The 55,698-nt window shown below is 72.3% G+C and carries 53 protein-coding genes, 3 tRNA genes and 2 pseudogenes (2 of these 58 only partly in view); 39 read left to right on the top strand and 19 right to left on the bottom strand.

Annotation, left to right across the window (positions count from 1 at the left end; genetic code table 11):
* Together ACFVX6_RS08925 and ACFVX6_RS08920 are read left to right on the top strand one after the other, a co-directional pair.
* Nucleotides 1-645 carry the 3' portion of a DUF1707 domain-containing protein gene (locus ACFVX6_RS08925; RefSeq protein WP_389689415.1) on the top strand. 117 nt of this gene lie to the left of the window's left edge, so only the last 645 of its 762 coding nucleotides appear in the window; its start codon lies beyond the left edge, outside the window; the stop codon is at nt 643-645.
* 90 nt (nt 646-735) lie between these two features.
* Nucleotides 736-2,142, top strand: a complete 1,407-nt coding sequence (locus ACFVX6_RS08920) for a DUF445 domain-containing protein (protein WP_389689413.1) — start codon at nt 736-738, stop codon at nt 2,140-2,142.
* A gap of 63 nt (nt 2,143-2,205) precedes the next feature.
* Here the strand turns inward: ACFVX6_RS08920 and ACFVX6_RS08915 are convergent, their stop codons facing one another.
* The 4 genes from ACFVX6_RS08915 to ACFVX6_RS08900 all read right to left on the bottom strand — a co-directional run bounded on the left by ACFVX6_RS08915 (nt 2,206) and on the right by ACFVX6_RS08900 (nt 3,639).
* On the bottom strand, nt 2,206-2,505 hold the full coding sequence (locus tag ACFVX6_RS08915; protein WP_389689411.1) for a hypothetical protein: 300 nt from the start codon (nt 2,503-2,505) through the stop codon (nt 2,206-2,208).
* Between the two features lie 32 nt (nt 2,506-2,537).
* Nucleotides 2,538-2,972: a class I SAM-dependent methyltransferase gene (locus ACFVX6_RS08910; RefSeq protein WP_389689409.1), complete on the bottom strand. Its 435-nt coding sequence runs from the start codon at nt 2,970-2,972 to the stop codon at nt 2,538-2,540.
* Between the two features lie 124 nt (nt 2,973-3,096).
* On the bottom strand, nt 3,097-3,396 hold the full coding sequence (locus ACFVX6_RS08905; RefSeq protein WP_375949072.1) for a hypothetical protein: 300 nt from the start codon (nt 3,394-3,396) through the stop codon (nt 3,097-3,099).
* A gap of 66 nt (nt 3,397-3,462) precedes the next feature.
* Nucleotides 3,463-3,639: a hypothetical protein gene (locus ACFVX6_RS08900; protein WP_389689407.1), complete on the bottom strand. Its 177-nt coding sequence runs from the start codon at nt 3,637-3,639 to the stop codon at nt 3,463-3,465.
* 213 nt (nt 3,640-3,852) lie between these two features.
* Here ACFVX6_RS08900 and ACFVX6_RS08895 point away from each other — a divergent pair, with 213 nt between their 5' ends.
* The 3 genes from ACFVX6_RS08895 to ACFVX6_RS08885 all read left to right on the top strand — a co-directional run bounded on the left by ACFVX6_RS08895 (nt 3,853) and on the right by ACFVX6_RS08885 (nt 6,508).
* Nucleotides 3,853-4,395, top strand: coding sequence for a GNAT family N-acetyltransferase (locus ACFVX6_RS08895; RefSeq protein ID WP_389689405.1), 543 nt, complete (start codon nt 3,853-3,855; stop codon nt 4,393-4,395).
* 399 nt (nt 4,396-4,794) lie between these two features.
* A complete protein-coding gene (locus tag ACFVX6_RS08890; RefSeq protein WP_389689403.1) occupies nt 4,795-6,027 on the top strand; it encodes a hypothetical protein in 1,233 nt (410 codons plus the stop codon).
* 49 nt (nt 6,028-6,076) lie between these two features.
* Complete coding sequence (locus ACFVX6_RS08885; RefSeq protein ID WP_389689401.1) at nt 6,077-6,508, top strand: very short patch repair endonuclease; 432 nt, start codon at nt 6,077-6,079, stop codon at nt 6,506-6,508.
* Here the strand turns inward: ACFVX6_RS08885 and ACFVX6_RS08880 are convergent.
* Nucleotides 6,481-7,482: an SEC-C metal-binding domain-containing protein gene (locus ACFVX6_RS08880; protein WP_389689399.1), complete on the bottom strand. Its 1,002-nt coding sequence runs from the start codon at nt 7,480-7,482 to the stop codon at nt 6,481-6,483. The genes ACFVX6_RS08885 and ACFVX6_RS08880 overlap by 28 nt on opposite strands.
* A 56-nt stretch (nt 7,483-7,538) precedes the next feature.
* Between ACFVX6_RS08880 and ACFVX6_RS08875 the strand changes: the two genes are divergently transcribed.
* The 6 genes from ACFVX6_RS08875 (at nt 7,539) to ACFVX6_RS08850 (ending at nt 12,495) form a co-directional block, all read left to right on the top strand.
* Nucleotides 7,539-8,330, top strand: coding sequence for a class E sortase (locus ACFVX6_RS08875; RefSeq protein ID WP_389689397.1), 792 nt, complete (start codon nt 7,539-7,541; stop codon nt 8,328-8,330).
* Nucleotides 8,331-8,361: 31 nt separating this feature from the next.
* Entirely contained in the window at nt 8,362-8,559 is a 198-nt protein-coding gene (locus ACFVX6_RS08870) for a DUF3311 domain-containing protein (protein WP_389689395.1), read from the top strand.
* Nucleotides 8,556-10,121: a sodium:solute symporter gene (locus ACFVX6_RS08865; RefSeq protein WP_389689393.1), complete on the top strand. Its 1,566-nt coding sequence runs from the start codon at nt 8,556-8,558 to the stop codon at nt 10,119-10,121. Before ACFVX6_RS08870 ends, ACFVX6_RS08865 begins: the two co-directional genes overlap by 4 nt.
* Before the next feature lie 93 nt (nt 10,122-10,214).
* Nucleotides 10,215-10,556, top strand: a complete 342-nt coding sequence (locus ACFVX6_RS08860; protein WP_389689391.1) for a DUF6412 domain-containing protein — start codon at nt 10,215-10,217, stop codon at nt 10,554-10,556.
* Nucleotides 10,557-10,675: 119 nt separating this feature from the next.
* Nucleotides 10,676-11,515, top strand: a complete 840-nt coding sequence (locus ACFVX6_RS08855) for a hypothetical protein (protein ID WP_389689390.1) — start codon at nt 10,676-10,678, stop codon at nt 11,513-11,515.
* 122 nt (nt 11,516-11,637) lie between these two features.
* Entirely contained in the window at nt 11,638-12,495 is an 858-nt protein-coding gene (locus tag ACFVX6_RS08850) for a fumarylacetoacetate hydrolase family protein (RefSeq protein ID WP_389689388.1), read from the top strand.
* 130 nt (nt 12,496-12,625) lie between these two features.
* Here ACFVX6_RS08850 and ACFVX6_RS08845 read toward each other — a convergent pair whose 3' ends face one another.
* Together ACFVX6_RS08845 and ACFVX6_RS08840 are read right to left on the bottom strand one after the other, a co-directional pair.
* Nucleotides 12,626-13,837 carry an ALF repeat-containing protein gene (locus ACFVX6_RS08845; RefSeq protein WP_389689386.1) on the bottom strand — a complete coding sequence of 404 codons (1,212 nt, stop codon included), beginning with the start codon at nt 13,835-13,837 and terminating at the stop codon, nt 12,626-12,628.
* A 106-nt stretch (nt 13,838-13,943) separates the two neighbouring features.
* Nucleotides 13,944-15,047 (bottom strand): Gfo/Idh/MocA family oxidoreductase, encoded by a 1,104-nt coding sequence (locus tag ACFVX6_RS08840; RefSeq protein WP_389689384.1) that lies wholly within the window; start codon nt 15,045-15,047, stop codon nt 13,944-13,946.
* Between ACFVX6_RS08840 and ACFVX6_RS08835 the strand changes: the two genes are divergently transcribed.
* Nucleotides 15,046-16,242: an ROK family protein gene (locus tag ACFVX6_RS08835; RefSeq protein ID WP_389689449.1), complete on the top strand. Its 1,197-nt coding sequence runs from the start codon at nt 15,046-15,048 to the stop codon at nt 16,240-16,242. The genes ACFVX6_RS08840 and ACFVX6_RS08835 overlap by 2 nt on opposite strands.
* A 373-nt stretch (nt 16,243-16,615) precedes the next feature.
* Nucleotides 16,616-17,038, top strand: a complete 423-nt coding sequence (locus ACFVX6_RS08830; RefSeq protein ID WP_389689447.1) for a hypothetical protein — start codon at nt 16,616-16,618, stop codon at nt 17,036-17,038.
* Between the two features lie 194 nt (nt 17,039-17,232).
* Here the strand turns inward: ACFVX6_RS08830 and ACFVX6_RS08825 are convergent.
* Nucleotides 17,233-17,541: pseudogene (locus tag ACFVX6_RS08825) on the bottom strand (IS110 family transposase); the annotation flags it as partial.
* A gap of 764 nt (nt 17,542-18,305) precedes the next feature.
* On the opposite strand from ACFVX6_RS08825, the gene ACFVX6_RS08820 reads away from it, so the two are divergent.
* The 12 genes from ACFVX6_RS08820 (at nt 18,306) to ACFVX6_RS08765 (ending at nt 30,101) form a co-directional block, all read left to right on the top strand.
* Nucleotides 18,306-19,085 carry a hypothetical protein gene (locus ACFVX6_RS08820; protein ID WP_389689382.1) on the top strand — a complete coding sequence of 260 codons (780 nt, stop codon included), beginning with the start codon at nt 18,306-18,308 and terminating at the stop codon, nt 19,083-19,085.
* Nucleotides 19,086-19,109: 24 nt separating this feature from the next.
* Nucleotides 19,110-19,883: a GntR family transcriptional regulator gene (locus tag ACFVX6_RS08815; protein WP_389689380.1), complete on the top strand. Its 774-nt coding sequence runs from the start codon at nt 19,110-19,112 to the stop codon at nt 19,881-19,883.
* Between the two features lie 147 nt (nt 19,884-20,030).
* Entirely contained in the window at nt 20,031-21,152 is a 1,122-nt protein-coding gene (locus ACFVX6_RS08810) for a TIGR03364 family FAD-dependent oxidoreductase (protein WP_389689378.1), read from the top strand.
* A 5-nt stretch (nt 21,153-21,157) separates the two neighbouring features.
* Nucleotides 21,158-21,877 (top strand): phosphonatase-like hydrolase, encoded by a 720-nt coding sequence (locus ACFVX6_RS08805; protein WP_389689376.1) that lies wholly within the window; start codon nt 21,158-21,160, stop codon nt 21,875-21,877.
* Nucleotides 21,874-22,923: an ABC transporter ATP-binding protein gene (locus ACFVX6_RS08800; protein ID WP_389689374.1), complete on the top strand. Its 1,050-nt coding sequence runs from the start codon at nt 21,874-21,876 to the stop codon at nt 22,921-22,923. The genes ACFVX6_RS08805 and ACFVX6_RS08800 overlap by 4 nt, the downstream gene beginning before the upstream one ends.
* The gene (locus ACFVX6_RS08795) at nt 22,916-23,956 is read left to right on the top strand and encodes a 2-aminoethylphosphonate ABC transporter permease subunit (protein ID WP_389689373.1); all 1,041 of its coding nucleotides are present in this window, start codon (nt 22,916-22,918) and stop codon (nt 23,954-23,956) included. The genes ACFVX6_RS08800 and ACFVX6_RS08795 overlap by 8 nt, the downstream gene beginning before the upstream one ends.
* Nucleotides 23,943-24,740 (top strand): ABC transporter permease, encoded by a 798-nt coding sequence (locus ACFVX6_RS08790; RefSeq protein ID WP_389689372.1) that lies wholly within the window; start codon nt 23,943-23,945, stop codon nt 24,738-24,740. Before ACFVX6_RS08795 ends, ACFVX6_RS08790 begins: the two co-directional genes overlap by 14 nt.
* Nucleotides 24,741-24,813: 73 nt before the next feature.
* Nucleotides 24,814-25,893, top strand: a complete 1,080-nt coding sequence (locus ACFVX6_RS08785) for a 2-aminoethylphosphonate ABC transporter substrate-binding protein (RefSeq protein ID WP_389689371.1) — start codon at nt 24,814-24,816, stop codon at nt 25,891-25,893.
* A 166-nt stretch (nt 25,894-26,059) separates the two neighbouring features.
* The gene (locus tag ACFVX6_RS08780) at nt 26,060-27,637 is read left to right on the top strand and encodes an alkaline phosphatase family protein (RefSeq protein WP_389689370.1); all 1,578 of its coding nucleotides are present in this window, start codon (nt 26,060-26,062) and stop codon (nt 27,635-27,637) included.
* Nucleotides 27,638-27,873: 236 nt separating this feature from the next.
* Entirely contained in the window at nt 27,874-28,653 is a 780-nt protein-coding gene (locus tag ACFVX6_RS08775) for an HAD-IIA family hydrolase (RefSeq protein WP_385372497.1), read from the top strand.
* 92 nt (nt 28,654-28,745) lie between these two features.
* Nucleotides 28,746-29,426, top strand: coding sequence for a hypothetical protein (locus ACFVX6_RS08770; protein WP_389689368.1), 681 nt, complete (start codon nt 28,746-28,748; stop codon nt 29,424-29,426).
* Nucleotides 29,427-29,438: 12 nt separating this feature from the next.
* Nucleotides 29,439-30,101: a class F sortase gene (locus ACFVX6_RS08765; RefSeq protein ID WP_389689366.1), complete on the top strand. Its 663-nt coding sequence runs from the start codon at nt 29,439-29,441 to the stop codon at nt 30,099-30,101.
* Nucleotides 30,102-30,188: 87 nt separating this feature from the next.
* Here the strand turns inward: ACFVX6_RS08765 and ACFVX6_RS08760 are convergent.
* A tRNA-Lys gene (locus ACFVX6_RS08760) sits at nt 30,189-30,262 on the bottom strand.
* Between the two features lie 248 nt (nt 30,263-30,510).
* On the opposite strand from ACFVX6_RS08760, the gene ACFVX6_RS08755 reads away from it, so the two are divergent.
* The 5 genes from ACFVX6_RS08755 (at nt 30,511) to ACFVX6_RS08735 (ending at nt 38,040) form a co-directional block, all read left to right on the top strand.
* The gene (locus tag ACFVX6_RS08755; RefSeq protein WP_389689445.1) at nt 30,511-31,857 is read left to right on the top strand and encodes a peptidoglycan-binding protein; all 1,347 of its coding nucleotides are present in this window, start codon (nt 30,511-30,513) and stop codon (nt 31,855-31,857) included.
* Nucleotides 31,858-32,666: 809 nt separating this feature from the next.
* The gene (locus tag ACFVX6_RS08750; protein WP_389689364.1) at nt 32,667-35,201 is read left to right on the top strand and encodes an SPFH domain-containing protein; all 2,535 of its coding nucleotides are present in this window, start codon (nt 32,667-32,669) and stop codon (nt 35,199-35,201) included.
* A 297-nt stretch (nt 35,202-35,498) separates the two neighbouring features.
* A complete protein-coding gene (locus ACFVX6_RS08745) occupies nt 35,499-36,125 on the top strand; it encodes a lytic polysaccharide monooxygenase (protein WP_389689362.1) in 627 nt (208 codons plus the stop codon).
* 58 nt (nt 36,126-36,183) lie between these two features.
* Nucleotides 36,184-37,857 (top strand): AMP-binding protein, encoded by a 1,674-nt coding sequence (locus ACFVX6_RS08740; protein ID WP_389689360.1) that lies wholly within the window; start codon nt 36,184-36,186, stop codon nt 37,855-37,857.
* Nucleotides 37,858-37,966: 109 nt separating this feature from the next.
* Nucleotides 37,967-38,040, top strand: a tRNA-Lys gene (locus ACFVX6_RS08735).
* Nucleotides 38,041-38,122: 82 nt separating this feature from the next.
* Here the strand turns inward: ACFVX6_RS08735 and ACFVX6_RS08730 are convergent.
* Nucleotides 38,123-38,881, bottom strand: coding sequence for an IclR family transcriptional regulator (locus ACFVX6_RS08730; protein ID WP_389689358.1), 759 nt, complete (start codon nt 38,879-38,881; stop codon nt 38,123-38,125).
* Nucleotides 38,882-39,120: 239 nt separating this feature from the next.
* Between ACFVX6_RS08730 and ACFVX6_RS08725 the strand changes: the two genes are divergently transcribed.
* Nucleotides 39,121-40,269 carry an LLM class flavin-dependent oxidoreductase gene (locus ACFVX6_RS08725; RefSeq protein WP_389689356.1) on the top strand — a complete coding sequence of 383 codons (1,149 nt, stop codon included), beginning with the start codon at nt 39,121-39,123 and terminating at the stop codon, nt 40,267-40,269.
* Between the two features lie 106 nt (nt 40,270-40,375).
* Here the strand turns inward: ACFVX6_RS08725 and ACFVX6_RS08720 are convergent, their stop codons facing one another.
* The gene (locus ACFVX6_RS08720) at nt 40,376-40,885 is read right to left on the bottom strand and encodes a DUF2199 domain-containing protein (protein WP_389689354.1); all 510 of its coding nucleotides are present in this window, start codon (nt 40,883-40,885) and stop codon (nt 40,376-40,378) included.
* A gap of 380 nt (nt 40,886-41,265) precedes the next feature.
* Here ACFVX6_RS08720 and ACFVX6_RS08715 point away from each other — a divergent pair, with 380 nt between their 5' ends.
* On the top strand, nt 41,266-42,972 hold the full coding sequence (locus ACFVX6_RS08715) for a glycosyl hydrolase family 18 protein (protein WP_389689352.1): 1,707 nt from the start codon (nt 41,266-41,268) through the stop codon (nt 42,970-42,972).
* 78 nt (nt 42,973-43,050) lie between these two features.
* Here ACFVX6_RS08715 and ACFVX6_RS08710 read toward each other — a convergent pair whose 3' ends face one another.
* Nucleotides 43,051-44,226 (bottom strand): serine hydrolase domain-containing protein, encoded by a 1,176-nt coding sequence (locus ACFVX6_RS08710; protein ID WP_389689350.1) that lies wholly within the window; start codon nt 44,224-44,226, stop codon nt 43,051-43,053.
* Between the two features lie 133 nt (nt 44,227-44,359).
* Nucleotides 44,360-44,938 carry a TetR/AcrR family transcriptional regulator gene (locus tag ACFVX6_RS08705; protein WP_389689348.1) on the bottom strand — a complete coding sequence of 193 codons (579 nt, stop codon included), beginning with the start codon at nt 44,936-44,938 and terminating at the stop codon, nt 44,360-44,362.
* 96 nt (nt 44,939-45,034) lie between these two features.
* Here ACFVX6_RS08705 and ACFVX6_RS08700 point away from each other — a divergent pair, with 96 nt between their 5' ends.
* From ACFVX6_RS08700 to ACFVX6_RS08685, 4 genes are all read left to right on the top strand, one after another.
* A complete protein-coding gene (locus ACFVX6_RS08700; protein WP_389689346.1) occupies nt 45,035-45,985 on the top strand; it encodes an NmrA/HSCARG family protein in 951 nt (316 codons plus the stop codon).
* Nucleotides 45,982-46,863 (top strand): TIGR03620 family F420-dependent LLM class oxidoreductase, encoded by an 882-nt coding sequence (locus ACFVX6_RS08695; protein ID WP_389689344.1) that lies wholly within the window; start codon nt 45,982-45,984, stop codon nt 46,861-46,863. Before ACFVX6_RS08700 ends, ACFVX6_RS08695 begins: the two co-directional genes overlap by 4 nt.
* 107 nt (nt 46,864-46,970) lie before the next feature.
* Nucleotides 46,971-47,819 (top strand): helix-turn-helix transcriptional regulator, encoded by an 849-nt coding sequence (locus tag ACFVX6_RS08690; protein WP_389689342.1) that lies wholly within the window; start codon nt 46,971-46,973, stop codon nt 47,817-47,819.
* On the top strand, nt 47,779-47,967 hold the full coding sequence (locus ACFVX6_RS08685; protein WP_389689340.1) for a DUF397 domain-containing protein: 189 nt from the start codon (nt 47,779-47,781) through the stop codon (nt 47,965-47,967). Before ACFVX6_RS08690 ends, ACFVX6_RS08685 begins: the two co-directional genes overlap by 41 nt.
* A 1-nt stretch (nt 47,968) precedes the next feature.
* Here the strand turns inward: ACFVX6_RS08685 and ACFVX6_RS08680 are convergent, their stop codons facing one another.
* Nucleotides 47,969-49,885: a putative bifunctional diguanylate cyclase/phosphodiesterase gene (locus ACFVX6_RS08680; protein WP_389689338.1), complete on the bottom strand. Its 1,917-nt coding sequence runs from the start codon at nt 49,883-49,885 to the stop codon at nt 47,969-47,971.
* Between the two features lie 345 nt (nt 49,886-50,230).
* On the opposite strand from ACFVX6_RS08680, the gene ACFVX6_RS08675 reads away from it, so the two are divergent.
* Nucleotides 50,231-51,472, top strand: a complete 1,242-nt coding sequence (locus ACFVX6_RS08675; protein WP_389689336.1) for a M6 family metalloprotease domain-containing protein — start codon at nt 50,231-50,233, stop codon at nt 51,470-51,472.
* A gap of 44 nt (nt 51,473-51,516) precedes the next feature.
* On the opposite strand, the gene ACFVX6_RS08670 is transcribed toward ACFVX6_RS08675, so the two are convergent.
* From ACFVX6_RS08670 to ACFVX6_RS08655, 4 genes and pseudogenes are all read right to left on the bottom strand, one after another.
* A complete protein-coding gene (locus tag ACFVX6_RS08670; protein WP_389689334.1) occupies nt 51,517-51,837 on the bottom strand; it encodes a hypothetical protein in 321 nt (106 codons plus the stop codon).
* Nucleotides 51,838-52,004: 167 nt separating this feature from the next.
* A tRNA-Lys gene (locus ACFVX6_RS08665) sits at nt 52,005-52,078 on the bottom strand.
* Nucleotides 52,069-52,651: pseudogene (locus ACFVX6_RS08660) on the bottom strand (bifunctional DNA primase/polymerase). Before ACFVX6_RS08660 ends, ACFVX6_RS08665 begins: the two are co-directional and overlap by 10 nt.
* A gap of 122 nt (nt 52,652-52,773) precedes the next feature.
* Nucleotides 52,774-53,121 carry a hypothetical protein gene (locus tag ACFVX6_RS08655; RefSeq protein ID WP_250741240.1) on the bottom strand — a complete coding sequence of 116 codons (348 nt, stop codon included), beginning with the start codon at nt 53,119-53,121 and terminating at the stop codon, nt 52,774-52,776.
* A gap of 226 nt (nt 53,122-53,347) precedes the next feature.
* On the opposite strand from ACFVX6_RS08655, the gene ACFVX6_RS08650 reads away from it, so the two are divergent.
* Nucleotides 53,348-54,532 carry a M20 family metallopeptidase gene (locus tag ACFVX6_RS08650; RefSeq protein ID WP_389689443.1) on the top strand — a complete coding sequence of 395 codons (1,185 nt, stop codon included), beginning with the start codon at nt 53,348-53,350 and terminating at the stop codon, nt 54,530-54,532.
* Here ACFVX6_RS08650 and ACFVX6_RS08645 read toward each other — a convergent pair.
* Nucleotides 54,522-55,091, bottom strand: coding sequence for an NADPH-dependent FMN reductase (locus tag ACFVX6_RS08645; RefSeq protein WP_389689332.1), 570 nt, complete (start codon nt 55,089-55,091; stop codon nt 54,522-54,524). The genes ACFVX6_RS08650 and ACFVX6_RS08645 overlap by 11 nt on opposite strands.
* Nucleotides 55,092-55,220: 129 nt before the next feature.
* On the opposite strand from ACFVX6_RS08645, the gene ACFVX6_RS08640 reads away from it, so the two are divergent.
* Nucleotides 55,221-55,698, top strand: partial view of a MarR family winged helix-turn-helix transcriptional regulator gene (locus tag ACFVX6_RS08640; RefSeq protein WP_389689331.1) — the 5' portion only. It continues 11 nt past the right edge of the window; 478 of the gene's 489 nt are visible here — the first part of the coding sequence; its start codon is at nt 55,221-55,223; the stop codon falls past the right edge of the window.

Raw genomic sequence — 55,698 nt, 5'->3', positions numbered from 1 at the left:
GAGCGGGTGGTGGACCGGCTGCGGGACGCCGTCGCCGAGGGGCGGCTCGACATGGACGAGTTCGAGGAGCGGCTGGACGCGGCCTACCGGTCCCGTACGTACGCCGAGCTCGAACCGCTGACGCGGGATCTGCCCGCGCCCGGCGCGACGGCTCCGATCGCGGCCGCCCCGATGACTCCGGTCGGGCTGACGAAGGCGGTACCGGCGGGATCCGGAGCCGCCTGGCCGGCCCGGATCGTGGGCGGCGGAGGGACGGCGGGCGGACCGGCCATGGCCGTGGCCGTCATGTCGGGCTTCCAGCGCAAGGGCAACTGGACCGTGCCCGCCCGGTTCCACGCGGTGGCGTTCTGGGGCGGCGGTGAGATCGACCTGCGCGAGGCGAACTTCGCGGAGCGGGAGGTCGTGATCAACTGCGTCGCCATCATGGGCGGCATCCAGATCATCGTGCCGCCGGGCATCGAGGTCGACGTACGCGGCATCGGCGTGATGGGCGGCTTCGACCAGCGCGACAGCCCCGGCCCGGTGGAGCCGGGGGCTCCGCGGGTGGTCGTGACGGGCCTCGCCTTCTGGGGCGGGGTCGAGGTGAAGGTGAAGCCGCCGAAGCAGCGGGCGGTCTCGAAGCAGAAGCCGCGCAAGGAGCTGTAAGGGGCCGGCCTGCAGGGGGCCCGCGGTCCACAGACGGGGGATCAGTACGGCGCGCCGGGAACTCCCCGGGCGCCCCGGGAGTCGGATGCTATGAAGTCGGACGCTTTGCGTACGAAACCGTCGCCCGGGGGAAGGCAGGAGCACGTGGAGCAGGGCAGCACGACGGCTACGGCGGAGGCTGCGTCCTCGTCGGCTTCGTCGACGACGTCATCGACCGGGGCCACGGCACGCGGCGGCTTCGTGTTCAGCGAGGCGGACGAGGAGCGCCGGCGCGGCGTCCGCCGGATGAAGCGGACCGCCACCGGCCTGCTGGTGCTGGTCGCGCTGATCTACGTAGCGGCGAAGTGGGCGGAGCACGCGGGCGCGGGCGGCTGGGCCGGGTACGTCGCGGCCGGTGCCGAGGCGGGCATGGTGGGCGCGCTCGCGGACTGGTTCGCCGTCACCGCCCTGTTCCGGCGGCCGCTCGGTCTGCCGATCCCGCACACCGCGATCATTCCGACGAAGAAGGACCAGCTCGGCGTCTCCCTCGGGGAGTTCGTCGGGGAGAACTTCCTCTCCGCCGACGTGGTGCGTACGAGGCTGCACGCCCTCGGCATCGGCGGCCGGCTCGGCGCCTGGCTGGCCGAGCCCGCGCACGCCGACCGGGTCACCGCGGAGCTGGCCACGGCCCTGCGCGGGGCGCTGACGGTCCTGCGGGACTCCGATGTGCAGGCCGTCGTGGGCGAGGCGATCACGCGGCGGGCCGAGACGGCGGAGATCGCGCCGGGGATCGGCAAGACGCTGGAGAAGGTCGTCGCGGACGGCGGCCACCGCCGGGTCGTGGACCTCGTGTGCGCGCGGGCGTACGACTGGCTGGTCACCCACGCCGAGTCGGTGGAGGCGGCGGTACAGGGCGGGGCGCCGGGCTGGACCCCGAGGTTCGTGGACCGCAAGATCGGCGACCGCGTCTACAAGGAACTGCTCCGCTTCGTCCAGGAGATGCGGGACATGCCGGAGCACCCGGCGCGCGGGGCGGTGGACCGTTTCCTCGCGGACTTCGCGGCGGACCTCCAGTCGGACACGGAGACGCGGGCGCGGGTGGAGCGCCTGAAGTCGGAGATCTTGCAGCGGGAGGAAATCCAGGACGTGATCGCCTCCACCTGGACGGCGGTCCGCTCGATGATCATCTCGGCGGCGGAGGACGAGCGGAGCGCGCTGCGCCTGCGGGTCCGTTCCTCGCTGATGTCCCTGGGCGCCCGGCTGGCCACGGACGGCCGCCTCCAGGACAAGGTGGAGGGCTGGATCGAGGGCGCGGTGGTGTACGTGGTCACCACGTACCGGACGGAGATCACCTCGCTGATCACGGACACGGTGGCGGGCTGGGACGCGGAGCACACCTCGCGCAAGATCGAGGCCCACATCGGCCGCGACCTCCAGTTCATCCGCATCAACGGCACGGTGGTCGGCGCGCTGGCGGGCCTGCTGATCTATACGGTGTCGCGGGCGTTCGGCGCGTAGCGGAGCGGGGGCCGGCCGGGCACGGTCGGCTGCGCCCCACGGACGCCCCGCCCCCGGGCGTGGTCAGCGGCGCCGGGCGAGATGGACGACCACGTCGGCGACGATCTCGACGCGGGCCGGCAGGACCCGCGCGATCCGGCGGAACACTTGCTCCCGCTCGTCGGCCGGCAGTACGAGATAGGCCGAAACGGTGGAGAGGTAGCCGATGTAGTCCTCGGCGCTCATCGTCAAGCGGCGGTCGACCACTGCCTGCCGCACATCGGTGAACCAGGCGGAGGCGGACCGCTGGAGCTCCGTCCCCGGCCACTGCAGGGCGCCCTCGGGCGGTGTCCCGTCCGGGGACGGGATCTCGTCGCTCTCCAAGAACGGCGCCCGTGCCGCACGAACGGCTTCCGTCACGGCCGGGTCGACCGGCTGCACCTGCCCGCCCGCCGGGCGAAAACGCCCGCGGGCTCCAACAGGGAGGCCACCCGTGCCCACCGGCCCTCCGGGTCGGTCCAGTGCAGCGCCGCCACCGCGTAGACCAACCCGTACCGGCGGCGGCCCGCGCGCAGGTCCTCGAGGGAGGCCCGTACCGTCCTGACGCTCGCCGGCACGTGCCTGCGCAACTCGGCGAGCATGGCCCCGTCCGGGTCGGTCGCGGTGACCGCGATCCCCTGTGCGGCGAACAGGCGGGTCGCTTTGCCGGTCCCCGCCCCGATTTCGAGGGCGCTCCGAACCGGACCCCCGGCGTACTCCCGCACGAGGTCGAACAGTTCCACGGGATACCCCGGCCGGAACCGCTCGTACGCTTCCGCCCTCTCTCCGAAGCTCAGTGCGCGATCAGGCATGCCGGAGATCCTGGCACGGACGGGTGCCACACGGGCCGGGGACGGCGGGGGACGGCCGGGGGACGGCCGGGGATGGCCGGGGATGGCCCGGGGACCACGCCGGGGGCCCGGCGCCGGTGGGGGTTCAGCCCCGGTCTGCGACGGCCCAGGACGCGGCGGCGACCACGCCCGCGGCGCCGATGACGGCCGGCCAGGCGCCGACCTTCTTCGCCAGCGGGTGCGCACCGGCGAACCCGGCGAGGTACAGCGCACCGAGCCCGGCCGCGGCGGGGGCGCCGCCGCGCTTGTGCCACTCCCGCCCGGCGACGATGCCCGCGGCGCCGAGCACGACACCGCCGAGCGGCCGCTTCTTGGTCCACCGCGCGACGGCGTAACCGCCGACCAGACCGGCGGCCGCCACTGCAGAGCTCGGTACCCGTGCCATGCTGTCCAACTCCCTCACCTCATCGGTTCATCGGTTCATACGCGCACACCTACTCGCCCCCCGAGGCTAACTCGCCCCCTTGACCACCCGTCGGGCCCCCACCGCTCCCAACACCAGTACGGCCCCGCCGATCACCGGATCCGGTACCGCGTCCCGTACACCGCGCGGCAGCACCGCCACCACGCCCAACACGAGCAGAAACGCGAGCCCGGCCCCGCGGGCGGCCCGAAGCAGTCTGTCCACGTGCTGCTCAACGCGGCCGCCCGGCCGCCCGACACGGACCGCACCGAGGGGATTTGTCGCACACTCGCCGGATCCGCGCGATGTCTGCTGAGGGAACCTGATGGGCATAAATTCAATCTCCCACCCAAAGGGGCAAACCACCTCGCCCCCTCCCGCCCACCGCACCTCTCCCACCCCTCATCCCTCCCCACCCACATCAGGAGCCAGGACATCGTGATTTGCTACGGACAGGCCGTCCTCGACCTCGCGGACGAACTGGTCGACGCCTACGCCGACGTCTTCTCCGCCCCACCGTGGAACGAAGACGAAGAAACCATTCGCCAGTTCGCCACCCGCCTCCCGGCGGACGCCCGGCGCCGTGGCTTCCGTACCGCCTTCATCCAGTCCGCCACGGGCATCGACGGCTTCGCGACGGGCTGGATCACCCCGGTGGCCTTCCCGAAGAACCGTGCGTACGCCCAGGTCGCGGCGCAGCTCGGGTCGGCCCGGGTCAAGGAACTCCTCACCGGGGCGCTGGAGATAGACGAACTCGCGGTACGCCCCTACGCGCGCGGCCGCGGCACCGCCCGGGACCTCCTCACCGAGATCACCACCGACGCCCCGGACCGCCGCGCCTGGCTGCTGACCAGCCGCCTGGCCAAGAACACGGTGGCCACGTACCGCCGCCTGGGCTGGCACGAGGTCGCGCCGCTGCCCGGCACGGAGACGGGCGTCATCGTCTTCCTGTCCCCGGACCACCCGAACCGGGCGGCGTAGCCGGGCGGCCACCTCCCGGACCTTGCCCGGACGACCGGCCCGCCGGAACGGAACTCGCATCCGGACGGCGACCCCCGAGGGCCGTACGGGCCCTGCCTTCGCGGAGCGGCCGAGCAGGCCCGAAGAAGGAATGCGTCATCCCTACGGCTGCCCGCCCGACCCCTGGGCCGAGCCCGGGGAGACCCGGGCCCCGGCCGCATGCCTCGGTCGGGACCGAGCCCGTCGTCCACGACGCGAGCGGCGGCCGGCGCCCCATCCATGCGCCATGCGCCATGCGCCACCGTGCGCCGCGAAACGCCACCGACCGGCGCGGGACACGCCGTGAGGGGCGCCCGAAGGCAGTCTCGAAACATGGCCCGGCGGGGCGTCCGATCCACGCGGGCGGGGCATACCGCGCCCATGAACCCCACCACAGGCACCACCCACCCGATGCCCCAGGCCCATGCGGCGTCCGCCACACGCCCGGCACATGCGACGCCCGCCAGACGCCCGGACCGTGCGGCGTCCGCCACGCGCCCGGCCTACGCGGCGTCCGCCACGCGGCCGGCGCCGTCCAGGCCCGCCACCCGGTCCGGCCAGACCTTCCGGGCCACCCCTAATCCGCCCCCCAGCCCTACCCCAACCCCCAGCCCTACCCCAACCCCCAACCCCAACCCCACCGCCCGGCGTCAGCTCAACCTCGCCACGCGCCACCAACTCACCACCACCGCCGGCATCCCACCCGGCACGATCACCTCCCGCACCCGCCCCGGCGGCCCCTGGCAGCGCCTGCTGCCCCGGGTCTACCTCCTCCAGACCGGCCCCCCGGACCAGCGCCAACGCGCCCTCGCCGCCGTCCTCTACGCCGCCGAGCCCGGCTCCGACCCGCTCTCCGGCGACACAGCCGCCCTCACCGGCGGCGCGGCCCTCGCCCTGCTCGGGATCCGCGAAGCCCCGTACGCGCCGGCCGACGTCCTGATCCGCGCCCCGCGCAAGCTCGCCGGCTCACGGGAGGTTCGGCCCTTCCCGACGGCCCGCTGGCCCCGCACCATCACCGTCTCGGGCATCCCGAGCACCCGCCCGGTGCGCGCGGCCGCCGACTTCGCGGCCCGGACCGATGAGCCGACGGACCGGATCCGCTCGGTCCTCGCCCAGGTCGTCCAGTCCGGCTGGTGCCACCCGCAGGACCTGCACGCCGAACTCCGCGCCGCCCGCCTCCTGACCCGCCCCGCGATCCGCGCGGCGGCCGCGGAACTCCTCGCCGGAGTCCGCTCGGTAGCCGAGGCCCGGGCCCGCGACACCCTCTCGGCCACGGACCTCCCGACGCCCCTGTGGAACGCCCGCCTGCACACCCCGGACGGCACGTTCCTGGCGAGCCCGGACGCCTACTGGCCCGACGAGGGCGTGGCCCTGGAGATCGACTCGGCGGAGTACCACTACACCCGCGACTCCTGGCACGCCACCCTCCACCGCCGCCTCCGCCTTGAGTCCCACGGCATCCTGGTGGTCAGCGCCACCCCCTCGATGATCAGAGACACCCCGACGGAAGTAATCGCAGCCCTCCGCGCCCTCCTCACCCTGACCACCACCCGCCCCGCTCCACCCACGGCCCTGGCCCGCGGCCATGTCCAACTGGAGCTTCCCGTGCCCTGACAATGACGAGGTGGAAGCCTTTGAGAGCACTCCAGGCGACCGTGCTCGTATGAGCCGGCAGAAGAGCAAGAACACCGGGATCGAAATGACCCTGCGGCGAGCCTTGCACGCGGCGGGCTTGCGATACCGAGTCCATCGCCGACCGGCGAAGGGAGTACGACGCGAAGCCGACATCGTCTTCGGTCCCGCACGGGTCGCCGTCTTCGTCGACGGCTGCTTCTGGCACGGATGTCCCGAGCACGTGACGTGGCCCCGACGGAATGCCGACTTCTGGCGATCCAAGATCGAGGGCAACCGGGCGCGCGACCGCGACACCGACGCGCGCCTCGCCGAGTCCGGCTGGCTATCGCTCCGAGTGTGGGAACACGAGAGCCCGGACGAAGCCGCCGTCCGCATCGCCGAGGCGGTCGCGGAACGGCGGGCCGTCCCACGCCCCGTACCGCGGAGAGTTGATCAGCCTGCCCCGTGGCAGTCGCCGTAAGGCCTGCCCGAAGTGCACCAGCAGGCGTTCGTGCTCGTCGGGGGCCACGGGGTGGCTTTGCCTCGGGCGGCCAGGGTGGTGGCGTATTCCGCCAGGAGGGACGGGGAGGACGGGGAGGTCTTCTCCGAGGCTGCGAAGGCTTCGTACGAGGGGACGCTGGCCGTGACGATGCCGAGGTTCGTGGTGCCCGAGGCGGCCAGGGTGCGGAGGGAGGCTTCCACCTGGGCCAGGTGGGCGTCGTGGGAGGGGTACTCCGCGGACAGGGTGGGGTACGACGTCAGGAGTTCCGCCAGTTCGCGGGCCGGCCAGTGGAGGATGGCCACCGGGAAGGGGCGGGAGAGCGCGGCGCGGCGGTCGCCGAGTTCGGCGCGCAGGCGGGCGATCTCGGCGCGGAGTTCGGCGGGGTCGTCGGAGCCGAGGGCCCAGATGCGCTTGGGGTCGTGGAGTTCGTCCAGCGGGATCGGGCCGATGTGGCGGGTGTCCGCGACCATGTCCCAGTCGTCGTGGGGGAGTCCGAGGAGGCGGCGTACGCGGTGGCGGCCCGTGAGGAGCGCGGTCGTGGCCGGGGTGAGGGGGGTGTTGTCCGGGGCCAGGAGGGTGGCCGCCTCGGTGAAGCACTCGTGGGAGGCCTCGAGTTCGTCGTGGGCCTCCAGGGCCTCCGCGATGACCTCCCAGGGGGCGGGGTCCGAGGGGGCCGCCGCGCGGATGCCCTGGATGAGGGCGCGGGCCTCGGGCTCGTGGCCGTACTCCCAGAGGTTGGCCGCCTGGAGGGCCTTGATGAGGGACGGGTCGTCCGTCGTGTCCGAGGCCAGGAGTTGGTCGTAGAGGGCGCTCGCCCGCTCGCGTTCGTCGGCCAGTTCGAGGTGGGCCGCGGCCTGGAGGAGCAACGGCTCCTGGTCCTCGGGGTAGCGGGTCGCCGTGCGGATGAGGCGCTCGGCTTCGGCGATGTGCTCGGCAGGCGTGTCGGGGCGCATGGTTTGCAGCGTACTGCCGCTGGTCAGTTGAGGGGGGAGGACTTAGGGTGCCGCCCGTGCGAGATCGCGTGCGGGTCGTGGTGCAGGGGAAGGGCCGGCTGTCGCGCCGGGCCGGTATCGCGGGGGCGTTGTGGGCGGCCGGAGAACTGGCCGTCACCGTGGGCGTGGTGGTGATGTTGCTGGTGGTGCACCAGGTGTGGTGGACCAATCGGCAGGCGCTGAGTGCCGCGCACGAGGTGGTGAGAGAGCTGGAGGAGGGCGGGTGGGCCCCCGTGCCAGAGGATGGTGCGGAGGAGGATCCGGCCGCCGCCGCTTCTGCCGTCGGGCCGTCCGACGAGCCGGACGATGCCGGGTCCTCGGGCGACGTACCCGGCAACCTCGGGCCGCGCACCGCCAAGCCGCCGCCGCGGGAGTCCGCGTACGGCATCCTGCGCATTCCTCGCCTCGGCGTCGCCGTGCCCGTCGCGCAGGGCGTGGACAAGCGGTCCGTGCTCGACAAGGGGTACGCCGGGCACTACACCGGGACCGCGCAGCCCGGGGCCGAGGGGAACTTCGCGCTCGCCGGACACCGCAACACGCACGGGGAGCCCTTCCGTTACATCAACCGGCTCAGGGCCGGGGACGAGCTGATCGTGGACGTGCGGGGCAAGCGGTACGTGTACCTGGTCGGGCAGACGCTGGCGGAGACGACCGAGCGCGACACCGGGGTGATCGCGCCCGTGCCGCGCAGCACCGTCACGCCGGGGGCCGGGTACAGCGAGCCCGGCGCGTACATCACGCTGACCACCTGCACGCCCGAGTACAGCTCCAAGTACCGGCTCGTGGTGTGGGGGACCCTCAAGCGCTAGTGGGTGGGCTGACGGGCCGTAGGGTGGGGCGGTGCGTCGAAAGAGGATGAAACGTCCGCAGTTGGTGTGGCTGGCCGTGCCGTTCGTCTTGTTCGTCGGAGCGCTGCCGCTCGCGAACCGGGTGGAGCCGGCGCTGGGCGGCGTACCGTTCCTGCTCCTCTGGTTCATCGGGGCGACCCTGCTGACCCCGCTCGCGGTCTGGCTGACCTGGCGCGGTGATCACCGATGAGCCACGCGGCCGTCGCGACCACCGTCTTCGGCGTGTTCATGGTGGCCACCGTCGCGCTCGGACTGCTCGCCGTGCGCGGGCGCGGCGGGGGCGGCGGCGGGCTCGCCGAGTGGTCGGTGGGCGGGCGCTCGCTCGGCACCGTGTTCATCTGGGTCCTGATGGCGGGCGAGGGGTACACGAGCTTCAGTTACCTCGGCGCGGCCGGCTGGGGCTACAACTACGGCGCCCCCGTGATGTACGTGGTCGCGTACATGTCCTGCGGCTACGCGGTCGGTTACGTCGTCGGGCCCGTGCTGTGGGACTACGCGCGCCGCCACGGCCTCGTCGGCATCACCGACATGGTGAGCCACCGGTACGGGCGCCCCTGGCTCGGCGCCGCGGTCGCGGTGCTCGCGACCGTCTTCCTGCTCCCCTACATCCAGCTCCAGATCACCGGAATGGGTGTGGTGGTCTCGACGGTCACCTACGGGGCGGTGTCCCTGGAATGGGCCTACTTCATCGCCTTCGCCGTCACCACCGGCTTCGTCGTCGTCAGCGGGCTGCGCGGCAGCGCGTGGGTGTCCGTGCTCAAGGACGTGCTGGTCATCGGCACCCTGGGGTTCCTCGCCGTCTACGTGCCGATGCACTACTTCGGCGGCTACGGGGAGCTCTTCGACCGGCTCACGGCGGAGCGCCCGCAGTGGCTGACGCTGCCCGGCGCCGGGAGCGGCGAGGGCGGCAGGGGCGAGCTGGGAGTGGGGTGGTTCGCCTCGACCACCGTGCTGAACGCGCTGACCGTCGTCATCTTCCCGACCACGGTGGCGGGGTACCTGGGCGCGCGGAGCGCCGACGCGCTGCGCCGCAACGCCATCCTGCTGCCCGCGTACAACGTGCTGCTCTTCGTGCCGATGCTGCTGGGCATGGCGGCGCTGTTCGTCGTACCGGGGCTGACGGGCGCCGAGTCCAACCTCGCGCTGTTCAAGCTGGTCGTGGACTCCCTGCCCGCGTGGGCGGTGGGGGTGATCGGGGTGGCGGCGGCGCTGTCTTCGATCGTGCCGATGGCGGTGTTCATGCTGGTCATCGGCACGATGTGGGGGCGCAGCGTGCTCTCGCTCGCGCCGCGCTGGAGCTCGGGCGAGCGGCAGAAGCTCGCCTCGCAGGTGGTCGTGGTGGCGGCCGGGACGATCGCGCTGGTGATGACGTACACGGCGCCGAACACGCTGGTCAGGCTCTCGCTCGTGTCCTACGAGGGCATGGCGCAGCTGGTGCCGATGCTGCTGCTGGGTCTGGTGTGGCGCAGGCTCACGACGGCGGCCGCGGTGTGCGGGCTGGCCGCGGGGGTCGCGGTGGTCTGCGGGCTGGTCTTCACGGGCCGCGACCCGGTGTGGGGCGTGAACGCGGGCATGGTCGCCCTCGCGGTGAACCTGGCGGTCGCGCTGGCGGTGACCTGGCTCGGGCCGCGGGAGGGGGCGCGGAGCGGGGCGGGTGACCCCCGGCCGGACGAGGAGGTGCTGGCGCGTGATCCGCTGCCCGGGGCCGGGGATCAAAACGAGGCCCCGTCCGTTGTCAGTGCGCGAGGTTAGTATCGATCGCGAGTACGAGTACGAGTACGGGGTGCGAGTCGCGGATCTCTTACGGGAGTTCGTGCGCGGGAGCAGCGGGAGGGGGCGGTTCGTATGGCAGAGCACAGCGGGCTTCGCCCCGTGCGGTTCCGGATTGCAGTGCCGTCCGCGCGACTGGTGGCGCTGCTGGCCTCGCTCCTGGTGCTCGGCGGCTTCCTCGGGCTGTTCGCCGGGGAGGGCGGGCTCGGCGCGGTCGTGGTGGTCCTCGCGGCGACCTTCGCCGTGGGTGCCTCGGCCCTGGCCGCCCGGCTGGTCCGGCCGGTGCCGCCGCACCGAATACGTACCGCGATCCGTGATCGCGAGCAGCGCACGGCGTTCCTGCCGCAGCGCGATCCCGACGCTTCGGGCCGGTCGCGGCCCAGGGCACCCGGCCGTCCCCTTCCGACGGCCGCGTAGGGGCGCGCAGCTCCTTCCTCCTGATCACTTCTGATCGCCACACCTTGCCGCCCCTCGCGGGTCGTCACGCCGAAAACGCATCTCTTTCGACGTTCGACGAGTCCCTTCGGAGGGCCCACGTGTCCGTTTTCATCGATCTTGTTGCTGTGCTGGGCCGGCTCCTGGAGCCGGTGCTGGCCGAGTCCGCGACCGCGGCCGCGATCGTGCTGTTCACCGTGCTCGTGCGGCTCGCGCTGCACCCGTTGAGCCGGGCCGCCTTCCGCGGGGCGACCCCGGTGGCGGGCATCTTGCCGGTGCTGCTCCAGTTGCCGGTGTTCTTCCTGATGTACCGGGCGTTCTCCTCGAAGGAGATCGGCGGGGCCGCCAACGAGCTGCTCGGCCACCGACTGTTCGCCGCGCCGCTCGGGGACCGGTGGACTGAGGCGCTCGGTGAGGGCGGCCTCTTCGGCGAGCGGGGGCTCGTGTTCCTCGGGCTGTTCGCGGTCGTCGCGATGGTGGCCGCGTGGAGTGCGGCGCGCGGACGCAAGGCGGCGGCGCTGATGGCTGCCGCCGGCGGGGCTGGGAGCGGGGTCGCCAAGGCGGGCGGGGCCAAGGCGGGCGGGATTGTGGCCGGTGGCGGCAAGGCCGGTGTCGCCAAGGCCGGTGGTGCGAAGGCCGGTGGCGCGAAGGTCGGTGGGCCCAAGGCTGCCGGGGCCAAGTCCTCGGGGGCCGGCGGAGCCGGGGCGGTCGCCGGCTTGACCGCCGAGCAGCAGGAGCTCATGCGCAAGGTGGGCGGCGTACTGCCCCTGCTGTCCTTCGGGACGCTGATCACGGCCGCCCTGGTGCCGCTGGCGGCCGGGTTGTACCTGGTCACGACCACCGCCTGGTCGGTCGCCGAGCGCGCCTGGCTCCAGTACCGGAAGGACCGGGCGGAGCGTGCGGAGGCAGCGGTCAGCGGAGTAGAGCGTTCCGCCATGTGAACAGGGTCTTGCGGATGAGGCCGACATCTTGGAGGATCGACCAATCCTCCGATGGCCGCAACCCATCGTCCGGCCCGGGGCATGCCCATGGGCCGACCACCCTCGACCACGGGAGAATGCCCATGAAGCTGCTGCGTGTAGGACCCGTCGGGTCGGAGCGCCCCGCGCTGCTCGACCAGGACGGGACCCTGCGGGACCTGTCCGGCCTGATCACGGATGTGGACGGCGCACTGCTCGCCGACGACTCCGTGCTGTCCCGAGTACGGGACGCGGCCGGATCCGGTGAGCTCCCGGTGCTGGACGCCGAGGGTCTGCGGATCGGGTCCGCCGTCGGCCGCATAGGCAAGGTCGTGGGCATCGGCCTGAACTACCACGGGCACGCCGCCGAGGTGGGCGCCGAGGCACCGGCCGAGCCGATCGTGTTCCTCAAGGCTCCGGACACCGTGGTCGGCCCCGACGACACCGTGCTGATCCCGCGCACCAGCGTCAAGACCGACTGGGAAGCCGAGCTCGGCGTCGTCATCGGTGCCACCGCCCGCTACCTGGCCTCCCCCGAGGCGGGCCTCGCGCACGTCGGCGGCTACGTGCTGGTCAACGATGTGACCGAGCGCGCGTTCCAGAACGAGCGCGGCGGCACCTGGGACAAGGGCAAGAACTGCGAGACCTTCACCCCGCTCGGCCCCTGGCTGGTCACCGCGGACGAGATCCCGGACCCGCAGGTGCTGGACGTCAAGCTGTGGGTCAACGGTGAGCTCAAGCAGGACGGCAACACGTCCGACCAGATCTTCCCGGTCGGCGAGGTCGTCCGGTACGTCAGCCAGTTCATGACCCTGTACCCGGGCGACGTCATCGTCACCGGCACCCCGGCCGGTGTGGCCGCGGGCCAGCCGGAGCCGAAGCCGTTCCTGCGGGCGGGCGACGTGGTGGAGCTGGAGATCGACGGGCTCGGCCGCCAGCGCCAGGAGTTCAAGAGCGCGTAGTCGGTCCCCGCGGATCGACGCGAAGGGGCGGCGCCGTCGTCGACGGCGCCGCCCCCTTTTCCGTTCTCCGGTGCGCCGTTTTCCGGTGTCCCTTTGCCCGTCAGTGCCCGTCAGTGCCCGTCCGCGCCCGTCAGCGCCCGGACGGCATCCGGCGGCGCCGGTTGACGAGCACGAGGCCCGCGCCCGCGGCGAGCGCGGTGGCGGCCCCGCCGGCGATCCAGCCGTTCTCGGCGCCCGCGCCCGTGGTGGCGAGGTTGCCGGAGGTGCCGCCCGCCGGGGTCGCCCGGTTGCCCGTGCCGGTCTCCGTACCGCCGGTGGTGGTGTGGTCGCCGACCGGCGTGGTGGTGCCCGCGTCCTCGCCCTCGTCCTTGCCGCCCGCGTCGCCTTCTTCGCCGCCCTCGTCCGGCTTGTTGGCCGCTTCCTCCGCGGCCTTGTCCTTCGCACGTGCCACGTGCTGGCCGTTCTTGAGGAACTCGACGCGGTCCGCGGGCGTGCCGCGCAGCGCCGCATCGGCGGCCTTCCGCACCTCGGGGCCGCCCTCGCTCATGATCTGCGTGATGAGGAGGTCGTTGTCCTGGTCGCGGAGTTCGTGCTGCGTGGTGGTGACGAACTCGCGCAGCTGCGCGGGCGAGGGGTTGCTGCTGAGGAACTTCTGGATGCCCTGCTTCAGGGCGGGGCCCGCGTCCTGAAGCATCCGCAGGATCGCGAACCTGTCGTCTTCCGCACGGATCGCGTGCTGCTCCGTCTCGACGAACGCGCGGATCTCCTCGCGCGTTCCGTGGCTGAGCAGATGGTTGACCCGCTCCGTGATGCCCTTGCCCGCGCCCTGCAGCATCCTCAGTATCTCGACGGTGTCATCCTCAAGCCGGGCCACGTGCTGCCCGTTCTTGAGGAACTCCGTGAGCGTGGCCTGCGTGCCCGCCTCAAGTGCCTTCTTGGCCTCGCGCCGCACACCGACCCCGCCCGTGCTGAAGATCTGAGTGACCTTCACCCGGTCGTCCACGTACTGCTGCTGCGCCCAGATGGCGTCGAAGAAGCGCCGCATGTCCGCGGCCGTCCCCTTGAGGGCCTTCTCGGCGGCCTCGCGTACGCCGGGGCCGGTCTCCGGGTCCGCCAGGATCGCCTCGATCTGCTTCCGGTCCTTCGCCGCCTGCCCGTCGCCCTCCGGGGTGCCGGCCTCCTCCTGCGACGGACCCTTCCCCGGCGCACCCTGGTCCGGCGCGGAAGGCGCCGGGGGAGCGGCGGATGACGGCGCGTCGGAGGCGAAGGCCGGGGAGGAGAGCAGGACGGCCGGGGCTATCGCGCCGACGGCGAGGGCCGAGGCGAGACGGGGCAACTTCACGAGAGACACCATTCTTCACACGTGCGACGATCTTTTACTTATGCAAACCATAGATCGACTGTCCCGTGCAAGAGGGCCATTTCCCGGCCGGATCGGATGTATCGGGTCACACGTCTACGGTTCGCCCGTCCGCCGACGACCTGCGGGCCGCCTCCAGTACGTCCAGGCAGTGCGCCGCCTCCAAGGCCGTGACGGGGGCCGGGCCGCCGTCGCGCAAGGCCGCCGCCACGGCCGCGTAGTACGCCGGGTAGTCGCCAGGTGCCGTCCGCACCGGCGCGCCCCCGCCGGTCAGCGGCGATTCCCCGGAGCCCAGCCGGCCCCACAGGTGCTCGGGCTCCTCGCCCCAGGTCCGCTCGGGGTCGCCCGGGCGCAGGCCCTCGCGCAGGGCCCCCTCCTGCGGGTCCAGGCCGTACTTGACGTAGCCCGCGCGGGAGCCCAGTACGCGGAAGCGCGGGCCCAGTTGGGCCGTGGTCGCGCTGACGTAGAGGTGGGAGCGGACCCCGCTCGCGTGGGTGAGGGCGATGAAGGTGTCGTCGTCCGCCTCGGCGCCCGGGCGGCGCACGTCGGCCTCCGCGTAGACCCGTACGGCAGGGCCGAACAGCACGAGTGCCTGGTCCACCACGTGGCTGCCGAGGTCGTACAGCAGCCCGCCGATCTCCTCGGGGGCGCCGGACTCGCGCCAGCCGCCCTTGAGTTGCGGGCGCCACCGCTCGAAGCGGGACTCGAAGCGCTGCACCTCGCCCAGCTCGCCATCGGCGAGGAGGCGGCGCAAGGTGAGGAAGTCGTTGTCCCAGCGGCGGTTCTGGAAGACCGACAGGAAGGTCCCGGTCCGCTCGGCGAGCGCGGCCAGCTCGCGGGCCTCGGCGGCGGTGGCGGCGAGCGGCTTGTCCACGACCACCGGGATGCCGGCCGTGAGGGCGGCCGTGGCCAGCGGGACGTGCGTCTTGTTCGGGGAGGCGATGACGATCAGGTCGGGGGCGGGGCTCTGGGCGAGCAGCTCGTCGGCGGTCGCGGCGATCCGGACGTCCGGGTAGGCCTCGCGGGCCTGGGCGGCGCGGCCCGGGTCGGAGGTGACGACGGTGTCGAGGACCAGGCCCTCGGTCGCGGCGACGAGCGGGGCGTGGAAGACCGAACCGGCCAGGCCGTAGCCGACGACTCCGACGCGGAGGGGGGAGGGGGAGGAGGTGGGGGAGGGGGCGGTGGCGTTCATGGTTCTACTTTGGCAACAGTGTTGCTTAAGTGCAAGGAGGGTGGACAATGGGCAGGTGGACAGTAGGGGTGGCAGGGGTGGTACGGGTGGCGGCGTGAATCTTCCGGTGCTGCGCGGGCACAACGACGCGCTCGTACTGGATCTCCTGCGCGGAGCCGGCCCCGGCGGCCTCGGCCGCGGTGACCTCGCCGCGCGTACGGGGCTCACCCCGCAGGCGGTCAGCAAGATCGCGGCGCGCCTCCGGGACGAGGGGCTGGTGGCCGACGCCGGACGCGAGGCGTCCACGGGCGGCAAACCGCGCACGCTACTGCGGCTGGTGCCGGAGGCGCGGTACGCGGTCGGGCTGCACCTGGACCGCGACGAGCTCACGGCGGTACGGGTCGACCTGGCGGGCCGCGTCGTCGCGGACGGGCGCGTCCCGCTGGACTTCGGTGCCGGTCCGGACGCGGTGGTCGAGGAGGCCGTACGGGCGGTCGCGCGGGTGTCCGGCGACCGGCCGCTCCTCGGTGTCGGCGTGGCCGCGCCGGGGCCGCTGGACTGGCGGACCGGGGTGTTGGGGCGGGTGACGGGGTTCCCGGAATGGGAGGGGTTTCCGTTGCGGGAGGTACTGGAGGGGCGGTTGGGGGTTCCCGTGCGGGTGGATAAGGACACCAATGCGGGGGTTGCGGCGGGGGCGGGCTCCGGAGGGGCGGGCTCCGGTGGGGTCGGCCTCGGTGGGGTCGGCCTCGGTGGGGCCGCTTTCGGGGAGGCCGTGGCGTACGTGCACGTAGGCACCGGACTGGGGGCGGGGCTCCGGCTGGCCGGCAGTGGAGAGGTCTACCGGGGGCGGCGCTCGGCGGCGGGGGAGTTCGGGCACCAGGTGCTGCAACTGGACGGGCCGCCCTGCCGGTGCGGGGGGCGCGGGTGCGCGGAGGTGCTGTGCCTGGACGCGGTGGCCGGTGGCCGGCTGGAGGAAGCGGCGCGGATCGTGGGGGAGGCGGCGGCGAACCTGGTCGCGCTGCTGGATGTGGACCGGGTGTTGCTCGGGGGACGGGTGGTGGAGGCTGCGCCGGGGGTGTTCCTGGCGGGCGTGCGGAAGGTTTTGGGGGCGCGGGCGTTTGTGGGGGGTGCGGTGGGGGTTGGGCTTGCGGAGGGGGGTGTGGCGGAGGGGGCGGCGGAGTTGGTGCTTGGCCCGTTGTTCGGGCGTGGGGACTGAGGGGCCTGGCTCCCTGGCCCTGGCCCTGGCCGTGCCCGTGGCCCCGGGTCTATGCTCCCTGGCCTTTGATCCCTGATCCCTGATCCCTGATCCCTGATCCCTGGCCCCTGATCCCTGATCCCTGGCCCCTGATTCCTGGCCCCTGGCCCCGGACTGGGGTGTGGCTCGTGCGTGCCAGTGGGCTGGCCGCCCCGCCTGGGGGAGGGGGTGCGCGAGGTCCGGCCCTGCGGGGCGGAGTCCCCTACCCGCCCTTCCACCGTTCCCCGGGCGCTGCCCGGACCCGCGCCTCAAACGCCGGCGGGGCTGGGGGGATGCCCCTATCTGTTTGGTCAAGGTAGAGGGTGTTCATTCGGGCGTCTGGAACGATGTGCCTGTGCATGCTGATGATCAGGTTGGCGAGGGTGTCTCTGCGGACCTCGCGGTGCTTCTCCGGAGCGCCGACGACGGCCGTCCGGTGAGGATCGTTTCTTCCGTCTGTGGCGGATGTGGCGGGCGCGTGTTCCTCGTGCTCTTCGACGATGTCGAGGGCGGGGCCGAGCGGATGTGCGTTGACTGCGGCGGCCGCGCGTTCATCGCGGATAGCGAGGAGTTCTGGGAGGACGCGGATCCCGGCGAGGCCGGCTGTCCATGCGGAGGCCGGGAGTTCGAGACGGCAGTCGCGTTCTCGCTCGCCGACGACGGGTTGGTCCGCTGGGTGACGGTAGGGCTGCGGTGCCGGAGGGATGGTGCCGTGGGGGTCTATGCCGACTGGAAGATCGATTACGGGCCCACGGATCACCTCCTGACCATGGCCTAGGTTTGCGGAGCGACCGCCCGAACAGGCTGTGGTTCGTAGAAGGTGCCGTCGCGGAGCATCGCGAAGAGGACGTCGGCTCGGCGTCTGGCGAGGCAGAGCAGGGCCTGGGTGTGGTGCTTGCCCTGGGCGATCTTCTTGTCGTAGTAAGCCCGGGAGGCCGGGTCGCCCAAGGCGGCGAACGCGGAGAGGAAGAACGTCTTAGCCTCGCCCGGGTAGAGGTCGGCGATCCGCCGCATCGTCAGCCCCGGCAGGTAGGCGACCGGGCAGCCCATGTCCCGGGCCACGGCCAACGGCAAGGCGCCGATCGAGACCGGCTGGTCGACCACGACCAGCACCGTTCCATGCTTGGCCTTCAGCTTCGCGAACAGCTCGCGGAGCTTAGGTTCGGTGTTGGGCAGGCGTTTGTCGAAGGCCTTCTTCCCGGCTGGGGTGACGGCGGTGGCGTGGTGTTCGCCTTTGCCGACGTCCAGGCCGAGGAAGACGTCGATGTCGCTGGTGTCGATCACGTGCAGGCCCCTCCATCACGCTTTCGTCCAGCCTTTCCACGGCGCCGAGCTGCCACACCCACGTTACGGAGAGCTCAACCAGCCCTGGGTGAAGCCGGTGCTCAAGCCCCTCATCAGCGGTCCGTCGATGCCTCCGGGCCGGTGACACCACCCCCCGGATCATCAACCGCAACAAGGGGGGGGGAAGTCATGCCGGACCCGAAGGCCGGAGGCCCCATTGCGGAGCCATAAAAACGGTAACGGGGGGGTGCCCCGGGCGCTGCCCGGACCCGGTCCTCAAGTGCTGGACGGGCTGGCGAGGGGTGCCGGGGTGCGCCCGGACTCCTTGGGGCTCGGCCCCAGGCCTCGGTCCTCAAGTGCTGGTCGGGCTGGAGGGGGGTGCCGGGGTGCGCCCGGACCCCTTGGGGCTCGGCCCCAGGCCTCGGTCCTCAAGCGCCGGTCGGGCTGGAGGGGGGTGCCGGGGTGCGCCCGGACCCCTTGGGGCTCGGCCCCAGACCCCGGACGGCCGAAAGGCCCAGGCTGCCGCGAACGCCGGACGGCTGAAAGCCCCCGCCTGCCGCGAGCGTCGGACGGCTGGGAGGGGGTTCCTGGCTGGTGTCCGCCGAATGGGGGGAAAACGGGAGAAGTTGGGCGTGGTGCTGGACATGGGGTCGGGCGTGCGTGGGAGGGTGCGGGCAAGGCCGGGGTGATTGTCGGCTTGTCTGGCAATCGTTTGGTTGTTGGTTGTTGGTTGTTCTGGCGTCGGCGAGTAGGGGTTCTTCATGCGACTGCGCAAAGCCCTTGCCCTTGCAGCCGTCTTCGTGGCCGCCACCGCACCCGCCGTCACCACCGCGTCCGCGGACATCGGCAACGGCGGCGGAGCCCGGCCCGCGCCCGCGCTGCCTTCGCGGGTGGAGGCCACCTGTGGGGACGGGAAGACCGCGCAGTTCCCCATCGGCGCCCGCATCCGCGGTGGACCGGCCGTGTACCGGACCGGCGGCGAGGCGCAGAGCTGGTACCTCGACCTCACCAACACCACGACGACGGAGTGCACCGCCATCCACCCCGTCGTGGTCTTCACCGACCAGGCCCACGCCCTGCGACCGGCCCATTTCCGGATGGAGTTCGACGCCCCCGGCGCAGCCGCCCCCGGCCACGCCCTCCCCGTCAGCCTGGAGCGCACCGACCGGGACGAGATCGTCGCCGTCTTCGACGGCGGTGACGCCTTCTCCGGCTTCACCGTCGGCCCCGGCGGGTCCGTGACCGTCACCGTCCGGCTCGCCTTCGCCTCCGGAACCCCCCGCGGCGAAGCCGTCGCCGACGCCGCGCTGGTCCAGCGCAAGGGCGACGACGGCGACTGGATCGGCGAGGCGGGCGGCTACCGGTTCGAGATCCAGGGCCCGGACGCGGAGACCGGCGAGGCCGGAGCACTGGCCGACACCGGCCGCACCCCGGCGGCCTGGGCGTACGGCGCCGGCGCCGCGGCCGCCGTGGCCGGCGGCGGCGGACTCCTGCTCGGGGCCCGCCGGCTGCGCAAGGGGCCCGGCCCGCAGTCCACGTAGAGGCGGTCCACGTAGAGTCCGAGGGTGGAAGAACCGACCGCCTACGCGCACCACCACCAGCCCGGCTTGCCCGTCCGCTCCGGCATCCCCGAGCACGGCCGCATCCCCAAGTACTACGCCGTCAAGGCCCGCATCGCCGGGCTGCTCGACGAGCTCGGCGAGGGGGGAGTCCTGCCCACCGAGCGCGATCTCGCCGAGCAGTACGAGGTCTCCCGCGAGACCGTCCGCCAGGCCCTGCGCGAGCTGCTGCTGGAGGGCCGGCTGCGCCGCTCGGGCCGCGGTACCGTCGCCGCCGGGCCGAAGCTCGAACAGCCGCTGTCGCTGGCGAGTTACACCGAGGGCGTACGCCGCCAGGGGCGCACCCCGGGCCGCCACCTGATCGGCCTCGAGCGGTTCCCCTGCCCGGCCTCCGTGGCCCCGGGCATCGGCGCGGAGCCCGGGGAGCCGGTCTGGCACCTGGAGCGGGTGCTGCTCGCCGACGAGGAGCGGGTCGGGCTGGAGAGCACGTACGTCCGGGTCGCCCGCGCACCCCGCCTCGACATCGATTTCCAGCCGGACTCCTCCTTCTACGGATACCTCCACGACAGCCTCGGCATCTCCTTCGGCGACGCCGACGAGAAGCTGGAAACGGTCCTCGCCACCCCCCGTGAAGCCCTGCTGATCGGCACTCCGCCCGCGCTGCCGATGCTGCTCATCCACCGTTTCTCCCGGGATCAGGACGGCAGGCCGCTGGAGCGGGTGCGTTCTCTCTACCGTGGTGACCGGTTCAGCTTCACGACCCACCTGCAGCCCGGATAGTCCCGCCCGAAGCCCCTGTAGGAGAAGAAAGAGGACGAATGCGCATCACGGAACGGTAACGGGTCTAGTCCAAGCGTCGGAGGCTGTTCACCGGAGCGTCGCCCGGGGGATCCTCCCGGGTCACGGTCCGCCGTCACCTTGGAGCACGTGAGAGTCATAGTCGTCGGAGGCGGCGTGGTAGGCACCATGCACGCCTGGCAAGCAGTGGAACGCGGCCACGAGGTCGTCCAGATCGAGCGAGAAGCGGAGGCCCGCGGCGCGTCCTTGCGCAATTTCGGCCAGATCTGGGTCAGTGGCCGGGCCGGGGGCGAGGAGCTCGACACCGCCCTGCGGGCCCGCGAGCTCTGGGAGGCGATCGGTGAGCGGGTGCCCGGCCTGGGCTTCCGCGCCGTCGGCTCCCTGACCCCGGTACGCAACTCCCGCGAGTACGCCGTCGCCGAGGCCGCCGTGGCCCGCGCCGACGCCGCCGCCCGCGGCTACAAGCTGGTCACCGCAGAGGAGGCCAGGGCGATCAACCCCGCCCTGCGCGGCGCGTTCGAGGCCGCCCTGTGGTGCGAGCGGGACGCGGCCGTGGAACCGCGCACCGCACAGCTCCACCTGCGCGAAGCCCTCAAGGCGTCCGGCCGCTACACCTTCCTCCCCGGGCGGGAAGTGCGCGAGGTCGTCGGGAACGGAGCCGTCCGCGACGACCACGGCGACGTCCACCAGGGCGACGCCGTGATCCTGGCCACCGGAGCCTGGCTCTCCGGCCTGGTCCGCGAGCTGGTCCCCGACCTGCCCGTGCGCCGCGTCCGGCTGCAGATGATGCAGACCGCCCCGTTCGACGAGCCCCTGACGACCTCGGTCGCCGACGCGGACAGCTTCCGCTACTACCCCGCCTACAAGAGCGAAGCCCTCGACGAGCTCAACGCCGAGCAGGCTCAGGCGCCGATCGCCGCCGCGCACAAGATGCAGCTCCTGATGGTGCAGCGGCTGGACGGCGGACTGACCATCGGCGACACGCACGAGTACGAGCACCCCTTCGCGTTCGACACCCTCGAAGACCCCTACGCGCACCTCACCGAGGTCGTCGAGTCCTTCCTGGGCCGCCCGCTGCCGCAGATCCGGCGCCGCTGGGCGGGCGTGTACGCGCAGTGCACCGACACCACCCGCGTCGTCCACCGCCAGCAGGTGGCCGACGGCGTCTGGCTGGTGACCGGGCCCGGCGGCCGGGGCATGACCTGCTCGCCCGCCATAGCCGAAACCACCGCGAACGAACTGGGCTGGTAAGTACCGTGACCGACACCAACACCCCCCGCACCCCCCACACCCACCGCCTGATCGTCCTCGACATGGCCGGCACCACCGTCGCCGACGGCGGCCTCGTCGAGCGCGCCTTCGAGCGGGCCGCCGAGCGGCTCGGCGTCGAGCCGGGCAGCGCCGATCACGCCACGAAGCTCCAGTACGTCCGCGACACCATGGGAGAGTCGAAGATCTCCGTCTTCCGCCACCTCTTCGGCGCCGAGGACCTCGCCCAGCGCGCCAACTCCGCCTTCGAGCAGGCCTACGGGGAACTCGTGGACGGCGGCCTCATCGCCCCGATCCCCGGCGCCCGCGAGGCCGTCGAAAAGCTCCGCGCCGACGGCCGCACCGTGGTCCTGACCACCGGCTTCGCCCGCGTCACCCAGGACGCCATCCTCGACGCCCTCGGCTGGCAGGGCCTGGCCGACCTCACCCTGTGCCCCGCCGACGCGGGCGGCCGCGGCCGGCCCTACCCGGACATGGTGCTGGCCGCCTTCCTGCGCACCGGCGCCGTGGCCGACGTACGCGACACCGTGGTCGCCGGCGACACGGCGTACGACATGCTCAGCGGCGTCCGCGCCGGCGCCGGGATCGTGGCGGGCGTCCTCACCGGCGCCCACGACCGTGCGGCCCTGACCGAGCACGGCGCCACCCACGTCCTGGCCTCCGTCGCCGAGCTGCCCGCACTCTTGGACGGGGAGCCCGGCGCGTGAGCGGCATCCGCTTCGACTCCGTCTCGGTCGCCTACGGCGGCAACACCGTCCTGGACTCCCTCGACCTGACCGTCGAGCCCGGCGAGGTCATGGCGCTGCTCGGCCCCTCCGGCTCCGGCAAGACCACGGCCCTGCGCGCGGTCGCCGGCTTCGTCCGGCCCGCCGCGGGCCGGATCCTGATCGGCGGCCGGGACGTCACCGCGCTCCCGCCGCACAAGCGCGGCATCGGCATGGTCGTCCAGCAGTACGCGCTCTTCCCGCACATGCGCGTCGCGGACAACGTCGCCTTCGGCCTGCGCGCGCAGAAGGCGCCCAAGGCGGAGATCCCCGGCCGCGTCGCCGAGGCCCTGGAGATGACCGGGATGGCGGCCTACGCCAAGCGCTACCCCCGCGAGCTCTCCGGCGGACAGCAGCAGCGCGTGGCCATCGCCCGCGCCCTCGCCATCCGCCCCGGGGTCCTCCTCCTGGACGAGCCGCTGTCCGCGCTCGACGCGCAGCTGCGCTCCGGGATGCTCGCCGAACTGGCCCGGCTGCACCGCGAACTCCCCGACGTGTCCATCCTCTACGTCACCCACGACCAGGTCGAAGCGCTGACCCTGGCCGACCGGATCGCCGTCATGGACCAGGCCCGCCTGCAGGACTGCGGCACCCCGCAGGAGCTGTACCGGGCCCCGCGCACCGAGTTCACCGCCTCCTTCGTCGGCAACGCCAACCTGCTGCCCGTCACCGTCGCCGACGGGGGCGCGCTCTTCGCCGGGCACCCCCTCACCCTCGACCCCGGCCGCGCGGCCGTCGGCGCCGGCGCCACCCTGTGCGTACGCCCGCACCTGCTAGGCCTCGGCGCCGGCCCCAACGCGCTGAGCGGGACCATCACCGAGGTGCAGTGGCGCGGTTCGACCCACCGGCTCTACGTGGACATCGAGGGCCACCGGGTCAAGGCGGACCTGCCCGAACTGCGCGAAACCCCGGCGCTGGGTGACCAGGTCACCCTGCACTTCGAGCCCCGCGACGCCGTTCTGCTGGCCGCAGGGGTGTCCGATGACTGAGGCGGCGCCGCGCACGGCGGCCGTCCCGGCGCAGAGCTCCGCCGAGCCCATCGCAGGCGGCGCCTCACAGGCCGGGCCGCGCGAAGGCGGAACCGGCCCCGGCTCTACGGCCGACGCAGCGCCCGGGGCGGACCGCCCGTCCGGAGCCTCCGGCCCGGCGGAGCGCGCCCGCCCCGGCACCACCACCCCGGAGGGGCTCGCACGAGGCCCCCGTAGCGTGCCCGGCTGGCTGTGGACCGTGCCTCCCGTCGCCGTGCTCGCCCTGGTCTTCCTCTACCCCCTCGCACTGGTCGTCCAGCAGTCCCTGTCCCCCGAGAACGGGGGCGGCGCCTTCGACGCCTACGCCTCGGTCTTCGCCTCGCACTCCTTCCGCGAAGCCCTCGGCACCACGGTCTGGCTGGCCGTCGGCGCCACCGCAGGCTGCCTGGTCCTCGGCTTCGCGCTCGCGCTGGTCATCGCCTTCGTCCCGTTCCCCGGGGCCCGCGCCGTCGCCAAGTTCATCGACGTCTTCCTCTCCTTCCCCTCCTTCCTCATCACCCTCGCCCTCCTCTTCGTCTACGGCACGGTCGGCATGGCCAACGGCCTGTGGACCGACACCTTCGGCGCCCGGGAGGGGCCCTTCCACTTCCTGACCACCCCGTGGGGCGTCCTCCTCGCGGAGATCACCTACTTCACGCCCTTCGTGATGCGCCCGCTGCTCGCCGCCTTCTCCCAACTGGACACCGCCCAGCTGGAGGTGGCCTCCTCGCTCGGCGCGAAGCCCGGCCGCATCATCCGCCGGGTGATCCTCCCCGAGTCCCTCCCGGCCCTCGCCGCCGGCGGCAGCCTCGTCCTGGTGATGTGCCTCAACGAGTTCGGGATCGTCCTGTTCACCGGAGCCAAGGACGTCACCACGCTCCCGATGCTCATCTACGGCAAGGCGATCCTCGAATCCGACTACGCGGCCGCCTGCGTGGTCGCCGTCGTCAACATCGTGATCTCCGTCGGCCTGTTCGTCCTCTACCGGGTGGTGAGCAAGCGTGCTGGTGCATAGCAAGAGCGGCCGCTGGGCCGCCTGGAGCCTCTTCGGCATCCTCTTCCTGCCCCTCTTCGCCCTGCCGCTGCTCGTCGTGGTGGCCGCGTCCTTCTCGACGCACTGGTCCGGGGCCTTCCCCTCCGTCCCCACCACCGAGAACTACGCCGCGGCCGTCCGGGGCGAATCCCTCCGGGCGCTGACCACCTCGCTGCTCACCGCCCTGGCCGCCAGCCTGATCGCGCTCACCGTCGGCACCTGGGCCGCGCTCGCCGCCGCCGGGCTCCGCAAACGCGGCAAGAGCTCCCTGGACGCGCTGTTCATGCTGCCCGTCGCCGTGCCGTCCGTGGTCGTCGGCCTCGCCGTGCTCGTCGCCTTCAGCAAGCCGCCGCTGCTCCTCAACGGCACCAGCTCGATCGTGATCCTGGCGCACACGATTCTTGTCACGGCGTTCGCCCACCAGTCGGTTTCGGCTGCCATCGTGCGTCTCGACCCCGCGTACGAGCAGGCGGCGGCCTCCCTGGGTGCACGCCCCGCGTACGTGCTGTGGCGGGTCAAGCTCCCCCTCCTGCTGCCGTCGCTCACCGCGGCCGCCGGGCTCTGCTTCGCCCTGTCCATGGGCGAGCTGAGCGCCACGATGATGCTCTACCCGCCGGACTGGATGCCCCTCCCGGTCCGGATCTTCACCGCCACCGACCGCGGTTCGCTCTTCAGCGGCTCCGCCGTCGCCGTGGTCCTCATGGCCACCACCCTGCTGGTCCTGCTGGCCGTCTCCCGCGTCCGCACCAGGGCCACGTACCGCTAGACCCCACAGCTGAACCCCCCTGCCACACCCTGCTGATTCCCCTGCTGACTCCCTTTCCCCGTAAGGAAGTTCCATGCCCGGCAACAGATACCTCCGCATCACCGCCGCCGTCACCGGCAGCCTCGCCCTCGCCGCCGGTCTTACCGCCTGCGGTGGCTCCTCCTCCGCCACCGACTCCAAGGACGGCGGCGAGAAGGTCGTCACCGTCTACAGCGCCGACGGCCTCAAGAGCGACAAGGGCGACGGCTGGTACGACAAGGTCTTCGCCGACTTCACGAAGAAGACCGGCATCGAGGTCAAATACGTCGAGGGCGGCTCGGGGGAGATGGTGCAGCGCGCCGTCCGCGAGAAGACCAACACGCAGGCCGACGTCCTGATCACGCTGCCCCCGTTCATCCAGCAGGCCGACGGCAAGGGCCTCCTCCAGGCCTACACCCCGCAGGGCGCCGACAAGGTCAACGGAGCGAACAAGTCCTCCGACGGCAAGTGGACCTCGGTCGTCAACAACTACTTCGGCTTCATCTACAACAAGAAGGAGCTGACGGCCGCCCCCAAGACCTGGGAAGAGCTGCTGGACGCCAAGTACAAGGGCAAGCTCCAGTACTCCACCCCGGGCGTCGCGGGCGACGGCACCGCCGTGCTCATCAAGGCGATGCACGACTTCGGCGGCAAGGAGCAGGGATGCGAGTACCTGAAGAAGCTCCAGGCCAACAACGTCGGCCCGTCCTCCTCCACCAGCAAGCTCGCGCCGAAGACCGACAAGGGCGAGCTGCTCGTCGCCAACGGTGACGTCCAGATGAACTTCGCGCAGTCCAAGTCCATGCCGAACCTCGGCATCTGGTTCCCCGCCAAGGACGGCGGCAAGCCCACCACCTTCTCCCTCCCGTACGCGGCCGGCCTCGTCGACAAGGCCCCGCACACCGAGAACGGCAAGAAGCTCCTCGACCACCTGCTCAGCGAGGACGCCCAGAAGCTGGTCAGCGGCGTCGGCGGCGGCTTCCCGTCCCGTACGGACGTCAAGCCCACCGATGCCAACGCCGTCGAACTCACCAAGCTCATGACCGGAGTCGAGATCTTCGAGCCGGACTGGGCCGACATCGACAAGAACCTCACCGGGTACGTCGACGCGTGGAAGTCGGCCACCGGAAGCTGACTGGTCGCCTCCCGGTCACCCGCGACCGGGATAGTGACGTCTGGATAACGGGTCTGGACCAAGTCTCGTGCTCGGTCCGGACCCGCCGTACGCTCGCTCGCGTTGCCGCACGACCGTACGCCCGCACGACGGCATGCCCGAACGACCGCATGTCCCGTACGACCGCATGCCCCGTACGTCCCCTGCGCCTTCCCCACGATTACTCCCGGAGGAGTACGTGCCCACTGTCCTGTCCGGACGGACCCTCGCCGTGGCGGCCACTGCCACCGCCCTGCTCGCCACCGGTCTCGGCGCCCACGCCGCGACCGCCGACGAAGCCGCTGCCGCCACGAACAAGGTGCTCGTCATCGGCATCGACGGTGCGGTCCTGGACCGCATCAAGGTCGCCAACGCCCCTCATCTCAACGGCCTGATGGCCCAGGGCCTGACCGCCAAGAGCACCCTGTACGCGAACCCGATGGCCGCCACCTCCTCGGGCCCCGGCTGGTCCACGATCGCCACCGGCGTCTGGCCCGACAAGCACGGGGTGAAGGACAACTCCTTCACCGGCAAGAACTACACGGCCTACCCGGACTTCCTGACCCGCATCGAGAACGCCAACCCGGCGCTCAACACGTACGCGGCCGCCGACTGGGAGCCCATCACCTCCACCGACCAGAACGGCCCGATCTTCTCGGCCAAGGTCGACAAGCGCCTCTCCCTCAAGGGCGACCGCGACGGCTACCGCAACGAGGACCCGAAGATCGCCGCCGCGGCCGCCGCCGAGCTGCAGGGTCAGAACCCGGACGCCGCCTTCGTCTACCTCGGTGAGATCGACGCGGCGGGCCACTCCTACGGCGCCGCCAGCCAGCAGTACCTGGACACCATCGCCCGCGTCGACGTCCTCGTCGGCCAGCTCCTCACCGCCGTCCAGAACCGCCCGACCTACGCCCAGGAGAACTGGAAGGTCCTGGTCACCACCGACCACGGCCACACCAACTCCGGCGGCCACGGCGGCTCCACCATCCAGGAGCGCGGCACCTTCGTCCTCGCCAAGGGCGCCGGAATCCCGGCCGGTTCGGTACGCGACGACGTCAAGCTCGTCGACGTCGCGGCGACCGCGCTCGCCCAGGTCGGGGTCACGCCCGGCTCCGCGATCGACGGCATCCCGGTGGGCGCCCCCGACGACGGCGACGCCTTCGACACCCTGCGCCCCAACCTCCAGGCGCGCGTGGACGAGACGGGCATCCCGGCCGGCACCAAGGGATTCACGCACACCCCGCCGGCCGGCTGGTCGGTCGACAACTCCAAGATGGGCACGGGCGGTGTCACCGAGTGGGCCGGATGGGCCTTCGCGACCGACGAGTTCTGGAGCCAGTCCCAGCGCGACCAGTGGCGCGAGCTGAACGTCCGCTCCCGTGACGTGTTCGCCGTCGCCGACTCCGACGAATGGGACGACAAGAGCCACACCGGCTCCTACGACTCCACGCTCATCACCCCCAAGTGGGCGGTCACGGGCGGCACCACGAAGAACCTGACCTTCCAGACCCACTACCACCACGAGGCCGGCCAGACCGCCCAGGTCCTGGTCTCCTACAACGGCGGCACCCCGTCGGTCGTCAAGAGCTACACCGCCGACGCCGTCGCCCGGTCCGAGTCCCTCGCGCTCCAGGTCCCGGCAGGCGCCACCGACGTCCAGGTCCGCTTCCGCTACGCCGGCAGCAACAACTGGTACTGGACCGTGGACAACGTCAAGCTCGGCTGACGGAACTTTTCGGCGGGTACGGGACCTTCGGCGGGGCCCTCTCGGAACCCCTCTCGGAACCCGCCGCGGGGCCCATCGCGGGGCCCGTCGACGGGCCTTCGCGGCCGCCCGTTCCGTCGTACGGTCCGGGCCGTGGACGCCCCACGCGTCCGCGGTCCGGCCCGGATAAGGTGGTAGAGACCAGAGGTCACAGACGTCACAGACGTCAGACGCCACCGAGAGCGGAGAACAGTCCAGTGGCAGAGCGCAAGCCGATCGAATCCTGGCTCACCGACATGGACGGGGTCCTCGTCCACGAGGGGATCCCGATCCCCGGCGCCGACGCCTTCATCAACCGGCTGCGCGAGTCCGGCAAGCCGTTCCTCGTGCTGACGAACAACTCCATCTACACCCCGCGCGACCTCCAGGCCCGCCTGAGCCGGATGGGCCTGTCGGTCCCGGTGGAGAACATCTGGACCTCGGCCCTGGCCACCGCGAAGTTCCTGGACGACCAGCGTCCGGGCGGCACCGCGTACGTGATCGGCGAGGCCGGCCTGACGACCGCCCTGCACGACATCGGCTACATCCTGACCGACCACGAGCCGGACTACGTGGTCCTGGGCGAGACCCGGACGTACAGCTTCGAGGCCATGACGAAGGCGGTCCGCCTGATCAACGCGGGCGCGCGCTTCATCTGCACCAACCCGGACGAGACCGGCCCCTCCGCCGAGGGCCCGCTGCCCGCCACGGGCGCGGTCGCCGCGCTGATCACCAAGGCGACCGGCAAGAAGCCGTACTTCGCCGGCAAGCCCAACCCGCTGATGATGCGCACCGGCCTGAACGCCATCGGCGCGCACTCCCACAGCAGCGCGATGATCGGCGACCGGATGGACACCGACATCCTGGCCGGGCTGGAGGCGGGCATGCAGACCTTCCTCGTGCTGACCGGTCTGACGTCGGTCGAGGACACCGAGAAGTTCCCGTACCGGCCGACCCACACGTTCGACTCCATCGCTGATCTGGTCGATCTGGTTTAGGTCGTACGGCTGACACGTACGGGCCAAGAGGGCGCCGCTCCGGATGCGGAGCGGCGCGCCGCGCGTGAATCTCCTTGTTGAGGAGGTTCACCATGCGCAGTGATTTGATCGCTTTCCGTGTCACCGGGGTGGCCGTCGCCCTGACGGCCCTGTCCGCCGTGACCGCTCCCTTCGCCTTCGCGGAGGAGGACTGGAACCGGGACCGCGGCAGCGTCTCGGCCGACCCCAATCCGGCGGAGCCGGGGGCGCAGGTCAAACTGCGCGTCCGCGGCTGTGAAGAAGACTGGGCCGTCGCCTCGTCCGTCGCCTTCGTCTCCGAGGTCCGGCTCTCCACCGGCCGCGACGACCGCCGCACGCTGTGGGGCGACGCGATGATCCGTTCCTGGGCCGAGCCCGGCCGCCACGACATCAAGATCAAGTGTGGCGGACGCGGCGGCGAACGCGAATGGGGCACGATCGAGATCGAGCGCCGCCGGGAGCACCGCCCCAACCCCCACCACACGCCCATCTGGCCGGTCCACGCGGGCGGCGGAGGCATGTCCGAGGAGATCGCCGCGAAGTCGAAGGCGGCGTCCGCGGCGGATGCCGTCAAGGCTGCCGGGCAGGCCGGGGCCGCCGACTCCGCGCAGCTCGCCACGGCGGCGAAGAAGAGCCACACGGGCGACGGCCCGGGCCTGCCGCACACGGTGATCGGCGCCGTGCTCGCCGCCGCCGCCACCCTCGCGGTCGCCGGCCGTGCGCTGACCCTGCGCCGCCGCCGCAGCGGCGAGTGACCGGGTGATCGGGTGAGCGCGGAGCAGCGGAGCTCCGGCGGCTCCCGGCTGCTGACCTTCGCGGCCTGGTCGGTGCTGGTCCTCGGCCTGTGGCTGTGGGGCCGTGAGATCACCGGCGTGGCGATACCCCTGCCCGGCCAGGCCGGGGGACCGGCCGCCCCGGGCCTGCCCGCGGCGCACACCCCGCTGGGGCCGGCCGCGCCCGCGCGGGTCGACGTACCGTCCCTCGGCGTCCAGGCCCCGGTGATCGTCCGAGACCTGGACGGGAAGGGGGCGATCGAACCGCCCCCGTACGAGAACTCGGGCACGGTCGGCTGGTGGCGCGGCGGCGCCCAGCCCGGCACGGCCGGGACGGCGCTGCTGGTCGGGCACGTGGACACGCGGTCGAAGCCGGCGGTGTTCTACGGCTTGAGCTCGGCGAAGACGGGCGACAAGGTCCGCGTGGTGCGGGCCGACGGCTCGGTGGCGGAGTTCACGATCGAGGACGTACGGGTCCACGAGCGCGCGGACTTCGATCCCGCCAAGGCGTACGGGCCCAAGGTCCGCGGCCGGGCCGAACTGCGGCTGGTGACCTGCGGCGGCACCTACGACAAGGCGGCCAAGGAGTACTCGGCGAACGTGGTGGTGTCGGCGTACCTGACGGGCGTCGGCGTCCGCCCCGGAACGGCGGTCTGACCCGACCCGATCGCTTCTGTCCGGGCGGGAATGCGGAAACGAAGAAGCCCCTCGCAGCTTTCGCTGCGAGGGGCTTCTTTGCGTCTGTGCGCCGCCAGGGACTCGAACCCCGGACCCGCTGATTAAGAGTCAGCTGCTCTAACCAACTGAGCTAGCGGCGCTTGGTGACAGGGAAAACTCTACCCCACCTCTGCGGGTGCTCGTGACAAGCCGCGCGCGTTCTGTCCGATTAACCCATGTTTAGGGGTTTTGTCGTGCACGATATGTCTGGGCCAGGCCGGATCTGATGCCCCGCCAGATGCGGTCCCGGCCGACCAGCGACGAGCAGGGGAGTGGACGGAACCGCATGACGATGCAGCCTCCGACGCATGTGTACGAAGTGACGCCGATGGCCGAGGCGATGCCGCCGATGCCGCTGCCCTCCTTCGAGGAGTACGAACCCACCGGCGACTGCCCGTGCCAAGGCTGCGCCCAGCGCCGCCGCACGCTCGCGCGCGCCCGGGCCATACCGCTGCGCGACGGCGGACACCCCGCCGCGCGCGGAGCCCGCCGGGCGCTGGTACTGGCCACCGCCGCGGGGGTGGTCCTCGGCGGCGGCGGGGGAGCCGCCGTGGCCGCGACGACGCCGGGCCCCGGCGGCCGGGTGGCCCTCGACGACCCCGGCTCCCCGCAGGGCGGCCGGGCCCCGCTGCACGGACCGAAGGGCGCCACCGCAAAGCCGGCAGGGCTGCCCGGAGCGCCCTCGGCGGTGCGGCGGACCGACCGGGCGACGATCATCAACCGGGCGAAGCTGTGGCTGGACGCGCAGGTCCCGTACAGCATGGCCGAGTACTGGTCGGACGGGTACCGGCAGGACTGCTCCGGCTTCGTCTCGATGGCGTGGAACCTCGGCACGAACGAATGGACCGGCAGCCTCGACAAGTTCGCGACCCGGATCACGAAGGAGGAGCTGCTCCCCGGCGACATGCTGCTCTTCCACAACCCGGCCGACCCCAACAAGGGCTCGCACGTGGTGCTCTTCGGCGGGTGGGTGGACCAGACGCGCACGCACTACGTCGCCTACGAGCAGACGAAGCCGACGACGCGGAAGCTGGCCACGCCGTACGGCTACTGGAACAACGCGGTCAAGTACATCCCGTACCGGTTCAACGGGGTGACGGGCGGAGTCGTTCCCGAGCCCCCGGTCACGGGCGAACCGCCCGCGCCGGGCGGCACGGGCGGCGTCTCGGCCACCTTCCCCGGAGCGTCGAAGTTCGGGCCGGGCGCCGACAACGCCTACATCACCCAGCTCGGCCGGATGCTGTCCGACCGCGGTGGGCTGCGCTTCTACCCGAAGGGCGTCGGGACGAAGTGGACCGACGCCGACCGACAGGCGACCCAGGCCTTCCAGCGCGCCCAGGGCTGGACGGGCGCGGACGCCGACGGCATCCCGGGCGCGCACACCTGGCGGCTGCTCGCCCAGCACCAGGGCAAGGACATCCCGCCGACCACGGGCGGCGCACCGGGACCGGCGGGCAAGCCCGCCTACCCCGGGGCGTCCGCCTTCCGGCCGGGCACGTCCCACCCGTCCATCACCGCCCTTGGCCGCCAGTTGGTGAAGAAGGGCTTCGGCAAGCACTACCTGTCCGGACCGGGCCCCCGCTGGGGCGAGGCCGACCGCCGCAACGTCGAGGCGTTCCAGCGCGCCCAGGGCTGGCGCGGCGCCGAGGCCGACGGCTACCCGGGCCCGGAAACCTGGCGCCGGCTGTTCGCATGACGGAGGCAACGATGTACCCCACGCGCACGACATCGACCACAGGCACCTTCGAGATCCCCCCGCACCCCACCCCCCGACCGGCGACCCCGCAGGGGGAGATGCCCACGCCGACGGAAGCGACCCGGCCGACGGAGGCACTGGCCGGAGCCGGCCCGGGCGTTGCCGCCTTGGGCGGAGCCACCCCGGGCGTTGCCACCCCGGGCGCCGCCACCCCGGGCGTTGCCACCCCGGGCGCCGCCACCCCGGGTGGAGCCGCTCCGGCTGCCGCCGCACAGGCGGGAGCCGTGCCGGGCGGAGTCGCACCGGCAGCTGCCGCCCCCCGGTGGGTCGTTCCGGCCGAGCACGACCGGGCCGTTGCGGTGCAGGCCGCGGCGGTCGAGGCAGGGTGTGCAGGGGCCGAGACCGGCACCGAGCGGGGCTCGCACCGGCCGGGAGGGCCCGACCGGGCCGCGTCCGCGCAACCCGCGCCCACACCGGTCACCGCCGGATGGGCAGCGGCCGGGGCCGGTACGGAACGGGCCTCGCACGCGGCCACGCCCGACCGGGCCGCGTCCGCGCCGGTTCCTTCAGGATGGGTTGCTGCCGGGGCTGACACCGGGCGGGGCGCAGCCCTGTCGACCGCAGCCGTGCCGGTTGCGGAAGGGCGGGCGGCGGCTGAGCCCGGTGCGGAGCGGGGCTCGCACTTGTCGGCCGAACATGACCGGGCCGCCTCCGAGCCGGTCGCGTCCGGGCGGGTCTCCGCCGGGGCTGACGCCGAGCGGGGTGTAGACCCGTCGGTCGCACCTGTGCCGGTTGCCGCAGGGCGGGCAGTGGTCGAGTCCGGTGCCGAGCGGGGCTCGCGCCTGTCGAGTGAGCATGACCGGGCCGGGTCCGATCCGGTCGCGGCTGGGTGGGTCTCCGCCGAGTCCGATGCCGAGCTGGGCTCGTACCTGTCGGGCGAGCGTGATCGGGCCGCCTCTGTGTCGGGCGCGTCAGGGCGAGTCTCCGCCGAGGTTGACGCCGAGCGGGGTGCAGGCCTGTCGGTCGCGCCCGACCGGGCCGCGTCCGCGCAGCCCGCGTCCGCGCCGGGTGCCTCCGGGTGGGCCGGGTCCGCGGTGGCGGTGCCGTCCGAGGCGGTGTCGGGCGTGGTCTCCTCCGTGCCGGCGGCGGCCGCGACCGAGTGGGCCGCGCCGACCGGTTGGGCGCCGGCGGCCGAGCCGTCCGGGGCCGCAGGCGCTGGCGCGGCCCCCCGGCCGACGGCGGTCGGGGGCCGGGAAGTCGACGGACTCGTTGCCGTGGGCATGTCCGCGCAGGCTTCCGGCGGTGCGCCGCACGGGCCCGTCGGACGGGGCGGGGAGGCCGCGCGCAGCGACGTACCCGCGGCGCGGGCCCAGGCCGAGTCGGGGGTGGACATCCCGCATCCCCAGGACGAGGCAGCCCACGCCGGTGCGGCCACGCTCCGGCTCCGGAACCCCGACGCTGAAACCGCCCGCCCGCACCCGCAGGACGGGGTCTGGCCCCCGGGCGTGTCCCTCGCCGCCGCGACCGCCAGGGCGGAGCACGCCCCGCGGCACGCGGGTCCGCCCGCTGCCTGGGACCTGCCGGGGCAGGGAGGCTCGTCCGCCGAGCAGGGCCGCGCCCCGCAGCACGCGGTCCCGGGCCCGGCCCCGGAGGCCGAGTACGCGGATCCGCACCCCGTACGGGACCTGCCCGAGCCGGGAGATGCCGGTCCGGCCGCCCCGGCCGGCGGGCGGGAGCTGACCTGGTCCGTGCCCGCTCCGGGCACCGCCGGGGACGCCGGCCTCGTGGGCGGCAGGTCTGTCGGTACCGGGCTCGTCGGCAACGCCGGCCCCGGACGGGAGGCTGCGGACGGGCAGGCCGCCACCGGCGGGGCCGCGGACGGCGAGGCCGCCACCACCGGGCCCGCCGCGGTCGGGACTGGCACCGGCGCGGTCGCGTACGGCGAGGCCGCCACCGGCGCGACCACGCACGGCGCGACGGCGGACGGCGAGCCCGCTACCAGCGGGGCCGCTACCAGCGGGGCCACCACCAGCGACCTCGCCACCAGCGGGGCCACCACCTGCGACCCCGCCACCGGCGAAGCTGCGGACGGCGAGCCCGCCACCAGCCAGGCTGCGGACGGCCGGCCCGCCATCGGCGAAGCCGCACCCGACCCGCGGTACGCGACGACCGGCCACGGAGTCGTGCCCGGGCCCGGGGTCGCCGACGGCGCCGACATCACCGAGGTCGTCGCGCGGGCCGTGGCGCGGATCGCCGAGGACGATACGCAGGACCTGCCCCGGGTCACCCCGGCACGCGGGGTCGCGGTGACCGAGGTGCCGGTGCACCTGCCGTTCCGCGGCGCAGCCCACCCGCAGCCGAAGCCGCAGCAGAGCGAGCCGAACCCGCGGCCGAAGGCCAAGGCCGCCGCCGCCCCGGCCCGGTCCGCCCCCGGACGCCGCGTCCCCCGCGGCGACGACCGGCTCCACGAGCACCGCGGTCCGGTGCTGCCCGGCTGGATCGCGGTCGCCGTCGGCGGCATCGCCCTCGCCGGCTGCGCCGTCGTGCTCTGGCGGGCCGGGGCCGTCCCGGACTCCCTCGCGCTGGCGTTCGGCGCGGAGCCCCGCCCCTATCGGGGGCTGCAGGCACGGTTCTGGCCCCCGCTCGCCTTCCTCGGGGTCGTCGCCCTCCTCGCCCTCGGCGGTTTGGGCCGGGGCCGCGCCGGCCACGCCTGGGTGCTCACCCTCTTCGGCCGCTACCGCGGCACCGTCCGCCGTAGCGGCCTGACCTGGATCAGCCCCCTGCTGCTGCGCCGCCGGGTCGACGTCCGGCTGCGCCACTGGCGCAGCGACCCGATGCCCGCCGTGGACTCCGGCGGACTTGCCCTCCAGGTCGTCGTCCAGGTGGTCTGGCAGGTCAAGGACACGGCCCGGGCGACCCTGGCCGTGGAGGACCACGTCGACTACCTCGCCGAGCAGGTCGAATCGGCCATGGCCCGGGTCCTGTCCCAGCTCCCCGCGGACGCCTTCCACGAGGACGCCCCGACCCTGCGCGACGCCGAAGCCGTCGGCGACGCACTGACCCGGATGTTGGCGTCGGAGACCGAGGCGGTCGGCGTGGAGGTGTTCTCGGCGCAGCCCACCCGGATCGAGTACGCCCCCGAAGTCGCGGACGCGATGCGCCGGCGCCGGGTCGCGGCGATCGACGCGAAGCACCGGGACACCGTCCTGACCTCGGTGGTCGACGCGGTGGACGACACCGTCCACCGCCTCACCTCGCGCGGGATCGTGGAGCTCGACGACTACGAGCGCAAGGCCCTCGTGAAGGACCTGACCGTCGCCTTCTACACGGGCCGCGCCGAGTAACCCCTCACCGGCCGAAGCGGGCCGAAGCCGGCCGAAGCGGGCCGAAGCCGGCCGAAGCGGGCCGAAGCGCCGGGCCGAAGCGGGCCGACAGGAGAACGGGTGGAATCCGGGTGGTCCGGACCACCCGTTCTTCCGTTGGTCTGGACATGGCCAACTCCCGTCAATACTGTGGGACTTGGTCTAGACCTAAAACCAGAGCTCGTGAACGGGCCGTGCCGCCGACATCGGTACGGCCCATCCCCACGCGTGCGCACGCTCTCTCCGGACATCCCCCCACGTTCAAGGAGCACCAGCATCATGCGTTCCTTCCGCATGCCCAGAACCAAGCGGGCCGCCGCCACGGCCACCGCCACCACCGTCGGCCTCGGAGTCGTCGCCGCCCTCGCGCTCGTCACGGCCCCCACGGCCAGCAGCCACGGGTACACCGACACCCCGATCAGCCGCCAGAAGCTCTGTGCCAACAAGACCGTTTCCGACTGCGGCCCCATCCAGTGGGAGCCCCAGAGCGTCGAGGGCCTCAAGGGCTTCCCCGCGGCCGGTCCCGCCGACGGCCGCATATGTGCGGGCAACCACTCCGAGTTCGCCCAGCTCGACGACCCGCGCGGCGGCGCCTGGCCGGCCACCCCGGTGACCAGCGGGCAGAGCTACAGCTTCCGCTGGCAGTTCACCGCGAACCACTCCACCACCGACTTCCGGTACTACGTCACCAAGAACGGCTGGGACTCCACCAAGCCGCTCACCCGCGCCGCCCTCGACCCGCAGCCCTTCCTCACGGTCGCCTACAACGGCGCCCGCCCCGCCATGACCACCGTCCACCAGGGCGCCATGCCGAGCGGCAAGACCGGCCGGCACATGATCCTCGCCGTGTGGACCGTCAACGACACCCCGATGGCCTTCTACTCCTGCTCCGACGTCCAGTTCTGACCACCGGCTCCCCGCCCGACGTTCATTTCTGACGGAACGTCAGCTATCCTCCGGCGGCATGCGGACGACGACACCCGAAACCGTCGCGGAGCTCATCGCGAGCCAATGGGGCGACCACCGGCCCGGTCTGAAGTACGCCGACGGCGTGCTCAGCCACCACCGGACCGCCCGGGAGGCCGCGGCGCGCGCCGCGCTCCTCGTCGACCTGCTGCCGCCGGGTGCGGAGCCGCACATCGGGGTGCTGCTCGACAACACCCCCGAGTTCCCGTTCTGGCTCGGCGCGGCGGCCCTCGCCGGGGCCGCCGTCGCCGGGATCAACCCCACCCGGCGCGGCCCCGAGCTGGCCCGCGACATCCTGCACACCGACTGCCGGATCCTGGTGACCGAGCGGACCCATCTGCCGCTCCTGCGCGGCCTCGACCTGCCCGGCGTACGGCTCCTGGTCACGGACACGGAGGAGTACGAGGCCCTGCTCGCCCCCTACGCCACTGCGAAGCCGGGCGACGCCATTCTCGGCACCGGCCCGACCCCGTCCTCCCGGCTGCTCCTCTACTTCACCTCCGGCTCCACCGGGGCACCCAAGGCCGCCATCTGCACCCAGGGCCGCCTGGCCGGTGCCGGCGCCTCGCTCGCACGTCACTTTTCGGTCACCCCGGACGACGTCCACTACATCTGCATGCCCCTCTTCCACGGCAACGCCGTCATCGCCGACTGGCTCCCCGCCCTCGCGGGCGGCGCCTCCGTGGCCCTGCGCCGCCGCTTCTCGGCCTCCGCGTTCCTGGACGACGTACGGGCCTACGAGGCGACGTACTTCACCTACGTGGGCCGGGCCGTGCAGTACCTCCTCGCCACCCCGCCCCGCCCCGACGACCGCGCGCACAACCTGCGCCTCGGCTTCGGCACCGAGGCGGGCGCCGTCGACGCGGCGCGCTTCGCCGAGCGCTTCGGGGTCCGGCTCGTCGAGGGCTACGGGGCCACCGAGGGCGGCGCCTCCGTCCAGCGCACCCCCGACACCCCGCCGGGCGCCCTCGGCCGGGCCGGCGCCGGCGACGACCTGGCCGTCATCGACCCGCAGACGGGCCGCGAGTGCCCGCCGGCCGTGCTCGACCCGCAGGGCCGCCTCCTCAACGGCGCCGAGGCCATCGGCGAGCTGGTCAACAAGGGCCGCAGCCTCTTCGAGGGCTACTGGCGCAACCCCGACGCGGAGGCCGCCCGCACCCGCGACGGCTGGTACTGGACCGGGGACCTCTTCTTCCGCGACCCCGACGGCTTCCTCTACTTCGCCGGCCGCACCGACGACCGGCTGCGCGTCGACAGCGAGAACCTGGCCGCCGCGGTGATCGAGAACATCCTGGCCCGCTGGACGCGGGCGGCCGCGGTCGCCGTGTACGCCGTACCGGACGAGGTGGCGGGCGACCAGGTGATGGCCGCCGTGGCCCTGCGGGAGGGGGCCGTCTTCTCCCCGCAGGGGTTCGCGTCCTTCCTCGCCGCCCAGCCCGACCTCGGCACGAAGATGGCCCCGCGCTACGTACGCGTCGTCGGCGCCATGCCGACCACGGCGACCAACAAGGTCCACCGGGTCTCCCTGCGCGGCGAGGCCTTCCAGACCACCGACCCGGTCTGGTGGCGGCCGCCGGGCGAGGACGCGTACCGGCGACTGGAAGCGGAGGACCTGACCGGGCTCCTGGCCGCCTACGAGGCCCAGGGGCGGGCCGATCTGCTGGGCCGCTGACCGGGGCGCCGGCGGGGTGCTGAGGCGGCGCAGACGGGGTCGCCGAGGGCGGCTCCGGAAGCGGTTTTGAGCACTCCGGAGGAGCAGGTAGTATTTTCTCTGTCAGCAGGCGCCGCTAGCTCAGTTGGTTAGAGCAGCTGACTCTTAATCAGCGGGTCCGGGGTTCGAGTCCCTGGCGGCGCACCTGTCCTTCGGGCGGTTTCCGGTTCACCGGGAACCGCCCGAAGTGTTTTCCGGGTGCTTGCGGGGGCGGGCCGCCCACCCCTCAGAGGGTGAGCGACAGCAGCAGCGGCGCGGCCTTGCGGTTCAGCACGTCGGCCGCGGCGCGCAGCCGGTGGGCGTGTTCCACGGGCAGGGACAGCGCCAGGCAGCCCACCGAGGCTCCCGCGGTGATCGGGACGGCCGCGCAGACCGTGCCGACGGCGTACTCCTGCAGGTCGAGCGTGGGCACCGTGGCCGGCTGGCTGTCCAGCTTCGAGAAGAGGATCCGCTCGTTCACGATGGTCTTCGACGTCAGCCGGGCGATCTTGTGCCGGGACAGGTGGTCGCGCCGGCCGTCCAGGTCGAGCTGGGTCAGCAGACACTTGCCGACCGCGCTGGCGTGCGCCGCCGAGCGGAAGTCGACCCACTCGTGGACCTTGGGGGTGCGCGGGCTGTCCGCGAACTGCGTGATCCGGACCTCGCCGTCCACGTACCGGCTGATGTAGACCGCGGCGCCGACGGAGTCCCGCAGCCGGTCCAGGGTGTCCTGGAGCTTGTCCTGCAGCGCCTGCTGGCGGTCGACGCCGGAGCCGAGGAGGACGAGAGAGTCCCCGATGGCGTAGGCGCCGTCGGACACCTGCAGTACGTACCCCTCCCGGCGCAGCATGAGGAGCATGGGGGTGAGGTGGACCGCGGGCAGGCCGGTCTCACGCGCGATCTGTACGTCGGTCACGCCGCCGGTATGGCGGGCGACCGTTTCGAGTACGCGCAGGGCGTACTGCACCGAGTGGAACGGCGCGGTCGGCTCGGGCTTCAGCGCCACGGTTTCCCCCTAGCAGGTTGTTACCGCTTGCTCTCACACGATAGCCATCAAGAGGCCCGTGTGGAGCGCCTGTTGGTGAGATTGATGGCTCAATCACACCGGTCTGCCTGGATCTACTCCTCTGGCATATGCCAAGGTCATGGGTGGTGTCCGAGAGTGCCGGGAATGCCCGGACCGGCCGCGCGGTTCGGGTTCTTCGTACGGACGAGGACGGACGGGCGAGCGGAGCGGGAGAGACGATGAGTGACACTGGAGACGCGGGGGACGCTGGACGACGGGGAGACGACCGTCCGGGCGCAGAATCGGGCGCCGGATCGGGCGAGGGAGGGATCCACGGGACCGCTCTCGGCCGGGCGCCGGTACCGCTCTCCGTGCTCGACCTCGTCACCGTCGGCGCGGGCAGCACCGCCCACGCCTCCCTGCGCACCAGCGTCGGCATCGCCCGGCTCGCCGAGTCCCGCGGCTACCACCGCCACTGGGTCGCCGAACACCACTCCATGCCCGGGGTCGCCAGCTCCTCCCCGGCCGTGATCCTGGCCCACCTGGCCGCCCACACCTCCCGGATCCGGCTCGGCTCGGGCGGGGTGATGCTGCCCAACCACGCCCCCCTCGCCATCGCCGAGCAGTTCGGCACCCTGGAGGCCCTGGCCCCGGGCCGGATCGACCTCGGCCTCGGCCGGGCGCCCGGCACCGACGGGCAGACGGCCGCCGCGCTGCGCGGGCCCGGGCGCCGCGACGAGGCCGTGGACGAGTTCCCCCGGCAGCTCGCGGAGCTGATCCGCTTCCTCGACGACAACTTCCCCGACGGGCACCCGTACGCCCGCGTGCACGCCGTGCCGGGCCCCGTGCAGGGCCCCGCCGGACGGCCGCCGGTGTGGCTGCTGGGCTCCTCCGGCTTCAGCGCCCGCCTCGCCGGCGGACTCGGGCTGCCCTTCGCCTACGCACACCACTTCTCCCCGGCCGGGACCCTGCCCGCCCTCGACCTCTACCGGCAGTCGTTCCGCCCCTCGGCCGTCCTGGACGCCCCGTACGCCGTCATCGGCGTCGCGGCCCTCGCCGCCGACACGGCCGCGGAGGCCCGCGCGCAGGTGCTGACGGGCGCGCTGTCGATGCTCCGACTGCGCAGCGGGCGCCCCGGGCTGGTCCCGACGCCCGAGGAGGCGGCCGCGTACCCGTACACGCCGCTGGAGCGGGAGTTCGTGGACGACCGCCTCGCGAGCGTGGTCCACGGCACGCCCGACGAAGTCACCGCGGGCCTGGACGACCTGGCGAAGCGAACGGGCGCGGACGAACTGATGCTCACCGCCAACGCCCACGACGGGGGCGCCCGTTTGCGCTCGTACGCCCTCGTCGCGGACGCGTACGGCATGCCCGTTCTCGGCACCTGACCCGGCCTGACCCGGCCTGCCCCGGTCCGGTCACGGACCGGGGGAATCCGGCGCGCCGCATGTGCAGTTCGGAGCTCCGTTGCGCGCCTCCTGAGCGACCGGCGGGTCAGGCCGGATGCAGCACCGCCGTGGCGATCTCACGCACGCGGTCCAGCGTGATCCCGGTGCGCTGTTCGACGGCGAGGGGGTGGTCGGTGGGCTCCAGCTCGATGAAGGGCCGTCTTCCGACCGGTCGGGTGTGGGCGTTGGTCTTCAGGTCGGTAGTGCCCTCGGAGTAGAGCGCGAGCTCGGTGCTGAGCCAGCCGAAGTACGGCTTCTCGGCCTCGCGGCCCTCCGTGGTCCACACCTCAAGAGCGCGGGCGAAATTGTCCCTGCTCAGAGAGATCCAGACGCCCCAGGAGAAGACGTCCTGGCTGCCGATCACAGGTATCTCGATCAGCCCCCTGATGAAGAAGTGCTGGCCCTTGATCACGCACTGATCGGACGACAGTGTGCTGTCCGGATCGCTCTCGAAGCCCTGATCCCAGACATCCGGGGCCATGGTCGAGTAGCTCATGGGGAGCTCTGGGTGGTGGTTGCCGCAGCAGGAGCACGTGAAACCGCGATCGTTAGCCATGGCGCGAGCCTAGCGAGCACCTACACAGGGCTACCCCGGGACACCGGGAGGGTGGGGCCACCCAGCCGGTCCGCGTGCCCGCCCGGAAGGCTTTACGGATGTACACCAGCCCGGAGGGCCCCGCACGGGCCGGCATCCGGAGTTTGGCTGGTTTGTTGCTGAAACCTTGCCGGAGGGTGAATGAAGGGAGCCTTAAATCGCTCGTCACCGTGGGTGGCGGGCGATTTTTGGTGTGGTCCCACGTCGCTGACGTGGGGTTCTGGGTCGTGAGTGGTCTAGTCCTTCTTTGGTCCAAACCATTGACTCCGGCCCCGAGTGATCGCTATCACTATCCCCACCTGAAGTCTTGCCTTCCCCTCCCACTTCCCCGGAGGCAGTTCATGCACATCCGTAAATCCCTCATCGCGGCCGCCGCCACGGCCGCGTTGGCCGGCGGGACGCTGGCCGCCTTCGCGGGACTCACCACCGCCTCGGCCGCCGAGGCCGGGACCACCGCTTCGGCCGGCAACGTCAAGATCGCTTACTACGACCAGTGGAGCGTCTACGGGAACGCCTTTTATCCCAAGCACCTCGACACCCGTGGCATAGCGAGCAAGCTGGACGTCATCAACTACTCGTTCGGCAACATCCACCCCACCAACCTCACCTGTTTCGAGGCGAACAAGGCGGCGGGCGACGACAACAACCCCAACGCCGGTGACGGTGCGGGCGACTCGTACGCCGACTACCAGAAGTCCTTCAGCGCGGCCGACAGCGTCAGCGGCGTCGCCGACAAGTGGGACCAGCCGATCGTCGGCGTGTTCAACCAGTTCAAGCAGCTCAAGGCCAAGTACCCGAACCTGAAGATCAACATCTCGCTCGGCGGCTGGACCTACTCGAAGTACTTCAGCGACGCGGCCAAGACCGACGCTTCCCGCAAGAAGCTCGTCTCCTCCTGCATCGACCAGTACATCAAGGGCAACCTGCCCGTCGAGGGCGGCTACGGCGGCGCGGGCAGCGCGGCCGGCATCTTCGACGGCATCGACATCGACTGGGAGTACCCGGGCTCGTCGGGCGGCCACCTCGGCAACCACTACGCCCCCGAGGACAAGCAGAACTTCACGCTCCTGCTCAAGGAGTTCCGCAGCCAGCTCGACGCCTACGGCGCGGCCAACGGCGGCAAGAAGTACCTGCTGACCTCGGCCCTCCCGGCCGGCCAGGACAAGATCAAGTACATCGAGACGGACAAGATCGGCGCGTACCTCGACTACGCGAACATCATGACGTACGACATGCACGGCGCCTGGGACTCGGACGGTCCGACGTACCACCAGTCCCCGCTGCTGCCCTCCTCGTCCGACCCGACCGACGTGATCGCCCCGGGCACCGAGAAGTACAGCATCAAGAACGCCATCGACTCCTGGCTCGACGGCAACGCGGCCTACGGGATCACCGGTGGCTTCCCCGCCAACAAGCTGGTCCTGGGCTACGAGTTCTACTACCGCGGTTGGAAGGGCGTGCAGCCCGGCACCACCAACGGTCTCGCCCAGCCCGCCACCCTGGCCTCCGCCGCCCGTCCGACCAGCCAGCAGGCCGGCATCGCGCTCTACAAGGAGCTCGGCGGCATCGTCGACAACCCGGCGACCACCTTCTGGGACGACCAGGCCAAGGCCTCGTACTTCTTCAAGGACGGCGAGTTCTTCACCGGCCTCAACCAGAAGTCCATCCAGGCGCGTGTCGACTACGGCAAGCAGCGCGGCCTGGCCGGCGCGATGATGTACTCCCTGCTCGGCCTGGACGCCAACGCGACCCTGCTGAACCAGATCTCGGACTCCCTCGGCGGCACCACCCAGCCGCCGACCACCCCGCCGACCACGCCTCCCACCACCCCGCCCACGACGCCGCCGACGACCCCGCCGACCACGCCTCCGACGACGCCGCCCAGCACGGGCTGCACCGCCGCGGCCTACGTCCACGGCACCGTCTACACCGGTGGCAGCGAGGTCTCGTACAACGGCCGCAAGTACAAGGCCCAGTGGTGGACGCAGAACGAGGTGCCCGGCACCACCGGTGAATGGGGTGTCTGGAAGGACCTCGGCGCCTGCTGATCCCCCCACCCCGCGCCGAGCGCCGGCAACCCCCGCACTCCCCTCCCAGGGTGCGGGGGCTGCTGTGTGAGCGCCGCCTCAGGCGGAGCGGCACAGGGCGTGGTCGATGAGGGTGCGCAGTGCGTCCTCCTGGCGGGCCGCTGTCTGCGGGTCCGCGGAGCGGCTGTGCGCGGAGACGGTGACGGTGCGCCGTCCGTTCGTGGTGGTCGCCGCCCGGATCGCGTATCCGAAGCCGCTTCCTCCGTGCCCGAGGTAGCCGCCACCGCAGGACAGGGGCGTGAAGAACAGGCCCAGGCCGTCCCGGGTGCCTTGCGGGTGGCCGCTGTCCGGCGGCACCGGCACGGTGCTGCGCATGGCGGCGAGTTCGGTGGGAGCCAGCAGTTGTCCACTGGCCAGTGCGGCGAAGAAGCGGTTGAGGTCGCGGGCCGTGCCCGTCATCGAGCCGTCGGCTCCGCTGTCGAAGGGGCGGTAGGGGATGGTGGTGTCGACCAGGGGACCGTTCGCCGTGAACTGCTGGTAGTTGGCCGCGTGCGGATGCGGAAGGAAGGGCCACGTGCCGGGGGTGGCGGTCTGCCGGAGGCCGAGCGGGCGCAGGATGCGGTCGTGGACCTGCTGTTCCCAGGTGCGGCCCGTGACCTTCTCGATGATCATTCCGGCGAGCACGTAATTCGTGTTGGAGTACGCCCAGTCGGTGCCTGCCGGGAAGGCGGGTTCATGGCGCATGGCCAGGTCCACCAGCTCTTCGGGCTCGTAGGCGCGCCACCGATTGGCCGAGTAGGTCTGGCTGGTGGTGTCGGGGAAGACGTCGAAGATGTAATCGGGCAGACCGCTGGTGTGCTGCAGCAGATCGCGCAGGGTGATGGTCCGGCCGTCGTTCCCGGCGCCGGACACTACCCCGGGCAGCAGCTCCTCCACCGTCTGGTCGAGGGAGAGCCGTTTCTCGCCCACCAGTTGCAGTACGACGGTGGCGACGAACGTCTTGGTGGTACTGCCCAGGCGCAGGTGCCCGTCCTCCGGAACCGGGCGGCGCGTGATCAGGTCCGCCACACCGGAGCCGGCCGTGACCGTCCCGCGCGGGGTCTCCAGACGGACCGACACCCCGGTGACCCCGGTGTCCCGCAGTGCGTCGGCGTCACGCTGTACGGACCAGGCCGTGTCGGAGGGGCGTGGTGCGGCCGACGCCGCGGCGGAGGGTAGGGACGACACGGTCAGCGCGAGCACCGCGGCTGATAACCACGAACGACGAGAGATCATGAACCGAGGCTAGGAACGGCCGAGGGCCCACAGCCATCCGGCTCGCGCCCCTCGTCGAACGGGTGCCAGCCGGATGGACATCCGCGGTGAGCCAAAGGGTCGCTCGTGAGGACCCGGGTCGTGAGAACCCCGGTCAGCGCGTGCGTACGCCGTCGATGGCGATCGCCAGCAGCAGGTCGGCCTCGGCCGGGCCCTCGGTCATGTGCTCGGTGGCCAGCGCGATGGCGCCGACGAGCGTCAGCAGCTGGGCGATGCTGATCCCGGCTCGTACGGCGTTCGCCGTCCGGGCACGCGCGAGGAGTGCTTCCCCGGCATTGGTGATCATGTCGTGGCAGCTCTCGCCCAGGGCCGGGTCCCCGTCCTGGACCAGTGAAGCCCCCAGCCCGCGGTTGGTCACGGCGTGCGCACCGACGGCGTGCAGCCAGGTGGACAGCGCCTGGCCCGGGTCCGGTTCGGCGAGGAGGTCCTCCGCCTTCGCACACAGGGCCGCCACCCGGTCCTTGAAGACCGCCTCCAGCAGCGACTGCCGGGACGGGAAGTGCCGGTGCAGGGTGGCCGAGCCGACCTCCGCCCGGCGGGCGACCTCCTCCAGGGAGGCTTCCGCGCCGTGCTCGGCGATCAGGGAGCCGGCGGCGGCCACGATCTTCTCGACGTTGCGGCGGGCGTCGGCGCGCAGCGGCCGACGGGGCGGGGCGGTGGCGTCCTTCGGCACGGGTGCTCCTGAAGGCTTGATAAGTGGGGTGGTCCTCCATATCGTAGCGAACAAGAAATGGGGGGCCACCCCACTTAGGTGTGGCTCCTCTTCCGCATGCACGTGATGGGGGAGAACGTGAAGCTGACGCAGCAGAAGACCGTCGTGGTGGCGGGCGCGACCGGCCTGCAGGGCAGGGCGGTGACCCGTCACCTGCTCCGAGACGGCTGGCAGGTGCGCGCGCTGACGCGCGACCCGCACGGGCCGCAGGCCACGGCGCTGGCGCGGGCCGGCGCGCAGGTGGTGCGGGCGCGGATGGAGGACGTCGGGTCCCTGACCGCCGCGGCCCAGGGCGCCTGGGGTCTGTTCAGCGTCCAGCCCACCGTCGGATCGCCCGGAACCGGGCCGGACTTCACCGCCGACGACGAGGTGCGCTGGGGGGTCAACGTCGCCGAGGCCGCGCACGCCGCGGGCGTCGGGCACTTCGTCTTCACCTCGGTCGCCGAAGCGGACCGGCACCTTGAGGAGAAGCTGCCGGTGAACCTGGTCAGCAAGTGGCACATCGAGCAGCACATGGCCGCCCTCGGCCTGCCCGCGACCATCCTGCGGCCGGTGTCCTTCATGGAGAACTTCACCGGTGGATACGCGCTGCGGAACGGAAACCTGTCCACCGGCCTCGCCCCGGAGGTCCCCCAGCAGATCATGGCCGTGGACGACGTCGGCGCCGTCGCCGCGCTGGCGTTCTCCCGGCCCGGGGAGTGGATCGGCCGGGCCGTCTCCCTGGCCGGGGACGAACTCACGCCGGTCCGGATCGCGGAAGCCATCGGGCAGGCACTCGGCATACCGCTGCCCTACGTTCAGATCCCGATCGACGCGATCCGGGCCCTGAGCGAAGACTTCGCCTACGCCAACGAGTGGCTCAACGAACGCGGATACCGCGCGGACATCCCCGCCACGCGCAGGATCCACCCCGGCACGATGGACCTCCACACCTGGCTGGAGCGCACCGGCGCGTCCCGGATCGCCGCGTTCCTCGACTCCGCGCGCACCGCGGGACAGGACGCATGAGCGCCCGTATCCACGGCCCCGGGCGCGTCGGGATCTGGGCGGCGGACTTCGACAACCTCTCCGCAGCCGAGGTCCGCAAGGCTGCCGCCGCGGTCGAGGACCTCGGCTTCGGCACCCTGTGGTTCCCCGAGACCACGGGGCGGGAGGCCATGGCACAGGCCGCGTTCCTCCTGGCGGCCACCCGGCGCATCACCGTGGCCTCCGGCATGACCGACATCTACGCCCGCGACCCGGTCACGGCAGCCGCCGCACAGCGCACCCTGGAGGAGGCGGCCCCCGGACGGTTCCTGCTCGGCCTGTGGGAGAGTCACCCCAGCCTGGCCCAGGACATCCGGGGCCACCGCTACGGCCCTCCGCCGGCCGCCATGCGCACCTACCTCGATGCGCTGGACAGCGCCCCGTTCGGGCCACCCGGCACGGCCGCCTCACCGAACCGCGTCCTCGCCGCCCTGGGCCCCGACATGCTCGCCCTCGCGGCCGAACGCGCCCTGGGCGCAACGGTTCTGGGCATGCCCGTCGAGTACACCCGCGCAGCCAGGGGCATCCTCGGAGAGGACGGCCTGTTGGTCGTCACGCAGCTCTGCGTGCTCGGCCATGACCACGCGGACACGGCCGAACCGGCCCGCACCGCGGCCGCGGCCGCCCTGCCGAACCGCCGGGACCTGCTGCGTGGACTCGGCCACGAGAACCCGGACGCGCTCGGGAGCCGACTGGTCGACGCGCTGGTGGTCCACGGCGGAGCCGAGAACATCGCCGACCGGGTCCACGAGCACTTCGACGCCGGGGCCGACCACGTCAGCCTCCACCTGGTGAGGACCGGGTCCGACTCCCCGTCCGAACGGCAGTGGGAGCGGCTGGCCGTGCACCTGATCGACTGACCAGGCAGGTCTGCACAGTTGCCGGATTCCCCGTACCGGAGCGTGTCGAAGTCATTACGCTCGGCGATGAGTTGGATCCGTACGCGTTCTCACAGGGGTGGCCGCCCATGGTCAACGTCCGCGCTCTCGATCCCAGCGCCTCGCCGCTGGACTACTACGCCTACGAGCTGTGCCGCCTGAGAGAAGCCGCCGGGCTGAAGCAGCAGCAACTGGGCGACATCATCTACTGCTCGGGCTCGCTGATCGGCATGATCGAGAACACGAAGCGGGTCCCTACCCGGGACTTCTCCGAGCGGCTTGACGCTGCGCTGGGTACGGACGGGCATTTCTCCCGACTGGTGGGGTTGGTCCTACGGAGCGTGCTGCCCAGCTGGTTCCAACCGTTCGCGGAGATGGAGGCCCAGGCGGCGTTCATCTCCACGTATCAGGCTCAGTTGGTCTACGGGCTCTTGCAGACGCCCCGATACGCCCGTGCCGTACTTGCGACGGGGCTGCCGGATGATCTGGACGATTTGGTGGCAGCTCGCCTGGACCGTCAGCGGATCCTGGATCGGGCCCGTCCGCCCATGGTATGGGTGGTGCTGGACGAAGCCGCCCTTTACCGGCCGATCGGGGGACGGGAGGTCATGAGGGAGCAGCTCGATCATCTCCTGAGCTTCCGGGGCAGGCGTTGGGTCAGGATTCAGGTGCTGCCGTTCTCGGCTGGTGAACACGCCAGCCTTATCGGCTCCTTCACCGCGATGAGGTTCGACGGCGATCCGGACATCGTCTACTCGGAGGACCTCATCTCCGGGCGCATGACAGCCAACCCAGACACGGTGAAGGAAGCTGCCCTTCGTTACGCTCACCTGCAAGCCGCTGCTCTCTCCGTGGAGGAATCGGCGGCATTGATCATCCGCGTAATGGAGGAACGCTATGGGCACCAGCCAGAACCTGACCAACGCGGTGTGGCGTAAGTCGAGCTACAGCGGCAACACCGGCGGCGAGTGCGTCGAGATCGCCGCCCAGCCCTGCCGGGTCGCCGTCCGAGACTCCAAGCGTCCCGACGGGCCCGCCTTCACCATCGCGCCGGAGGCGTTCGGCGTGTTCGTCCGGAGTCTCTGACTCAGACCTCGGGGTGCGGCGCGGGCCCCTCCGGCTGGGCGGGATCCTCCGGTTGCCCGGGGTCCGTGTCCGCTCCCACGGCGGCAGCCGCTTGGCGGCGGATGATGTCCGCGATCGCCTCCGGCGCCACCGCCCGGGAGTACAGCCAGCCCTGCCCGGTGTCGCAGCCGACGCGTCGCAGGCGGGCCGCCTGGCCGGCGGTCTCCACGCATTCGGCGGTCACGGTCAGGCCCAACCGGTGGGCGAGCTGCACCAGGGCTTCGACGATGGTCTCGTCGGCCGGGTTCGGGTGGGAGCCGTCCTCGTAGCGGAAGCCGCGGACGAAGGAGCCGTCCAGTTTGAGGACGGAGACGGGCAGGCGGCTGAGGTAGGCCAGGTTCGAGTAGCCGGTGCCGAAGTCGTCGATGGCGATCCGCACCCCCATGTCGCTCAGCGCCTGGAGGGCCTGGAGCGGGCGGCCCGCCGAGCCCATGACGGCCGACTCCGTCAGTTCGAGCTGGAGGAGCTGGGGTGCGAGGCCCGTCTCCGCCAGGATCTCGGCCACGTCGCCGACCAGGTCGGAGTCCCAGACCTGGCGGACGGCCACGTTGACGGAGACGAAGACGGGGGAGTCGCTGGGCTGCTCGATCTGCCAGCGCCGGGCCTGCCGGCAGGCGGTCTGCAGCACCCACCGGCCCAACTGGACGATGGAACCGTCTTCTTCGGCAATTCCGATGAACCGATTCGGCGTCAGTAGGCCGAACTGCGGGTGGTTCCAGCGCACCAGGGCCTCGACCCCGCGCACCGCCCCGCTCTCCAGGTCCACCAGCGGCTGGTATTCCACGGTGAACTCGCCCCGCTCCACGGCCGGTCGCAGCGTCGAGGACAGGGCCTGGCGGGTCATCCGGTGCGCGTTGCGCTCCGGGTCGAAGAGGGTCCAGCGGGCCTTGCCGTCGGCCTTGGCCCAGTAGAGGGTCGTGTCCGCGGCCTGCATCAGGCCGGTCGCCGAGGTTCCGGCGGCCGCCCGCTCCACCACGCCGATCGACGCGGAGACCGCCAGCCGTTGGCCGGCCAGGTCGAAGGGCTCCTGTACGGCCGCCAGGACGCTCCGCGCCAGGTCCGCGAGCTGCTCGGTGCCGGTGGACTCCTCGACCAGCAGGGCGAATTCGTCGCCGCCGAGCCGGGCCACCAGGTGGCCGCCGGTGCGCCCGTAGCCGGACTGGTCGGCGCACTGGGTGAGCCGCTGGGCGACGGCGGTGAGCAGCCGGTCGCCGACCCGGTGGCCAAGGGTGTCGTTGACGGCCTTGAACCCGTCGAGGTCCAGGTAGCACAGGCCGATCCGGCCCGTCCCGCTCTGCCCGTACGAGGACGCCTCCAGGGCGGCGGAGAGCCGCTCGAAGAACAGTGCGCGGTTGGGCAGCCGGGTCACCGGATCGTGCATCTGGAGGTGGCGCAGCCGGGCCTGGAGGTCGCGCCGGTCGCTGATGTCGGCGACGGAGAGGAGGACGTCCCCGGTCCCGGGGACGGGGCCGAGGGTGATCTCGGTCCACAGGGAGTGGCCGTCGGGGTGCTTGAGGCGGCGGGTGCAGCGGAGCCGGGCCTGCCGGCCGCGCAGCACCTCCTGGTAGGCCTGCCAGGTCCGGGCCTCGGAGGCCAGGTCGACCAGGTCGGCGGCGGACTGCCCGGCGAGGAGGTGCGGCTCGGAGCCGAGGAGCGCGGCGAGGGCCTCGTTGGCTCCGGCGATGTGGCCGGTGCGGTCGACGACGGCCATGGGGAGGTGGGCCGCGTTGAAGGCGGCCCGATAGTCGGCCTGGTAGTCGGCTCGGTGGTCGGCGCGGTCCGGGGTTGCCGTCGTCGCCGGCGTTACCGGGTGACGCTGCGTCATGGCCGGTCGGATGCTGTCGGCCGCCGAACCGGTTCCATCTGGGGTTCCGCTCACCGTTGGCTCCCGCAGTGCGTGTGAGTGTCCGTGCAGGAAAGTGTGCCGATCATAGAGGTTCCCGGACGGCCCTATCCAGCGGCGACGCCGTGTGGGGCGCGGGAGTTCGGCGTGATGACGGATCGTCGGCCTGACGGCGAATGATCGTTTCCGCACGGCTGTGAGCATCCGACGCCCACCGCTGACCCGACCTGATCGGTCGTGACTTTCCGTAGGCGAATGTGCGAAACCCGGCGTCACCGGCTTGCCCTAGCGCTCACTCGTGTGGGGCAGCGGAACAGGGCATTAGTAAGACAATCGCCCCAAGGTGGATGAAGAGGTACTAATCCACCACCGGAGGTCGATGTGCCGCGACAGCAGACACCCGGGGGAGTGGACCGCTCCCGCATGCGAACCACGGCGGCGGCGCTCACTTCCCTGACGGCGCTCGCCGCCATGTCGCTCGTCGCGGGACCCGCGGTCGCCGCTCCCGGAGCCGGACCCTGCGCGCTGACCCGTACCGCGGCCCACCACTCCCTGGGCCTGGACAGCTGGAACGGCGCCTACCCCAAGCCCGAGCGCACCCTCAACGCGGTCATGGTCTTCCTCTCCTTCCCCGACCACCGCACCACCCTGTCCACCGGGGAACTCACCGCCGACTACTTCCCGGCGACCAGCGAGTTCTTCGAGCGGGCCTCCTACGGCCGCTTCCGGCTGGTCCCGCACCCGCAGAAGCAGTGGATCCAGATGCCGAAGCCGTCCGTCGCCTACGGGATACAGCGCGACTGGGCCCCGGCTGACCGGGCCGCCTACCTGCGCGACGCGGTGGCCGGAGCCGACCCGTCGGTGGACTTCAGCCGGTACGACGTCGTCTACTTCGTCGCCGACCCGGACGCGCCCGGCGTCGACTCCGACGCCACCAAGGTCGTCAACTTCGAGCAGCCGATCTGGGCGGACGGCGCCGACCTGCGGCGCATCGTCACGGTCTTCGAGAAGCACCCGCCGGACCGCAACGTGCTGGCCCACGAGACCGGACACGTCTTCGACCTGCCGGACCTCTACCACCGCCCCTCGGACGGCAAGGGCGACTGGGACACGTACGTAGGGGACTGGGACGTCATGGGCAGCCAGTTCGGCATGGCCCCGGACCTCTTCGCCTGGCAGAAGTGGAAGCTCGGCTGGTTGGACGCCTCCCAGGTGGACTGCGTGGGAACCGGCTCCTCCCTGCACACCCTCCAGCCGCTGTCCGAGGCCCCGCGCCCCGGCGGTACGGGCGGCACCCGGCTCGCGGTGATCCGTACGGGTCCCGGCAGCGCGATCGCCGTCGAGGCGCGGGGCTCCGCCGGCAACGACGGGGACACCTGCACCGAGGGCGTCCTCATCTATCGGGTCCGCAACGAGGCGGCCTCGGGCGGCGGGCCGATCGAGGTCGTGGACGCGCACCCCCAGACCGAGGCCTGCTGGGACCGGTCGGTGTACCCGCCGTTGGCGGACGCCCCGCTGGAGGTGGGGGAGACCTTCACCGTCCCGGAGGAGCGGATCACCGTCGAGGTGGCGGACCGCACGCAGTCGGGCGCGTACACGGTGAAGATCACACGGGAGCGGTAGGGGGATCGGTAGCGGCGGCGGTAGCGGTAGGCGGGCGGCTTCCGTCAGGCCGCCCGGAACGGCGAAGTGCGGCAGATCGGTATAGGTGAGGTGGCCGGTGTCGGCCGCCAGCTGCGGCCGCCCTTGCGTCCGTGCCCGAGCAGCACCAGCGGCAGTGCTCCCGGCACGGCCGGTGCGCCGGTCCGGGCGGGCGGACGCACGGCACCCAGGGTGCCCGCCTTGAGCGGCAGGCCCGTCTCGAGGGAGCCGGCGACCCGGCTCGTGGTGTACGGGGCCCGGCGGAAGCCGGCGGTGTGGAGCGCGGGGTACCAGAGCTGCACCATGAGTTCGCGCGGCCCGCGGTCCGGCGCGTGACCATCAACCACCCCAAGGCGACTGTGTGCGGAAGGACTTGACGAACGCTCACCCCAGAAGGTCTGGACCATGCCGCCTAGGGGTGGGCGCGCGCCGGTCCGCCCGCCTGCGCCGCAACGTGATCACGTGCGACACAACGAAAAAGGCCCCCACTTGCGTGGGGGCCTTTCTCTGTCTGTGCGCCGCCAGGGACTCGAACCCCGGACCCGCTGATTAAGAGTCAGCTGCTCTAACCAACTGAGCTAGCGGCGCTTGGTGACGAGAGAGACATTAGCACCCCGAGCGGCGATCGGAAAAATCGATATCCGCAGCTCGGGTGGCCCGGACGAACGCCCACAGTAGCGCCTCGGGTCCGGGCAGCCAGGGCAGCCGGGCGTCGGGCGCCACGAGCCAGCGCGAGGGCCCCCCGTCCGCGGCCAGCGGGGGCACGGTGACGGCGTCGCCGGGGCCGTGGCAGAGCGGTGCGGGCACGGGGGTGCTCCACTCCTCCCAGGCCAGCAGGGCCGGGAGCCGGTGGGCCGTGCCGGGGGCGGCGAAGAGCAGGGTCCGCCCGCGGTGCACGGCGGCGGGCCCCGAGCCGGGGCCTTCGGCCCAGAGCAGGTCGAGCATCCGGCGGCCGAGGACGAGGGGGACGTTGACGACGTCGAAGGCGGTCCCGCAGGGCAGCACGGCGGGCGCGGTGGGCCGGGCCTGCCAGGCGGCCAGCGTGCCCCCGGGCTGGGCGGAGGCCGAGGCCAGCCAGGCGGCGCCGGCCGGGGTGACGTGGGTCGCGGAGGCGGTCGTCGTCCGCAGGTCGAGCGCGGGGCAGCTGGTCAGCGTCGTCATACGTCCAGGTCTACCCGCGGTAGCGGACCGATCTCCGGGAGTTACGGGAAACCGGGACAGGCCGGGTGGGACTGGGGTATGTTGCGCCCTGCATATGCCAGGGGACGCGGCCGGGCGCGCCCTCAGGCACCCTCGGGAGCGGTGCCTCGCAGCAGGGACTCACCGAACTCGATCATCTTGCGGGCGTAGTCCTCGGTCCACTCCGCCTGCTCCGCGATCGCCGCCGCCGACAGCCGGTCGAACCGCCGGGGATCGGCGAGCTGCGCCGCCGCCACCGCCTGGAACTCCACCGCCCGCTCCTGGGCGGCGCGGAAGGCGAGGGTCAGCTCCGTCGCCCGGACCAGCAGTTCCCGCGGGTCGTCGATCGATTCGAGGTCGAAGAAGTGCTCGGGGTCCGTGACGGTCTCCGACGGCTCGAAGAGCAACTGCGCGGGCCGCAGCCTCCGCTCGGTCCGCTCGGGCTCTGCCATGCGTGTCCTCCTGCTGGACGTGAGGGAAGCTCCCGGGCCTGGAAGTCTCCCGGGTCGAAAAGCTTCCGGGTCGAAAGCTTCCGGGCCACCGTCCATTGTCCAGCTTCGCGCAAGGGCGCCCGAGGGTCGCGATGCATGGGCTAGAACGTGCGTATGACCGATGGTGTGCACGAGACGCTGGACAAGCTCTGCGACGAGGGCATCGAGCAGGTGATGGCGCCGTCATCTGCACCGGAATCCGGAGCTGCCGAACCGTGAGGCCGCGACCGCGCGGCTCGTGGCGCGGGAGCTCGCCGGGTTCGGACTGGACGAGGTGCGGACCGGCATCGCCGGGCACGGGGTGGTCGGGGTGCTGCGCGGCGGCCTGTCCGGGGACCGGGTGGCGGCGCTGCGGGCCGATATGGACGCGCTGCCCGTCCCCGACCGGTGCGGCGCGGACTTCGCCGCCACCGGGCAGGCCTCGCACGCCTGCGGCCACGACTGCCACACCGCGATGCTCCTCGGAGCCGCGCGCGCACTGGCCGACGTACGGGTGCGGGAACGGCTGCCCGGAACCGTGCTGTTCGTGTTCCAGCCCGCCGAAGAGGGCCCGCCGGTCGACGAGGAGGGCGGGGCGCGCCTGATGGTGGCCGAGGGTGCCTTCGCGGACCCCGTCCCCACGATGGCCTTCGGCATGCACGTCACCCCGCACCCCAAGGGCTGGGTGGGCTACAAGTCCGGCCCGATGTACGGGGCCTCCTGCCTGGTCCGCGTCACCGTCACCGGCCGGCAGTCCCACGCCTCCTCCCCCTGGCACGGCATCGACCCGATGCCCGCCGTCGGGGCGCTGCTGACCGGGATCGGCCAGCTCTACCGGCAGGTGTCGGCGTTCTCCCCGGTCACGGTCTCCATCGGCCACATCGAGGACGTCGGCCGGTTCAACGTCATCGGTGAAACCGTCACCCTGTGGGGCACGATCCGCTGCGCCGAGGAGCGGGACATGCCCGAGGTCAAACGCCGGCTGGCCGCGCTGGCCGAGCACACCGCCGAGGCCTACGGGGCCTCCGCGACCGTCGAGCTGCTCCAGGACGTGCCCGCCGTGCGCAACGACGCGGCCTGGGTCGAGGCCGCACTGCCCACCCTGCGCCGGGTCGCGGGCGCGGACCGGGTGGTGGAGGTCGGTGGCAGGCTCGGCTACGACGACGTCTCCGAGCTCATCACCCGCTTCGGCGGGCTGTACGTGATGCTCGGCGTCCAGGACACCGCCCTGGACCCGGCGAGCGGCGAACCGGCGCCCGTCCCCGGCGGCCGGGGTCTGGTGGGCAACCACCACCCCGGCTTCTACGCCGACGACGACACCCTGGTCACGGGCGTGAGGCTGCACGCGCACGCCGCGTACGACCACCTGGCCGGGACGCTCGTCACGCGCTGACCGGCGTCCTCGCCAGGGCGGCGAGCTCGTCCAGTACGGCCGCCAGCTCGCCCGCGAGGCCCTCCGGGGCCCGGAACCCGTCGGCCGTGACCAGCTCCGTGATGCCCGGGACGGCCGCCGAGGCCTCGGCCGGCACCATGCCGACGGCCTTCAGCACCGGCCGCAGCATCCGGCCGGCCGGGGCGCCGCCGGAGCCGCCCGCGCTGTAGGAGAGCAGGCCGGCGGGCTTGCCCTGCCATTCGCGGTAGAGGAAGTCGACGGCGTTCTTGAAGGGGGCCGTGAAGCCGCCGTTGTACATCGGCAGGACGAAGAGGAAGGCGTCGGCGGAGTCGACCAGGGCGCTCCACGCGCGGGTGTGGGGGTGGGTGTAGATCCCGGTGGAGGCGTATTCGGGCTCGTCCAGGAAGGGCAGGGCGATCTCGGCGAGGTCGACGGGGGTGACCTCGAAGCGGCCCTCCTCCTGCTCGCGTGCCAGGTCGGCGGCCCAGCGGGCCAGGGGGCGGGCGGCGGAGGTGGGGCGGACGGAGGCGGAGATGACGTGCAGGCGGATCGGGTTCATGGCGGGCTCCTCACGGCCGGGGTGGCTTTGTTGACGTGTCACCTATGACGTCCCGCTCATGAGACCGCAGAGATGGGTGACGTGTCAACTAGGTAGGTGACGTGTCACGTACCGGTCTAGACTCCGACCATGACCGAGAACGAGGACGAGAGCGGACCGCGCTGGCTCAGCGAGCCCGAACAGCAGGCGTGGTACGCCTGGCGGCGGATGTTTCCGCTGGTCAACGCCGATATCGCACGCGATCTGACCCAGGACAGCGGGCTCTCCGAAGCCGACTACGACGTCCTGTCCGTCCTCGGCTCCACCGACGGCCACCGCATGCGCATCAGCGCCCTCGCCGTCCTGATGCAGTGGTCCCGCAGCAGGCTCTCCCACCAGCTCACCCGGATGGAGCAGCGGGGCATCGTCCGCCGCGAAGAGGTGGCCGACGACGGGCGCGGCGCCGAAGTGGTGCTCACCGAGCAGGGCGTCACCACGATCATGACGGCCGCCCCGCTCCACGTGGAATCGGTGCGCCGCCACCTGATCGACATCCTGACCCCGGAACAGCTGCGCACCTTCGCCGAGGTGGGCGAACTGCTCCGCACCCGCCTCGGCGTGGAGCGCA

The organism is Streptomyces sp. NPDC058289, assembly GCF_042880975.1.
Lineage (GTDB): Bacteria > Actinomycetota > Actinomycetes > Streptomycetales > Streptomycetaceae > Streptomyces > Streptomyces stoeckheimensis.
Note: the sequence above shows the minus strand (reverse complement) of the source record. Positions and strands in the feature narration are given on the sequence as shown.

What these genes read in the sequence shown, in the direction of transcription:
- ACFVX6_RS08920 (WP_389689413.1), top strand. Translation starts at nt 736, where the DNA reads ATGAAGTCGGACGCTTTGCGTACGAAACCGTCGCCCGGGGGAAGGCAG.
- ACFVX6_RS08910 (WP_389689409.1), bottom strand. Translation starts at nt 2,972, where the DNA reads ATGCCTGATCGCGCACTGAGCTTCGGAGAGAGGGCGGAAGCGTACGAG.
- ACFVX6_RS08905 (WP_375949072.1), bottom strand. Translation starts at nt 3,396, where the DNA reads ATGGCACGGGTACCGAGCTCTGCAGTGGCGGCCGCCGGTCTGGTCGGC.
- ACFVX6_RS08890 (WP_389689403.1), top strand. Translation starts at nt 4,795, where the DNA reads ATGAACCCCACCACAGGCACCACCCACCCGATGCCCCAGGCCCATGCG.
- ACFVX6_RS08885 (WP_389689401.1), top strand. Translation starts at nt 6,077, where the DNA reads ATGAGCCGGCAGAAGAGCAAGAACACCGGGATCGAAATGACCCTGCGG.
- ACFVX6_RS08880 (WP_389689399.1), bottom strand. Translation starts at nt 7,482, where the DNA reads ATGCGCCCCGACACGCCTGCCGAGCACATCGCCGAAGCCGAGCGCCTC.
- ACFVX6_RS08865 (WP_389689393.1), top strand. Translation starts at nt 8,556, where the DNA reads ATGAGCCACGCGGCCGTCGCGACCACCGTCTTCGGCGTGTTCATGGTG.
- ACFVX6_RS08860 (WP_389689391.1), top strand. Translation starts at nt 10,215, where the DNA reads ATGGCAGAGCACAGCGGGCTTCGCCCCGTGCGGTTCCGGATTGCAGTG.
- ACFVX6_RS08850 (WP_389689388.1), top strand. Translation starts at nt 11,638, where the DNA reads ATGAAGCTGCTGCGTGTAGGACCCGTCGGGTCGGAGCGCCCCGCGCTG.
- ACFVX6_RS08835 (WP_389689449.1), top strand. Translation starts at nt 15,046, where the DNA reads ATGGTTCTACTTTGGCAACAGTGTTGCTTAAGTGCAAGGAGGGTGGAC.
- ACFVX6_RS08840 (WP_389689384.1), bottom strand. Translation starts at nt 15,047, where the DNA reads ATGAACGCCACCGCCCCCTCCCCCACCTCCTCCCCCTCCCCCCTCCGC.
- ACFVX6_RS08820 (WP_389689382.1), top strand. Translation starts at nt 18,306, where the DNA reads ATGCGACTGCGCAAAGCCCTTGCCCTTGCAGCCGTCTTCGTGGCCGCC.
- ACFVX6_RS08795 (WP_389689373.1), top strand. Translation starts at nt 22,916, where the DNA reads ATGACTGAGGCGGCGCCGCGCACGGCGGCCGTCCCGGCGCAGAGCTCC.
- ACFVX6_RS08785 (WP_389689371.1), top strand. Translation starts at nt 24,814, where the DNA reads ATGCCCGGCAACAGATACCTCCGCATCACCGCCGCCGTCACCGGCAGC.
- ACFVX6_RS08780 (WP_389689370.1), top strand. Translation starts at nt 26,060, where the DNA reads ATGCCCCGTACGTCCCCTGCGCCTTCCCCACGATTACTCCCGGAGGAG.
- ACFVX6_RS08770 (WP_389689368.1), top strand. Translation starts at nt 28,746, where the DNA reads ATGCGCAGTGATTTGATCGCTTTCCGTGTCACCGGGGTGGCCGTCGCC.
- ACFVX6_RS08755 (WP_389689445.1), top strand. Translation starts at nt 30,511, where the DNA reads ATGCCGCTGCCCTCCTTCGAGGAGTACGAACCCACCGGCGACTGCCCG.
- ACFVX6_RS08745 (WP_389689362.1), top strand. Translation starts at nt 35,499, where the DNA reads ATGCGTTCCTTCCGCATGCCCAGAACCAAGCGGGCCGCCGCCACGGCC.
- ACFVX6_RS08740 (WP_389689360.1), top strand. Translation starts at nt 36,184, where the DNA reads ATGCGGACGACGACACCCGAAACCGTCGCGGAGCTCATCGCGAGCCAA.
- ACFVX6_RS08725 (WP_389689356.1), top strand. Translation starts at nt 39,121, where the DNA reads ATGAGTGACACTGGAGACGCGGGGGACGCTGGACGACGGGGAGACGAC.
- ACFVX6_RS08720 (WP_389689354.1), bottom strand. Translation starts at nt 40,885, where the DNA reads ATGGCTAACGATCGCGGTTTCACGTGCTCCTGCTGCGGCAACCACCAC.
- ACFVX6_RS08715 (WP_389689352.1), top strand. Translation starts at nt 41,266, where the DNA reads ATGCACATCCGTAAATCCCTCATCGCGGCCGCCGCCACGGCCGCGTTG.
- ACFVX6_RS08710 (WP_389689350.1), bottom strand. Translation starts at nt 44,226, where the DNA reads ATGATCTCTCGTCGTTCGTGGTTATCAGCCGCGGTGCTCGCGCTGACC.
- ACFVX6_RS08700 (WP_389689346.1), top strand. Translation starts at nt 45,035, where the DNA reads ATGCACGTGATGGGGGAGAACGTGAAGCTGACGCAGCAGAAGACCGTC.
- ACFVX6_RS08695 (WP_389689344.1), top strand. Translation starts at nt 45,982, where the DNA reads ATGAGCGCCCGTATCCACGGCCCCGGGCGCGTCGGGATCTGGGCGGCG.
- ACFVX6_RS08690 (WP_389689342.1), top strand. Translation starts at nt 46,971, where the DNA reads ATGGTCAACGTCCGCGCTCTCGATCCCAGCGCCTCGCCGCTGGACTAC.
- ACFVX6_RS08685 (WP_389689340.1), top strand. Translation starts at nt 47,779, where the DNA reads ATGGGCACCAGCCAGAACCTGACCAACGCGGTGTGGCGTAAGTCGAGC.
- ACFVX6_RS08655 (WP_250741240.1), bottom strand. Translation starts at nt 53,121, where the DNA reads ATGGCAGAGCCCGAGCGGACCGAGCGGAGGCTGCGGCCCGCGCAGTTG.
- ACFVX6_RS08645 (WP_389689332.1), bottom strand. Translation starts at nt 55,091, where the DNA reads ATGAACCCGATCCGCCTGCACGTCATCTCCGCCTCCGTCCGCCCCACC.